Annotated in this window: 52 protein-coding genes (2 of these 52 running past the window's edge); 15 read left to right on the forward strand and 37 right to left on the reverse strand. The window is 62.8% G+C overall.

Going from position 1 to position 57,218, the window contains the following annotated elements; translation table 11 throughout:
* The 8 genes from ACR9YP_RS30690 to ACR9YP_RS30725 all read right to left on the reverse strand — a co-directional run.
* Positions 1–1,805, reverse strand: the 5' portion of a protein-coding gene (locus ACR9YP_RS30690) for a formate dehydrogenase subunit alpha (RefSeq protein ID WP_438109493.1). Its footprint begins 1,138 nt before the window's first position; only the first 1,805 of its 2,943 coding nucleotides appear in the window; its start codon is at positions 1,803–1,805; its stop codon lies beyond the left edge, outside the window.
* A 2-nt stretch (positions 1,806–1,807) separates the two neighbouring features.
* On the reverse strand, positions 1,808–2,026 hold the full coding sequence (locus ACR9YP_RS30695) for a twin-arginine translocation signal domain-containing protein (protein ID WP_091887502.1): 219 nt from the start codon (positions 2,024–2,026) through the stop codon (positions 1,808–1,810).
* Between the two features lie 29 nt (positions 2,027–2,055).
* Positions 2,056–2,835: a molecular chaperone TorD family protein gene (locus ACR9YP_RS30700; protein WP_438109494.1), complete on the reverse strand. Its 780-nt coding sequence runs from the start codon at positions 2,833–2,835 to the stop codon at positions 2,056–2,058.
* A 121-nt stretch (positions 2,836–2,956) separates the two neighbouring features.
* The gene (locus tag ACR9YP_RS30705; protein ID WP_438109495.1) at positions 2,957–3,580 is read right to left on the reverse strand and encodes a DUF3306 domain-containing protein; all 624 of its coding nucleotides are present in this window, start codon (positions 3,578–3,580) and stop codon (positions 2,957–2,959) included.
* Positions 3,577–4,092, reverse strand: coding sequence for a DUF3305 domain-containing protein (locus ACR9YP_RS30710; protein WP_438109496.1), 516 nt, complete (start codon positions 4,090–4,092; stop codon positions 3,577–3,579). Before ACR9YP_RS30710 ends, ACR9YP_RS30705 begins: the two co-directional genes overlap by 4 nt.
* Positions 4,089–5,096, reverse strand: a complete 1,008-nt coding sequence (locus ACR9YP_RS30715) for a DUF6352 family protein (protein WP_438109497.1) — start codon at positions 5,094–5,096, stop codon at positions 4,089–4,091. Before ACR9YP_RS30715 ends, ACR9YP_RS30710 begins: the two co-directional genes overlap by 4 nt.
* Positions 5,093–5,632 (reverse strand): DUF6505 family protein, encoded by a 540-nt coding sequence (locus ACR9YP_RS30720; RefSeq protein WP_091887511.1) that lies wholly within the window; start codon positions 5,630–5,632, stop codon positions 5,093–5,095. Before ACR9YP_RS30720 ends, ACR9YP_RS30715 begins: the two co-directional genes overlap by 4 nt.
* Positions 5,629–6,351: a biotin/lipoate--protein ligase family protein gene (locus ACR9YP_RS30725; RefSeq protein ID WP_438109498.1), complete on the reverse strand. Its 723-nt coding sequence runs from the start codon at positions 6,349–6,351 to the stop codon at positions 5,629–5,631. Before ACR9YP_RS30725 ends, ACR9YP_RS30720 begins: the two co-directional genes overlap by 4 nt.
* A gap of 183 nt (positions 6,352–6,534) precedes the next feature.
* Between ACR9YP_RS30725 and ACR9YP_RS30730 the strand changes: the two genes are divergently transcribed.
* Positions 6,535–8,505 (forward strand): 4Fe-4S binding protein, encoded by a 1,971-nt coding sequence (locus ACR9YP_RS30730; protein ID WP_474217781.1) that lies wholly within the window; start codon positions 6,535–6,537, stop codon positions 8,503–8,505.
* 36 nt (positions 8,506–8,541) lie between these two features.
* Here the strand turns inward: ACR9YP_RS30730 and ACR9YP_RS30735 are convergent, their stop codons facing one another.
* Positions 8,542–9,831, reverse strand: coding sequence for a c-type cytochrome (locus ACR9YP_RS30735; protein ID WP_438109500.1), 1,290 nt, complete (start codon positions 9,829–9,831; stop codon positions 8,542–8,544).
* Positions 9,832–10,367: 536 nt separating this feature from the next.
* Between ACR9YP_RS30735 and ACR9YP_RS30740 the strand changes: the two genes are divergently transcribed.
* Positions 10,368–10,553, forward strand: coding sequence for a hypothetical protein (locus ACR9YP_RS30740; RefSeq protein ID WP_474217782.1), 186 nt, complete (start codon positions 10,368–10,370; stop codon positions 10,551–10,553).
* Positions 10,554–10,643: 90 nt separating this feature from the next.
* Positions 10,644–10,766 carry a hypothetical protein gene (locus ACR9YP_RS30745; protein WP_438109502.1) on the forward strand — a complete coding sequence of 41 codons (123 nt, stop codon included), beginning with the start codon at positions 10,644–10,646 and terminating at the stop codon, positions 10,764–10,766.
* A gap of 81 nt (positions 10,767–10,847) precedes the next feature.
* On the opposite strand, the gene ACR9YP_RS30750 is transcribed toward ACR9YP_RS30745, so the two are convergent.
* From ACR9YP_RS30750 to ACR9YP_RS30780, 7 genes are read right to left on the reverse strand one after another with little or no spacing between them, the layout of a single operon-like run.
* On the reverse strand, positions 10,848–11,849 hold the full coding sequence (locus ACR9YP_RS30750) for an FAD:protein FMN transferase (RefSeq protein ID WP_438109503.1): 1,002 nt from the start codon (positions 11,847–11,849) through the stop codon (positions 10,848–10,850).
* An 8-nt stretch (positions 11,850–11,857) separates the two neighbouring features.
* The gene (locus ACR9YP_RS30755) at positions 11,858–12,409 is read right to left on the reverse strand and encodes a nitrous oxide reductase accessory protein NosL (RefSeq protein WP_370988542.1); all 552 of its coding nucleotides are present in this window, start codon (positions 12,407–12,409) and stop codon (positions 11,858–11,860) included.
* Complete coding sequence (locus ACR9YP_RS30760; RefSeq protein ID WP_438109504.1) at positions 12,406–13,233, reverse strand: ABC transporter permease subunit; 828 nt, start codon at positions 13,231–13,233, stop codon at positions 12,406–12,408. Before ACR9YP_RS30760 ends, ACR9YP_RS30755 begins: the two co-directional genes overlap by 4 nt.
* Positions 13,230–14,141: an ABC transporter ATP-binding protein gene (locus tag ACR9YP_RS30765; protein ID WP_438109505.1), complete on the reverse strand. Its 912-nt coding sequence runs from the start codon at positions 14,139–14,141 to the stop codon at positions 13,230–13,232. The genes ACR9YP_RS30760 and ACR9YP_RS30765 overlap by 4 nt, the downstream gene beginning before the upstream one ends.
* The gene (locus ACR9YP_RS30770; RefSeq protein WP_370988546.1) at positions 14,138–15,496 is read right to left on the reverse strand and encodes a nitrous oxide reductase family maturation protein NosD; all 1,359 of its coding nucleotides are present in this window, start codon (positions 15,494–15,496) and stop codon (positions 14,138–14,140) included. The genes ACR9YP_RS30765 and ACR9YP_RS30770 overlap by 4 nt, the downstream gene beginning before the upstream one ends.
* 13 nt (positions 15,497–15,509) lie before the next feature.
* Entirely contained in the window at positions 15,510–17,459 is a 1,950-nt protein-coding gene (gene nosZ, locus ACR9YP_RS30775) for a TAT-dependent nitrous-oxide reductase (RefSeq protein ID WP_438109506.1), read from the reverse strand.
* Positions 17,460–17,475: 16 nt separating this feature from the next.
* The gene (locus tag ACR9YP_RS30780; protein ID WP_438110834.1) at positions 17,476–19,731 is read right to left on the reverse strand and encodes a 4Fe-4S binding protein; all 2,256 of its coding nucleotides are present in this window, start codon (positions 19,729–19,731) and stop codon (positions 17,476–17,478) included.
* A 172-nt stretch (positions 19,732–19,903) separates the two neighbouring features.
* Between ACR9YP_RS30780 and ACR9YP_RS30785 the strand changes: the two genes are divergently transcribed.
* Positions 19,904–20,785: a ferritin family protein gene (locus ACR9YP_RS30785; protein WP_474217783.1), complete on the forward strand. Its 882-nt coding sequence runs from the start codon at positions 19,904–19,906 to the stop codon at positions 20,783–20,785.
* Positions 20,786–20,856: 71 nt separating this feature from the next.
* Positions 20,857–21,117, forward strand: a complete 261-nt coding sequence (locus ACR9YP_RS30790) for a DUF2249 domain-containing protein (protein WP_474217784.1) — start codon at positions 20,857–20,859, stop codon at positions 21,115–21,117.
* Positions 21,118–21,143: 26 nt separating this feature from the next.
* On the opposite strand, the gene ACR9YP_RS30795 is transcribed toward ACR9YP_RS30790, so the two are convergent.
* On the reverse strand, positions 21,144–21,971 hold the full coding sequence (locus ACR9YP_RS30795) for a dienelactone hydrolase family protein (protein ID WP_438109509.1): 828 nt from the start codon (positions 21,969–21,971) through the stop codon (positions 21,144–21,146).
* Here ACR9YP_RS30795 and ACR9YP_RS30800 point away from each other — a divergent pair.
* Positions 21,970–23,109, forward strand: a complete 1,140-nt coding sequence (locus ACR9YP_RS30800; RefSeq protein ID WP_438109510.1) for a GlxA family transcriptional regulator — start codon at positions 21,970–21,972, stop codon at positions 23,107–23,109. The two genes, ACR9YP_RS30795 and ACR9YP_RS30800, sit on opposite strands and share 2 nt — an antisense overlap.
* 37 nt (positions 23,110–23,146) lie before the next feature.
* Here ACR9YP_RS30800 and ACR9YP_RS30805 read toward each other — a convergent pair whose 3' ends face one another.
* Complete coding sequence (locus ACR9YP_RS30805) at positions 23,147–24,325, reverse strand: acyl-CoA dehydrogenase family protein (protein ID WP_438109511.1); 1,179 nt, start codon at positions 24,323–24,325, stop codon at positions 23,147–23,149.
* A 336-nt stretch (positions 24,326–24,661) separates the two neighbouring features.
* Here ACR9YP_RS30805 and ACR9YP_RS30810 point away from each other — a divergent pair, with 336 nt between their 5' ends.
* A complete protein-coding gene (locus tag ACR9YP_RS30810; RefSeq protein WP_474217785.1) occupies positions 24,662–25,177 on the forward strand; it encodes a MarR family winged helix-turn-helix transcriptional regulator in 516 nt (171 codons plus the stop codon).
* Positions 25,178–25,180: 3 nt separating this feature from the next.
* Here ACR9YP_RS30810 and ACR9YP_RS30815 read toward each other — a convergent pair whose 3' ends face one another.
* Genes ACR9YP_RS30815 through ACR9YP_RS30845 form a run of 7 tightly spaced genes read right to left on the reverse strand, consistent with a single transcriptional unit; the run spans position 25,181 to position 32,562 of the window.
* Positions 25,181–26,806 carry an ATP-dependent acyl-CoA ligase gene (locus ACR9YP_RS30815; RefSeq protein ID WP_474217786.1) on the reverse strand — a complete coding sequence of 542 codons (1,626 nt, stop codon included), beginning with the start codon at positions 26,804–26,806 and terminating at the stop codon, positions 25,181–25,183.
* Between the two features lie 43 nt (positions 26,807–26,849).
* Positions 26,850–28,007, reverse strand: coding sequence for an ABC transporter substrate-binding protein (locus tag ACR9YP_RS30820; RefSeq protein WP_474217787.1), 1,158 nt, complete (start codon positions 28,005–28,007; stop codon positions 26,850–26,852).
* Positions 28,008–28,063: 56 nt separating this feature from the next.
* The gene (locus ACR9YP_RS30825; RefSeq protein WP_438109513.1) at positions 28,064–28,846 is read right to left on the reverse strand and encodes a cyclase family protein; all 783 of its coding nucleotides are present in this window, start codon (positions 28,844–28,846) and stop codon (positions 28,064–28,066) included.
* A gap of 33 nt (positions 28,847–28,879) precedes the next feature.
* Positions 28,880–30,121 carry an SDR family NAD(P)-dependent oxidoreductase gene (locus ACR9YP_RS30830; RefSeq protein ID WP_438109514.1) on the reverse strand — a complete coding sequence of 414 codons (1,242 nt, stop codon included), beginning with the start codon at positions 30,119–30,121 and terminating at the stop codon, positions 28,880–28,882.
* Complete coding sequence (locus tag ACR9YP_RS30835; RefSeq protein ID WP_474217788.1) at positions 30,118–31,296, reverse strand: thiolase family protein; 1,179 nt, start codon at positions 31,294–31,296, stop codon at positions 30,118–30,120. Before ACR9YP_RS30835 ends, ACR9YP_RS30830 begins: the two co-directional genes overlap by 4 nt.
* A 25-nt stretch (positions 31,297–31,321) precedes the next feature.
* Complete coding sequence (locus tag ACR9YP_RS30840; RefSeq protein ID WP_438109516.1) at positions 31,322–31,750, reverse strand: organic hydroperoxide resistance protein; 429 nt, start codon at positions 31,748–31,750, stop codon at positions 31,322–31,324.
* Positions 31,751–31,779: 29 nt separating this feature from the next.
* Entirely contained in the window at positions 31,780–32,562 is a 783-nt protein-coding gene (locus tag ACR9YP_RS30845) for an aspartate/glutamate racemase family protein (RefSeq protein ID WP_438109517.1), read from the reverse strand.
* Between the two features lie 553 nt (positions 32,563–33,115).
* Between ACR9YP_RS30845 and ACR9YP_RS30850 the strand changes: the two genes are divergently transcribed.
* Genes ACR9YP_RS30850 through ACR9YP_RS30865 form a run of 4 tightly spaced genes read left to right on the forward strand, consistent with a single transcriptional unit; the run spans position 33,116 to position 37,827 of the window.
* A complete protein-coding gene (locus tag ACR9YP_RS30850; protein ID WP_438109518.1) occupies positions 33,116–34,264 on the forward strand; it encodes an ABC transporter substrate-binding protein in 1,149 nt (382 codons plus the stop codon).
* Positions 34,265–34,307: 43 nt separating this feature from the next.
* Positions 34,308–35,351: a branched-chain amino acid ABC transporter permease gene (locus tag ACR9YP_RS30855; protein ID WP_438109519.1), complete on the forward strand. Its 1,044-nt coding sequence runs from the start codon at positions 34,308–34,310 to the stop codon at positions 35,349–35,351.
* Positions 35,348–37,117, forward strand: coding sequence for a branched-chain amino acid ABC transporter ATP-binding protein/permease (locus ACR9YP_RS30860; protein WP_438109520.1), 1,770 nt, complete (start codon positions 35,348–35,350; stop codon positions 37,115–37,117). Before ACR9YP_RS30855 ends, ACR9YP_RS30860 begins: the two co-directional genes overlap by 4 nt.
* 5 nt (positions 37,118–37,122) lie before the next feature.
* Positions 37,123–37,827, forward strand: a complete 705-nt coding sequence (locus tag ACR9YP_RS30865; protein ID WP_438110835.1) for an ABC transporter ATP-binding protein — start codon at positions 37,123–37,125, stop codon at positions 37,825–37,827.
* Positions 37,828–38,793: 966 nt separating this feature from the next.
* On the opposite strand, the gene ACR9YP_RS30870 is transcribed toward ACR9YP_RS30865, so the two are convergent.
* The 3 genes from ACR9YP_RS30870 to ACR9YP_RS30880 all read right to left on the reverse strand — a co-directional run bounded on the left by ACR9YP_RS30870 (position 38,794) and on the right by ACR9YP_RS30880 (position 42,879).
* The gene (locus tag ACR9YP_RS30870) at positions 38,794–40,524 is read right to left on the reverse strand and encodes a SulP family inorganic anion transporter (protein ID WP_438109521.1); all 1,731 of its coding nucleotides are present in this window, start codon (positions 40,522–40,524) and stop codon (positions 38,794–38,796) included.
* 170 nt (positions 40,525–40,694) lie between these two features.
* Positions 40,695–42,194, reverse strand: a complete 1,500-nt coding sequence (locus ACR9YP_RS30875) for a CYTH and CHAD domain-containing protein (protein WP_474217789.1) — start codon at positions 42,192–42,194, stop codon at positions 40,695–40,697.
* Positions 42,195–42,612: 418 nt separating this feature from the next.
* Complete coding sequence (locus ACR9YP_RS30880; RefSeq protein WP_438109524.1) at positions 42,613–42,879, reverse strand: lanthionine synthetase LanC family protein; 267 nt, start codon at positions 42,877–42,879, stop codon at positions 42,613–42,615.
* A 134-nt stretch (positions 42,880–43,013) separates the two neighbouring features.
* Here ACR9YP_RS30880 and ACR9YP_RS30885 point away from each other — a divergent pair, with 134 nt between their 5' ends.
* Positions 43,014–43,556 carry a 2'-5' RNA ligase family protein gene (locus ACR9YP_RS30885; RefSeq protein WP_438109525.1) on the forward strand — a complete coding sequence of 181 codons (543 nt, stop codon included), beginning with the start codon at positions 43,014–43,016 and terminating at the stop codon, positions 43,554–43,556.
* 35 nt (positions 43,557–43,591) lie between these two features.
* Here the strand turns inward: ACR9YP_RS30885 and ACR9YP_RS30890 are convergent, their stop codons facing one another.
* From ACR9YP_RS30890 to ACR9YP_RS30930, 9 genes are all read right to left on the reverse strand, one after another.
* Positions 43,592–44,716 (reverse strand): amidinotransferase, encoded by a 1,125-nt coding sequence (locus ACR9YP_RS30890; protein WP_474217790.1) that lies wholly within the window; start codon positions 44,714–44,716, stop codon positions 43,592–43,594.
* 285 nt (positions 44,717–45,001) lie between these two features.
* Positions 45,002–45,220: a hypothetical protein gene (locus ACR9YP_RS30895; RefSeq protein ID WP_474217791.1), complete on the reverse strand. Its 219-nt coding sequence runs from the start codon at positions 45,218–45,220 to the stop codon at positions 45,002–45,004.
* A gap of 719 nt (positions 45,221–45,939) precedes the next feature.
* Positions 45,940–47,364, reverse strand: coding sequence for a TRAP transporter large permease (locus ACR9YP_RS30900; RefSeq protein ID WP_438109528.1), 1,425 nt, complete (start codon positions 47,362–47,364; stop codon positions 45,940–45,942).
* Entirely contained in the window at positions 47,361–47,924 is a 564-nt protein-coding gene (locus ACR9YP_RS30905) for a TRAP transporter small permease subunit (RefSeq protein ID WP_370988573.1), read from the reverse strand. Before ACR9YP_RS30905 ends, ACR9YP_RS30900 begins: the two co-directional genes overlap by 4 nt.
* 112 nt (positions 47,925–48,036) lie before the next feature.
* Positions 48,037–49,143: a TRAP transporter substrate-binding protein gene (locus tag ACR9YP_RS30910; protein WP_438109529.1), complete on the reverse strand. Its 1,107-nt coding sequence runs from the start codon at positions 49,141–49,143 to the stop codon at positions 48,037–48,039.
* Between the two features lie 330 nt (positions 49,144–49,473).
* Positions 49,474–50,181 (reverse strand): hypothetical protein, encoded by a 708-nt coding sequence (locus tag ACR9YP_RS30915; RefSeq protein ID WP_474217792.1) that lies wholly within the window; start codon positions 50,179–50,181, stop codon positions 49,474–49,476.
* Positions 50,178–50,615: an acyl-CoA thioesterase gene (locus tag ACR9YP_RS30920; protein ID WP_438109531.1), complete on the reverse strand. Its 438-nt coding sequence runs from the start codon at positions 50,613–50,615 to the stop codon at positions 50,178–50,180. The genes ACR9YP_RS30915 and ACR9YP_RS30920 overlap by 4 nt, the downstream gene beginning before the upstream one ends.
* Positions 50,615–51,523 (reverse strand): fumarylacetoacetate hydrolase family protein, encoded by a 909-nt coding sequence (locus ACR9YP_RS30925; protein WP_438109532.1) that lies wholly within the window; start codon positions 51,521–51,523, stop codon positions 50,615–50,617. The genes ACR9YP_RS30920 and ACR9YP_RS30925 overlap by 1 nt, the downstream gene beginning before the upstream one ends.
* A 51-nt stretch (positions 51,524–51,574) precedes the next feature.
* Complete coding sequence (locus ACR9YP_RS30930; protein WP_474217793.1) at positions 51,575–52,678, reverse strand: cupin domain-containing protein; 1,104 nt, start codon at positions 52,676–52,678, stop codon at positions 51,575–51,577.
* A 352-nt stretch (positions 52,679–53,030) separates the two neighbouring features.
* Here ACR9YP_RS30930 and ACR9YP_RS30935 point away from each other — a divergent pair, with 352 nt between their 5' ends.
* From ACR9YP_RS30935 to ACR9YP_RS30945, 3 genes are all read left to right on the forward strand, one after another.
* Positions 53,031–55,190, forward strand: coding sequence for a thiamine pyrophosphate-dependent enzyme (locus tag ACR9YP_RS30935; protein ID WP_438109533.1), 2,160 nt, complete (start codon positions 53,031–53,033; stop codon positions 55,188–55,190).
* A complete protein-coding gene (locus ACR9YP_RS30940; protein ID WP_438109534.1) occupies positions 55,187–56,755 on the forward strand; it encodes an indolepyruvate oxidoreductase subunit beta family protein in 1,569 nt (522 codons plus the stop codon). The genes ACR9YP_RS30935 and ACR9YP_RS30940 overlap by 4 nt, the downstream gene beginning before the upstream one ends.
* Before the next feature lie 140 nt (positions 56,756–56,895).
* Positions 56,896–57,218, forward strand: the 5' portion of a protein-coding gene (locus tag ACR9YP_RS30945; protein ID WP_438109535.1) for a MarR family winged helix-turn-helix transcriptional regulator. 169 nt of this gene lie beyond the right edge of the window; 323 of the gene's 492 nt are visible here — the first part of the coding sequence; it begins with the start codon at positions 56,896–56,898; its stop codon lies off the right edge, out of view.

The following is a 57,218-nucleotide window of genomic DNA, read 5'->3' on the forward strand; positions in this document are numbered from 1 at the left end:
ATCTCGCGCAGCACATCCTCAGCTTCAGGAAGATTGTTTTCGACCTTGATTTTCTTGAACATCTGGTCGGCGAAGCCGAGCTTCTTCGCCATCAGATAGATGACCTCGAGATCATCCTTCGATTCAAAGATCGGCTTCACGATCTGCTCGCCCCATTGCAGCGAGCGGTTGGAGGCGACGCGCGACCCCTTGCATTCGAATTGCGTGGCGACCGGCAGAATGTAGACGCCATCCTTGCGGCCCGCCTCCACGGAGAGCGAAGCCCAGGTCGTCGGATGCGGGTCGGCAATGACGAGCAGCTCGAGGGCCTTCAGACCCTTGAGGGACTCAGGAATGCGGGTGATGCTGTTGGAGGCGTGTCCCTGCACGAACACCGCCTTCACGTTGTCTTTCTGCGCGACCTGATCCTTGGGCAATGTCACTGCCTCGAACCAGCGGGTCAGCGGAATGCCGGGGGTTTCCATGATCTGCTTGGAGTCGAAGCGGGACTTCAGGAAGTCATAGTCGACCTCCCAAACCCGCGACCAATGCTTCCAGGCGCCTTCGGCGAGGCCGTAGTAGAACGGCAGCGTGACGATATCGAGCCCGACATCGGTCGCGCCCTGCACGTTGTCATGGCCACGGAAGATGTTGGCGCCTGCGCCGGCCTTCCCGACATTGCCAGTCATCAGGAGCGCAATGCAACTTGCGCGCACGTTGGCGGTGCCGACGGTTTTCTGGGTCTGGCCCATGGCCCAGATGAGGGTTGCCGGCTTCTCGGTGGCGAACATCTTGGCGACGCGCTTGAGCTGCTCGCCGGGAATGCCGGTGACTCGCTCGACTTCTTCCGGAGGCCACTTCTCAACCTCCTTCTTGATGTCGTCGAAACCGTAAACGCGCTGCCGGATGAACTCCTTGTCCTCCCAGCCATTCTGGAGAATGTGCCACATCATGCCGTAGAGCACCGGGATGTCGGTGCCAGGGCGCATCCGCACATATTCGGTCGCGTGGGCCGCCGTACGCGTCAGGCGCGGATCGATGACGATAAAGTTGGCCTTTTGCAGCTCCTTGCCCTCGAGCAGATGTTGCAGCGAGACCGGGTGCGCTTCGGCCGGATTGCCGCCCAAGATGACCTGTGTCTTCGCATTGCGGATATCATTGTAGCTGTTGGTCATCGCGCCGTAGCCCCAGGTATTGGCGACGCCGGTCACGGTGGTCGAATGGCAGATGCGAGCCTGATGATCGGTGTTATTGGTCCCCCAGAGCGCACCGAGCTTGCGGAACAGGTAGGCGCCTTCGTTGGTCATCTTGGCCGAGCCGAGCCAATAGACGGAATCGGGGCCCGACTTCTCACGTACAGCTTGAAGCTTGTCTCCGATCTCGTTGATCGCGGAATCCCAGGAGACGCGGGTCCACTGCCCATTTACCAGCTTCATCGGATAGCGCAGCCGCCGCTCACTGTGTACGAGTTCGCGCACCGAGGCGCCCTTGGCACAATGCGAGCCGCGATTGATCGGCGAATCCCAGCTCGGCTCCTGGCCGATCCAAACGCCGTTCAAGACTTCGGCCGTCACCGTGCAGCCAACGGCGCAATGCGTGCAGATGTTCTTGCGGATGGTCGCGCCTGCGGTGAGCGGACCAGCCATTGCCGCTTCCGCTTTGCGCACGCTGCCGACCGGCAGGGTGCCGAGCGCGGCAAGCGCACCGCCGGCAAGACCGGATTTGCGCAAGAAGCTGCGGCGGTCGAGACCGCCGGCCTGCCCCGCAAGGGACTCGACAACGGAGCCGTGGCGCGGGGAATGCTGGTGTGTTCGCTTGATCAGCACGGTCAGCCTCCCTTGGCCGGATAACGATTGACGCGATAAAACGCCTTGACGTGGTCGGATTCCTTGTAGCGCGCCTTGCGCTTCTCATCGTTGGTCTCACTGTCGGCCTGCGCCGACCCGACCAACGGTGTCGCGAGTGTCGCACCGACACCGACCGTGCCGATGCTGACCTTGCGCAGGAAGTCGCGGCGTCCCACTGTGGCCTTCTTGTCTTCACTCATCGCATCTCTCCTGGACCTGCGCGTGCCGGTCAGTTGGCGAATGTGAATGCTTCCATCTCGATCTCGATAAAGGTGCGACCGAGCGCGCCGACCGCCCGATAGAAATGGGCGTTCCCGGCGCTCTCGATGTCCGCGAACAGCCGCCCCATCCAGGGCGATACGTGTTTCTCGAAGAAGGCACGCTGTGCCTCTGGCGAGGCACCGAAGTGCCCGCCGGCAAGGCCCGACATGATCTCGCAAATGATCGCGGCGTGATCCTCGGGTTCGGAATTGTTGGCAAGCCGCTCGATGCCGAGCGTCGTCAAGTCTCCTCGCAGGCGCGACAGCGGCCGTTCGTTGAGAAAGCCGGTGAGATAGTACGAGGCATAAGGCAGCAATTCGCCGCGACCGAGCCCCACGAACAGATCAAAATATTCGCGCTCGACCTTCGCCGCGACTGCGCTTGAGGCGACGTCGGCGAGCGCTGCATGCGCGCGGCCGAGTGGCGTTGCGTCGCAACTCAATGCCGCAAGCTGCTCGAGCAATCGTTTCGACGGCGGCGCGGACAGTAACGTTGCTAGCAACGCATATTCCTGCGCGCGCGCAGCATCGACGGAATCGACAAGCTCTGCTGATACGGCTTGTTCGCTGTAGAGATCGGGCCGCAAATCGTTGCGTGCAACGCCGGTCGCTGCTTCGACTGCAACCACCCGTTGTGCTGGCACGCGGGTCCAATTCGACACGGAGGGTTGGCTGATACCTATTTTGCGCGCAAGCTGAGCAATGCCGCCTGCAGCATCGATTGCGCGATCAAGCCCGTCATCCCGCACGTGGACCTCCCATCCGAGTCCCGTCTGCTTGATTATTGCTTTTGTTACAAAGCGCTAACGAAATCGTAGTCCCGGTTCCACGGATGGTCAATCATCCGTCCATAGCCTGAGCCTATATCCTTTAGTCGTGCTGCTCGCGCGGCAGTGCACCACCGTGAGTACGGCGCCTAACAGGCTCAGCGAAATCCGCAGATCTGTCCGCGACTGTCGGTTGCACCGCAACAGGGATTGCCGGCTGTTCAGTCGCGTCCGATGTCTCGACAACACCCGATGCGGCCGTCGCTTCGGCTTGATGCAGTTCCGCCGAAGAGTCCGCTGTTTCAATCGACGCCTCGGGGACGGATTGGACCACCTCACGCACCCCACCGACGATACGATCGACCAGTGCGGCCAGCTGTTCCGACGAACAATCCAGCGGCCCAAAACCCGGCATTGCGGTCGGGTCGTTGAAGTCCCATGCATTCTCCGCAAGCCCGACGAAGTCGCGAATGGCGGGGTCGGTCGCCCAGGCGCGGCGAAGAGCCGCACGGCTCAACTCCTGTGGAATACCCTTGCTCAGGAAGGCGGTGATGTCGGTCGCAGCATTGATCTCGTCGATCGACGGCAGGCTCGAGAGATCGAACGCGCTATCATCGTCCTTGGCCTCGCGCGGCAGCGTGGGCTGAGCCGGGGCAGGCGTCGCCGGCTCCGCTCGCGCTTCGCGTTTGCGGCGGGACCAACGTGCAAGGAATTCTTCCTCACTCATTCCTGTCCGCCTTCATGGTCGCGGCGCGCCAGTGCCTCCGGATCAGCGCGGCGCCGCTTGCGCTTGACGAACTCCCGTTCGACATGGTGCTCGGCGACGAACCTTTCAATTGCTTTGCGCAGTACCTCCGGCATCGGCACGGCCTCGACGAGATTGTCGGCGGCTTCGGTAAAGCCCTCGCCCTCAGCGGGGTCGGCGGTAACCGCAGCAAGGGTATAAGGCCAGGCGCCTTCCGAGGGCGACAGCACAGTCCAGATGCTCGGACTGCCGGAGGCGAGATTGTCGCGATAGCGCGCCGTCTCGGACGGATAGAGATCCACGGTCGCGCTTCCCGCATAGAACAGGGTCGTGCCGTCCTGCTCGCGGAGTACGGTCCAGGGTTGTGCCGCCGGCTCGTCCGGCAGGACGGCAATTCCGCGCCAGATGAAGTCAACCCAGGGCGAGTCGGCCTTGCGCCGCTCGACGACGACGCCGACGGAGATGGACGCTAATGGCGATACCGCCGGGCTCATGTCATCATCTCCAGGCGCTTCACCGGCAGGCCGGTCAGCAGATTTTGTGGCTTCATCCGGAGCTTCTGATCCGCCGTCATCGACAGGATCAGGTAGACAGGTTCGTCCCCGACATCGTCATGCGCGCGGCTTGAATCCGCAAAAGTCAGCCGGAACAGTGCGAGCATCCGGTCGGCACTGCGCTGGTCGAGTTCCTCGCCGTGCCACAGACGGTCGCCGAGCCCAGTGGCGTCGGCATCGAGCCCGACATACCAGGTGAGCTTTGCCTCCCGCAACGCACGCAGCGGCTCTATCGTGACGTCGAGGCCAAGCAGGTGGGAGATCCATCGCGTCATCGCCTGCGCCAGCGCAGCTGGTCCACGTCCGCCGGCCGTGAGGTCAAGGGCCATGTCGAATTGGTCGCTGCGCTGCCAATAGGCCCCGGCATTCTCGTCGCTCAACACATCGAGCACCGCATCGGTGGTGGCGCCCAGCATCGACATCAGGGAGAGCACCGGGGTCGGACTCCGGCCGCCGACTATCTCCTCGTCGCCAAGCAGCAGGGCCTGCTCATGCGGCAGAATCCGCTGGACCCGGAAGAACAGCTCGGCCGCGCGCAGCACGAACGGATCGTCGCAGCCGTCGAGCGCGTTGCGCAGGATGACATGCACCAGCTGGTTGACGAACAGCGGCGGCAGGTCGTTCGCGCCTGATCGCACCGCTGCAAGATAGGCGGCTTCGAGCGTCGGATGCCGCAACAGGAGATCGCGGAATGCCAGCACGAATTGCCAGTTCTCCCGGGCGTCAGCATCGGAAATTGCGGCAATTTCGTCGGCGCCGACCGCCTGACGCGGATCGGCGAGCAGTTCGCGGTGCAACCGGCGTTCGATCGGACATGCATCGGCCGGCGGCATCAGCTCGGGACGCGCAAAATAGGCCTTGAGGAATTCGTCGGTGACGCACAGCCCACCGCCCTCGTCGCGATCGAGCAAATGATGGCCGCAGGCGATCCAGAAATCGTTCATCTGACGGTCGGCTCCCGGCCCAGATCCGCAAGCCTGAGCTCGCCGTCAGGCTGGACGTCGTCGTCCACTTCCATGAACGAGAACGCCTTGCCATGCCCCTGCCCTTCGCGGAGCTTTAGTCGGCGGAAGGACTCGCGGACCTCGCCGCCGCTTGAAGCCCGGTGCACTGCAATAAGCGAGCTGACGGGATGGGTGCACAGCGACTGCGAGAACGCCACCTCCTCTTCCGCGGCCGTCATCGCTGTCGCCATGTCCGGCGCACCGAAACGATCGACGAGCTGCCTGGCAAGGAGATCGATCAGCCTGCGGTAATCGTCCTCGGTCGCCGGAACGATCTGCACCAGCGTCGACCAGCCCCAGGATTGCACGCCGAGGAACCCGCCGCGAAACGCCGCGCGCGCCTTGCCCTCGAGCTTCGCACTATCGCAATCCCAGAAGCGGAAAGCACCGGAGACGGCCCATTCACCCGGCTCCGCTGCCACATCGAACACGAAGGTGTCGGAGGGATCGAGCGCGATAGTACGCAAGAGCTTCACAGCCGCGGCCCTCCAAGTGCCGGATCGAGCCAGGATGGCGTCGCGAGCGCCTGCACGAGGTCGCCACGTTCGATCTCGCCCGCCCCAATCCGGCGCGTGAGGAGATCGCCGCGATCGTCGATGCGTTGGACGGTCTGCCGTTCGCGGGGCATACGGGAAAGATATTCGCGCGCGACGCCATCAAAACCGCCCGCCTGCCAGTCATCGAATGCCAGCATCAGGTGTCGGGCAAAGCTCTCCGTGATCTGCGCCGCACCAGCCTCGCCAAAGCCTTCCTGGTCGAGCGCCGAGGCGAGCGGGTGAACACCCCGTTCGTCCTCGTTCATGGCAACCGTCCGGATCATCGCGCCGAACACCAGCCATGGCGGCGGCTCCTCCTCAATGGCCGCGAGAGGCCAACCCATACGCCCGCCGCCGACCAGCCCTCCGTCGATCCTGACGGCATCCGGCCAGCCGATCGTGATGGGCTTGCTCGGCGGTGCGTAGGCACGCAAGGCATCGGTGAGCGCGACCATGCCGGCGTAGAACGCGCGCCGCGCCGTACGGAAGGGCTCTGCTGGCTCGAGCACCACGGCGAACTCCGCCAGATCAAAGCGCCCGACATAGACAAGCGTTCCGGCGCCGCTCTCCGGTGCAATGCGGCATGCGTGGGCAAAAGCGTCGCCACTCTCGCGCAGCCGCACCAATGTGAACGGCGGCGGCAGGTGGATCGGTTCCACCAGGGAAACGTGGCTGACTGGGATCGACGGCAGGCCGTCCTCCGCTTTCCTTTTCTTCCCGATAGATAATGTTCTATAGGAAGCGAAGGGCCGGCGCGAGTCCGTCGTCGGTACCGGATTGGCGGAGGGGTTAACCTGGAGCAGCCATCCAAGACCGTCCTGATCTGCTCGTGCGAAGACACGATGCGTCTCGACTCGGCCGCGATTCAGCGTGGATGTCCCAGCTGCGAGATCAAGAGCTTTCGCCATCTCTGCGGCGCCGAGCTCGATCACTTCCGCAGCGCAGCGGCCGCTGGAGGCACACTGACGGTCGCCTGCACGCAGCAGGCCGCGCAATTCACTGACGAGGCCGGCGAACGGCCTGATGCGATCAGCTTCGTCAACATCCGCGAAACGGCCGGCTGGTCACGCGACGGCGCGCGCGCCGGCGCGAAAATGGCTGCCCTGCTCGCATCCGCCTCCATCCCGGCCCCGGACTATCCGCTCGTCACCTTGTCGAGCGAGGGCGTGGTCCTGATCTACGGGCGCGATGAGGCCGCGATCGAAGCCGGCCGCCTGCTTGCCGATCACCTCGACGTCACGGTTATGCTGAAACAGCTCGACGAGATGATGCCGTCCGCTGCAACGGTCTTCCCGATCGTGCAGGGCACGATCCGCTCCGCAAAGGGACATTTCGGCGCTTTCGAACTTGCGATCGACGATTATGCGCGTCCCCGCCCCTCCTCGCGCGATCGCTTTGTACTGGACGCACCGCGAAGCGGGGTCACCTCGCGCTGCGATATCGTGCTCGACCTTTCCGGCGGGATGCCATTGTTTCCCGCCCACGAGTTGCGCGACGGCTATCTGCGCGCAGATCCGAACGATCCCGCTGCCGTGCTCCGCGCCGTGCTGACCGCGCGCGATCTCGTCGGCAGCTTCGACAAGCCGAAATATGTCGACGTTACGCCCGCTCTTTGCGCCCATTCGCGCTCGAAGCGCACGGGCTGCCATCGCTGCCTCGATCTCTGCCCAACCGGGGCGATCACGCCCGTCGGCGATCATATCGCAATTGATCCGAACATCTGCGCGGGCTGCGGCCAATGCGCCGCTGCCTGCCCGACCGGCGCGGCATCTTATGCACTGCCGCCCGCCGATACGCAGCTTCAAAGAATTCGTGCCATGCTGCTCGCTTACCACGAGGCCGGTGGCACGGATGCGGTGCTGCTCTTTCATGACGGCCCGCACGGTACGCCCCTGATCGATGCCCTGGCGCGGTATGGCGACGGCTTGCCGGCGAACGTGCTTCCCTTTGCCGTCAACGAGATCACCCAGCTCGGGCTGGAGGCAGTCGTCGGCGCTTTCGCTTATGGCGTATCCGCTGTGCGCTTCCTGCTCCGCGCAAAGCCGCGCCACGATGTGACCGGACTTTCGCAGACGATCGCCATGTCTGAAGCGATCCTTGGCGGCCTCGGCTTTGAGGGCCACCGCGTCACCACCATCGAAACGGATGATCCCGACGCGCTCGGCGAGCATTTGGCTGCTATCGGCACGCTCGCGGCCGTCGCTGCGCCCGCGACCTTCAAGACCGTCGGCAAGCGGCGCGACCTTTTGCGGTTCGGGCTCAGCGAGTTGCATCGCCTGGCGCCGAAACCGGTCGACGTGATCGCCCTGCCGCAGGGTGCGCCTGTGGGCGCAATCAGCGTCGATACCAGCGGCTGTACCCTATGCCTCTCTTGCGTCTCGGCCTGCCCGACCGGCGCGCTTCGCGACGATCCCGAGCGGCCAGTGCTGAAGTTCGTCGAGGACGCCTGCGTGCAATGCGGCCTGTGCCAGAGCACCTGTCCGGAAAAAGTCATCAGCCTCAAGCCGCAGATCGATTTCCGCGCGGCCCGCGCTTCCGCCGTGATTATCAAGGAAGAGGAGCCCGCGCTCTGCGTCCGCTGCGGCACGGCCTTCGGCGTCAAGAGCACGATCGACCGCATCGCCGCCAAGCTCGAAGGCCGGCATTGGATGTATCCGGCGGGTGACAAGCGGATCGCGGCACTCAGGATGTGCGCTGACTGCCGCGTCATCGTCATGAGCGAACAGCAATTCGATCCCTTCAAGGGCGTGCCGGAACGAACGCCACCGCGAACGACGGATGACTATCTCCGCCAGCGCGATGGCAAGGACTAGACGAAGCGGATATCTTCGCAGGATCGGAAGCGGCAATTATCGCGACGTTGCGCGGCCCAAGAAGTCGGTCAACGCACGGCGGTCCTCGGCCGAGCCGATGCGCTGCTCGGGCATCTTGGTGCCGGGGGTGTAGGCATTCGGTCCGATCTCGAACAGCTTTGCGACCGTCTCCGGCGTCCAGACGATGTCCATCGTCTTCAGCGCTTCGGAGAAACGATAGCCCGGCAGCGAAGCGATCTTGCGGCCGTATAGTCCCGCAAGTGTCGGGCCCGCACGCTGAACCTCCTTGTCCGACAGCGTGTGACAGGCAACACATGCCCGAAATACATCGGCGCCAGGATCGCCGGCATAGGCGGCGAGCGGATCGGCCGGCGTTCCCGAGAGGTTCGAACCAATGGGATCGCCGGTGCGCGCATTCCAGCGCCTGATCTTGCCGTCCGCACCACCCGTCATCAGTGTCTCTCGATCCGGAAGGAAGGCGACCGACCATACCGGCAAGCCGGACACGACCAGCGTTCGTAGCAGGCTGCGCGACTTGCGATCGATGATCGCCACCGTGCCGCCGATGCCGGCCGCAGCAATCAACGTGCCGTCTCCCGATATCGTCAAGGCCACCACGGGTGTGGGACCGGCCGCGACCTCGCCGCTGACCTTGCCGTCGGCGGTCAGCATCCGCAGCATGCCATCAACCGCGCCCGTGACGATTTCACCATCCGGCGCCACAACTACCGCGTTGAGCGGCGCCGGCAACGTCACGACTTCAGGCTGGCCATCCGGCAAACGCCAGATGCGCAACGTGAGATCATAGCCGACGCTGAGAAGCGACCTGCCGTCCGGTGTGAAGGCGACGCCGTTGACGTTCTGCGAATGACCTTCGAGCACGCGCGACGCGCCGTCCGACAGCGACCAGAGCCGCACCGTCCGATCCCATGAACCGGATGCGAGAAGCGCACCATCGGGAGACACCGCAAGCGCGACGATTGGACCTCCATGTCCCTCGAACACCCGATCCGGCCGCTGCCGGCCCGCCGTCCATACCGCAATCCGTGCATCGGCGCCGGCCGTGACCAGGCGGCCTCCGCTCAGAAAGGCGACAGCATTGACGGCGTCAGCATGATACCGCAGCACTTGCTCTGCCGTATCCGTCTTCAAAGACCAGCGAATGGCGGCAGTATCGAAGCTTCCGGACAGGAGGCCGTTCCCATCGGGGGAAACAGCGAGGGCTCGTACGGGGCCGCCATGCCCCACCATGTCGGCGTGCACGGATGATACCGCGAAAATGGCCCACAGGGCCGCGGCGCCACGCGCGCAGAAAGGTAGCCTCATTGACCCTCACCGGCCCTGGTCACATTCACGCCCTCAAGATTGCCAGAAGAGCCACTGGAGATGAATATCCGAACCTATCTACTTGGCTGGTGCCCTCATGCTCTTGGACGAGCCTTCCGGCGCGGCCTGCATTCCAGGCGGACTCTGACCTTGGGGACTTTCGGCGGGCGCACCACCCGACCCCGTATTGATTGGACCCGTCCAGCCTTGCGGCTGTGCTTGGCCCTTCTCCTCGGGACGGGTTTGCGCCCCAGATGAGTTGGTTTGTGCGGGTTGGGCGGAGGCACTCTCGAAGAGGCAAAGTGCTGCGAAGCACACAATCGCTATCGGCAATTTCACGTCGGATCCTCCGATGCGCGTACTAAACGGGGTGACACTGCATTCCGTTCCGGAATGTGCGTTGCAACAGGCTAACCTTGCGCATCCCGCTTGAATGCCGGTGGTCCGGACACTAATCTTTGGCTGGGCACGTCAAGGATGACGGCATGCAGGGGCGAACGAGGCCATTTCTGCAGATGCTGGCGCGATTGCGCGCTTTGCGCGCGCTCGATGGATCGCAAGATCCCGATTCCCGAGACGCCTCGCCGTTCTTGATCCTCGTTGCGGTCGTGCTTGCGCTTCTTCTTGCAATATTGGAAATCGACCTGAATCGCGCCGCACTCCAGTCTCTTGGCTTGATGGGTGATGCGTTTTCGGTCGATCCCATGTTCAAGAGCCCGTAGGCCGCCTGTGCCTTGATGCGACCAACGAGTTTGCTCGCGGCAAGCCGTGTCGTATAAATGGCTTGACGTTTCGATTGAGGGAGGTTGCGGATGAAGGCTTTTGTTCTTGGCTGCGTCGCGGCCGTGGTGATCGCGATTGCGGGGATGGAGATCTTGAATCGAATTCAGGAGCCCGTCGCGCAAGCGTTTGCTACGACCGGGGTGCGCCTCTGAAACCACGCAAACTGGACAACTCGCACCTGACCGGAACAACAGTGGCGACCGAACTCCGTGCTGCAGCCATCCATCGATGCTTCACGCGCCGCACACGGTCAGCCGACCATCCGTATCGATCAGGCGCGCCTGCACATTAGGTCGTGAGGCGACGATATCCCGTATTTGAGGAATGGCCATCAGGCTGAAGGCCGTCGAGAGGGCATCTGCTTCGGTGGCGGTCGGAGCGACAACGCTCACCGTTCGATGGAGGGACGGGCTCAGTCCCGTCATTGGGTCGAACAGATGCGTGAATCGACCGGCAGCATCGAAACGGAATCCGGCGCCGGACGTCGTCGCGATCGCACGGTCGACGAGATCGATCGTCTCGGTGAGAGCCCCTGGCCTGTCCGGATCCCCAAGACCTATACGCCAAGGCCTGCCATCGGGTCGCGATCCGATTGCGCGTATCTCTCCCATATCGACCAGGGTCGTCGACAAGCCGGCCCTTCGCAGCTTGTCGACGACCTTGTCGGTCGCGAATCCCTGCGCGATGCCGTTCAGGGTTACCGCGGCCCCGCGATGCGTCAGGGCAATGCGATCTGATCTCACAAGCAATCCTCGGCGGCCGACCCTCGTCAGCACTTCGGCGAGCTTCTCCAGCGACGGGCCGTTCGGATCCGGACGCTCCGAAGAAAAATGGTCGGCATAGAGCTGCCACAACGGCTGAACGGTTGGATCGAATGCGCCGCCGGTCAGGTCGGCAAAGGCCAGGGAAGCCTCGAGCAAGGCCACCATGTCCGGATCCGGCGCGACGAGAATGCCGGTGCGGTTGAGCGTGCTGATCGCGGAGTCCTGGCGGTACAAGCTGAATTGCTGCTCCAGCCGGCGCACGTCGAGAAGACAACTGCCGACCAGTCGCGCAGCCTCGGCACGGTCTGGATGATATACCTCGATCGAGACCTGCGCCCCGAGCGCTGAACCGTGCCAGCGGACGGCCTCTTCCGCTCGAACGATGCGGGCGCCGCTCACGAAAGCCGAACCGAGCACCGTCGCCGTGATTGCGATCATCCGTCGCCGCGTGAGACTTGGATTGTGCGTCATCGAGGTCCTCAGTTTAGCCTGGCATCGCTGCGATCATGTTCGGCGGCCCCGCCCGCCGTGTCGCTGCCCAGGACATAAGTGCCGGGAATTTCCGCGAACGTCACCACCCGACCGCCGTTCTCGGCTGCGAAGCCATCAGCCGCGGCCCGGTTGCCGAACGGCACTGCTTCCGCCGCTCCCATGCCGCCCCGCTTCCGGCTTTCGATCACGAAAAACGCGGTCCGCGCATCGATCCAGTTCGTTGGGCCGAGCTCCTCCCAACTCGAAGCGCGCGCCATGTCCGAGACATAGATCGCGCGGATGTCACGCGGCTGATCCGACATCAACGTGAACGCCACGGTATCGCGGACGGAAGTGAACCAGAACGGATCGATGCGGCCCGACGTGATGATCTGCCCCTTGGGTCCGGGATGCTCCATCAGATTCATGCCGCAAAAGACGCCCATCGCATCGCGCGTGAGAGGAAGCGGCGGCGGCACGTTGGTGTTCGCCGCGTTCGGATTGCAGCCAACGAGAAACAGCGCCGCGATGATGATCGCACCGGCGGATCTTCGAGTCATAGTTCCCTCCGTGCGAAGAAGGTCGTCGCAAGCCCGAGCGGCGCCACGATCCAGAGCAGCAGGCCGAGCAATAACGCCGTAATGCCGGTCGTCGCCGTTCCGGACAACCCGGCCATGCCGGAAAATTGGCTCACATTGAATCCCGTGAGATTCGCCAACCGGTAAAGATCGGTGGGATTGAGAAACAGAAGCCATTCGAGCACCGTCGCCGAGATGATCCGCCCCTGGTCGACCACCAGCATGCCAAGCAATGCCATATCGAACACCAGCACCATCAGGAGCCAGATGCCGACAGAAAGGCCTGCCGCCGTGCCGCGGTCGCGAACCAGGCTGCTGATCAGGTAACCTATCGCCACGAATACGGCCCCCAGCATGATCGACGTCCCGAGCATCGAAGCAAACGCGTACCAGCTCGCCGCCAGCACGGAGGCGCCGGTGATCGCGAGCGCAGCAGCCGCCGCGCCGTAACCGAGGATCGTCGCAAAAGCCAGGATCAGGACATGCCCGCAGAACTTACCGAGGATGACCTGGCTGCGGCCCACCGGGTAACTCAACAGCAGGATCATCGTGCCCCGCTCCATTTCACCGACCACAGCATCGTGCGAGATCAGCAGCGCGATCAGCGGCAACAGAAAAATCGTCAGGCTGGACAGGCTGACAACCACCACGTCGAGGGCGCCGGCACCAACATTGCCCGTGGGCGCGCTGCCGAGGAACGTCAGCGACAAGGCAAGGGCCGCCAGCAGGAGCGTGGTCGCCAATACCCAGCGGTTCCGCAAGCCTTCCTGGATTTCCTTGAAGGCGATGATCCCGACTGTCCTCACGCGGCCTTCTCCTGCGTGTTGAGGAAATGTGCGTAGAGATCGTCGAGGGTCGGAGCGGCGATTTCAATGTTCCTGACACGGCGATCGCCCGCTACCGCGCGCAACAGATCCATCTTTCCTGTCTCGTCAGCCACCAACACGGTCTTGCGGCCCGAAGCCGAGACAGTTTCATCCGCGATCGGGGCGGCAATTTCTTCATCCGCGCCGACCGCCAGATCGAGTGAGACCCGGATCGGCAACTGCGAGAGTGAGCGCAATTCGGCCAACGTGCCTTGAGCGACCAGCCGGCCGCGATTCATGATCAGCACGTGCTCCGCGCGATCTTCGAGTTCGTTGAGCGCGTGGGACGAGATCAGGACGGTGGCGCCGCCGTCGCGCAATTCGTTGAGAATCTCGTAGAACGTTTGCCGGAGCGCTGGATCGAGGCCCGTGGTCGGCTCATCCAGCAACAGCACGCGTGGTTGTCCAAGCAACGCCTGGGCCAGACCCAGTCGCTGCCGCATACCCTTGGAATAAGTCCCGACGCGGCGATCGGCTGCATCGCTCAGTCCGACGCGGTCGAGCAGCGCCCAAGCCGAGACTGGCTTGATCCGCTTCAGACGGGCATAGAACGCCAGCGTTTCGCGTCCCGTGAGGGCTGCGTTGAACGCGACGTTTTCGGGGAGGTAGCCAAGCAGCCGGCGTTCGGAGAATTCGCCCGCTGCCGGATCCTGCCCCATCACGCGAATTTCGCCGCGGTCGGACCGGATCAAGCCCAGCATCAATTTGATCAGCGTGGTCTTGCCGGCGCCGTTGTGGCCGACCAGCGCGCTCAGCCGCCCGGGCACGAGAGAGAACGAGACGTCACGCAGCGCGCGCACCTTGCGATAGTTCTTGTCGACACCGGTCACGGACACGGTAACGGTCATCTGGAGCTCCATTCGGGCGAAGGCTTCGGCGGTGGCGCGACCAGAGGATGGCTATCGACGACGCCGCCGGGATAGAGAGCCGGAAACTGCGCCTGCGCCCAGCGCAGCACTTGCACCGCGGGGCTGTTGATCAAGACCTTGGCGGATGGCGCCGTCCACAGCACGCGATCGACCAGATCGTTGGGCCGATAAGCTGTGTCAGCAATGCCATCACCGTTCAGGTCGAATGCCGGGTTATCGCTCCAGTAATTGCCGCTGCCACCCTTCGACCAGTCGAGATCACGTGTGCCGACATATTTGACCTGGTTGCGATTGCCGACGAAGGCATTGCCCGCAATCTCGTTGCCTTCCGAGCCGGCGGTGAAGTGGACGCCGATGCCGCAACGTTCGAACCAGTTGTTGCGGAACCTGTTGTGGTTGGTGTTGTAGATGAACACGCATTTTTCCGGTCCGCTGCGGACGTCCCGGGTTGGCCTTATGTCGGGCACCATCTCCTTCTCGTCATCCGGACCTTGGCTGCCGACTGCGACGTTGTCCAGCGATCCGCCAACGACCCGGTTGCCGTCGATCTCGGCATAATTGGCGTAGTTGAACAGTATCCCGTAGTCACGATCGCGATCCGATACATTATTGCGGACCACAAGTCGGTTCGAATACATGATGGCGTAGCCAACCGTATTGCGCACTGAAACGTTGCCGCGGACCTCGCTGTCGTTGGTGTACATGTAGTGAACCGCGAAGCGCACCTGTTCGAAACGGTTGTTGATGAAGTGGTCCTTGCGACTGCTGATCGTGAAGATGCCGTCTCGGCCGTAGCGGAAGGTGTTTTCCGCGATGGTGACGTCGGGCGCGTTCCAGACCGACACGCCATTCCCGCTCTCGCTGCGGCGCCCCTCGCGCAATCCTTCGATGACGTTGCGCTCGACACGCGAGCCTGCCGCGCCGTGAACGTAGATGCCGAACAGGTTCCCTTCGAGGCGGTTGTTCTCGATGATCGCACGCTCCGCAGTCTTCTCGAGAAAGATCCCTGAATTCATGGCCTGGAGATCGCGACCGGATTCCCTAATGGTGAGGCCGCGGATGGTGACCCCCGGCGCGGTCACGGTAATGACATTGCCGGACCTGCCACCGCTGAGCACCGCGCCGGGCTCCCCGGCCAGGATAAGGCGCCGGTCAATCCTGACCCGCCCCTCGTAAACGCCGGGTCCCAGCTTGACGACGTCGCCTTCCTGTGCACGGTCCAGTACTGCTTGGAGCGGCTGATCCGCAAAGGCCCTCAGCTCCGCCGCGGTGGCGGAGCCAAAGGCCCCGGCGGCGCAGATCGCCGCCGGGATGAGTCGTGGCAAAACACGCACGTGCTGTTCTCGCTCAGACCATCTTCGGTTCGACGAACATGCGGCCCTTCATCTCCATATGCATGGCATGACAGAACCACGAGCAGTAATACCAGTAGACGCCGGGCTTATCCGCCGTGAACGACACCGAGGCGGTCGCCATTGGCGCAACCTCCATCTGGATGCCATAGTTCACGATGCAGAAACCGTGGGTCAGGTCCTCTACGGCGTCGATGTTCGTGACGTAGACGGTCACCTGATCGCCCTGCTTGACCTGGAATTGGTCGAGGCCGAACGCCGGCGCCGTCGACGTCATGTAGACGCGGACCGTGTTGCCGTCGCGGATGACCTTGGAGTCGGCTTCGAGATTGATCCCGTCGGCTTTCGCCTGCTTCACTGCGTCCGCGAACATCGGGTCGGCCCGGTCCCAGATCGAGATCGGGTTGATCTTGGAGCGATGGACGATGGTGGCGTCGTGCGGCTCGGCAAAGCTCGGACCGTCATGGATGAGAACCATCTTGTCGCCTGATATGTCGATCAACTGATCATTCTCCGGCTTCAGCGGACCGACATTGAGGAAGCGGTCCTTGGAGAACTTATTCAGGGAGATCAGCCACTTTCCGTCGGCCTCCTTGGTCTGGCCCATGGAAGAATGGTTGTGACCGGGCTGATAGTGAACGTCGAGCTTCTGGATGATGGGATCGACCTTTTCCCCCTTGAAGGCGCGTTTTGCGAGCTCGATGTTCCACTTGCAGACCTGGCTGTCGAGGAACAGTGTCGTATAGGCGTTGCCTTTGCCGTCGTAGGCGGTATGCAGCGGCCCGAGACCGAGTTCGGGTTCGGCTACGACCACGTCGCGCGGCTTGATCTTGTCGTCGAACAACTGGTCGAACAGCCTGACATCCATGACCGTGACGGTCGGCGACAGCTTCCCGGCCGCGACGATGTGGATTCCGTCGGGTGCGGTGTTCATGCCGTGCGGATTATTCGAGACCGGAACGTAGCGCGTGTAAGGCGAACCCTTCCGGCCGTCGATCACTGGCACGCCGTTCATTTCCTTGAAGTCGCCCTTTTTGACCGCCTCCTCGATCCGCTTAAGGTTGAAGATCACGACCCAATCCTGTTCGTTGGCGGTCATCTCGGCCAAGGTGACACCTTCCTCCGCGTTGTAGCAGGTAGAGAACGCGTATTTGCCCTGATAGTCGGCATCGACGTTGTCGAGATTGCCGTCGACGATCACCTGCCACGCAACCTTCATGGTGTCACTGTCCAGCGCCGTGAAGATCGCACGATAATCTTTCGGCTTGTCGAGCACCTTGCCGTCGTTCGGGAGCGGCACGCCATCCTCGCCGTTACAGAACACGTATCCGGTGCGGGGATATTTTTGCAGCCGCAGGCCATGGACCGTATGCTGGTTCGGCAGCTCGATGATCTTGTCGCACTTCATGACGTCGAGGCGCACGCGTGCGACCCGGGTGTTGGCCTTGTCGTTCATGAACGCGTATCGGCCGTCATAGGTACCGTCGGTGAACGTGATGTGCGGATGATGCAGATCGCCGTTCATGAACGTGCCGCCGCGGCTCTTGAGCAATTCGCGCGTCGCAGGCTGCAGCCCTTCGGTCAGCACCTTAAGGCTCTCGTTGGTCTGTCCCCATCCGGTGGCACTACAGCGGTTGAAGACGGGAACGCGCATCAGTTCGCGCATCGAGGGCAAACCGACGATGCGCATTTCGCCGGACTGGCCGCTGGAGAAGAACACGTAATATTCGTCGAGTTCGCCCGGAGCCACCTCGGCCTTCTGCACCGCCGGACGCGCCGCCGGCGCCTTTGGTGCCGACTTGGTCTGAGCGTCCGCCGCCGTGACGAGGCCGAGGCCGTCGCTCGACAGGCCAACTCCGCCCGCAATACCGACGCCAGCGGCCGCAGCCGTTGTCCCTAGCAAAGTGCGCCGGCTGACGGGTTTTCCATTTTCGTTGTCGCTCATGGTGGCCTCCTGGGCTTCAGTTTGGTGGTGGGGTAATGGCTTCTGCGCGCGGCAGCCCGACCGGCTTGCCGCCCGCAGTGATTATGGTTTGCGGTCCCTTGCCGCCGCTGCGCATCGACGACGACGACAGCGCTTCACGCTTCTCGCGCTTCAGCCGCACCTGAATCATGTGCGGGCAGCGGTGATCGTCGAAGTAGAGCTCCTGGCAATGCATGCAGTAGATGCATTCATTGACGTTGATGTGCCCCTCAGGATGGATCGCCTGCACCGGGCATTCGTTGGCGCAGCGCTGGCAGGGCGAGCCGCATTCCGGCCAGCGGCGCAGCCATTCGAACATGCGGATACGCCCCGGAATCGCCAGCGCAGCGCCAAGCGGGCACATGTAGCGACAGAAAAATCGCTCGACGAACAATCCGGCCGACAGAAGCGTCAGCGCATAGACGGCGAACGGCCATTCGCGCGCGAACTTCAGGACGATCGCCGTCTTGAAGGGCTCGACTTCCGCGAGCTGTTCGGCAAACGCGGTCGAGTACAGCGACATCCCGAACAGGCCCAGGAAGATGATGTATTTGAGTGGCCATAGCCGCTCGTGAAGACCCCATGGCAATCGATATTGCGGAATCTTGACCGCCTGCGCGACGTTGTTGAGCAGCTCCTGCAACGCACCGAACGGACAGAGCCAGCCGCAGAACGGACCGCGCCCCCAGAACAGAAGCCCGGCGGCGATCGAGCACCACAGCAGGAAGATCAGCGGCACGGACAGGAAGTATTCCCAGCTGAACCCGGTCAACAATGAATTGGCGAACGTCAGGACGTTGACGACCGAAAGCTGCGCATTCGCGTACCAGCCGAGCCACACGAGAATGAACGCCAGGTAGACCCGGCGTACCCAGGTATAGACTTTCGGGCGGCGCACCAGCTGATTCTGGAAGAAGAAGATGAGCGTGAGCGCACCAAGCGCGAAGGCCGCCATGGCGACCTTGACGATGTTGCCTCGCCAGATCTTCATCCACAGCGGCTCGTCTTCGGTTGAAGCTGGTCCTGCTGTCTCGCGCCGTTCGGTCGCCGATGCGGGCGTTCGGTCCGGCGAGGCGCCTTGGCCTTGCGCCGCCGGCTCGCGCTTCACGTAAGCATCAGGCAATGCATATCCCAGCTCGAAGGTCACCCATGCCTTGTCGCGTGCGCCCACGACGCGCTGCACGAGCAGTTGCAATATCCATTGTTCGGTCGGATCGAAACTGAACTCAGCCGGCACGACAAAAAGCGCGATCTCGGGAAAATCGGGCGCGCCCTCGGCCTCGAGGCTTCCCAGCCGGGTGTGGTCGCGATCGCGGAAACGGATGCTGTTGGTATCCTGGATCAATTCGATCCGGTCGAAGATCCCGCCGCGAACGTAAGCGGCGCCCTTGAAGGAATAACGGCCCGCCCCCGCGACGACGAGCGCCTGCTGGCCCGGCTTGAGCCTTCCGGTCAGGCGATTGTATCCGTCGTTCCCGAGCAGGCTGCGGCCGATGGTCGGCACCGCAACGTCGGCGACATAAAGATCGATGAACGTGTCGCTGGGGTCGCCTTCCTCCGGATGGGCCGCCGCGGCCGCGTTGCCGGACTTCTCGAAAGCCTGATTGATATCGGCAAGAGAGAGGGTCAGGCGGCGAACGGAGCCGTCACCGACCAGGCTCTGCCAATCGCGGATCTCGCTCTTGCCGGGATCAATCGCCCTGATGACTTGAGGCGCGGGGCCGGCCGGCGCAAGGCCCTGGGCACCGAGACGACCGCTCTTGATGATCTTCGTTGCGGATCGGAGGATGCTGTCCCCCATCACCAGAACGGTGACCGTCGCGCCACTGACGATGTCCACCTGCGGCGCGGTCGCCGCTCCGCGGACGACGGGCTCCATATCGGTACCGATCAATTTCTTGACCGCTTCCAGGATGCGTCTTTCCGGAATACCCACGAGAACGATGGGCTCCTTGTGCTCGACCAGCTTCAGGCCGGTGAGCACGCCCTTCGGGTTGATTCCGACCAGGATCTGGATCGGCTTGCCCGAATAGCCAGTTGCGTTGGCGAAATCCGAATTCAGGTAGACGAACCCAAGGAGCTGGTCGTCCTTGTAGGCTGGAGCAATCGCTGGATCGCCTTGCGGCACTCCGAGCCGGTTCGCACCGGGAATCAGTTCTCCCGGCTCCGCCTTCGGCAGGTAGTCATTCAATCTGCCAGTAGCATCGGCCGGACAGCCGAAGCCGATCCAGCCGAGAACGGCCAGGGCCAGCACCAGGAACAGTCTGATACCAAAGAGTTTTAGCAAGCGCGCCGCTTTCAGTTAGCAGAACGCCGTTGTTCTGAATCGCTCCTCTTGTAACAGCGCGAGCGGGTCCACCTTTGCGCTACCTCAAACAGACGCGGCGCGGACAAGGCCATGCTCCACGGTGTGATTGGAACCCAAGATGCGCAGTGAACCCCTGTTGGCAGCAGAGCCGCCCGCTTCTGTCCGGAACGTCGGCGAGCTCTATGCGATTGCGTTTACTCAGGCCGAAGAGGCTGCGCAGCGTTATGGCAAGCTTGCCGCAACCGGTGACGAGGGCTTCGAACCAGTCCGCTGCGTTTTCGAAGTCCTGAATCAAAGGGAGTTAGAACGCGCCGAAACAATCGAGAAAGCCTGCATCGCAGCCATCGGGCGCGGGCCTGCCAGGGCTGATCTCAGGTGGCCACCGATGGATTTGGTTCCCGCGGAAGAGCTGTCCGAGCTTGAGGGCTCGCTGCTCGCGACCGCTTATGGCGCATGGGCGCTCGCCGTCCGGCACCGCGAACGAGCCTTCATATTCTGGACATATATCGCAGCGCGCGCCGAAAGCGGGCTTGTGCGGGCAGCCGCTGAGAGTCTGGCGCGCGAGGCGCTGCGTGACGGCAATCTGCTTCGCCGCGAGCGCCGGCTGGCGTGGCGGGCCGGCCGAAGGCAGTCTCTTGCGGCACAGGAGACGGCAGTCACTGAGTTCTCATCGGCCGCGTTGCTCGAAAGCCTCCTTCTCAGGGGCATCTTTCGATGGTCCCAGGATGCGCCCGCGCCGCAGCGAAGGCGCCTGCTGTCCCTGATTGGAGACGGCTTACAGATTCCGATCGGGGACACCAACGATACTTTTCCGCATTCTGAAACGCTCGACGACATCAAGCGCCGTGTGCTGCGTCTCGCGGAACAATTGTCCTCGATCTATCTCGATGAAGCCGACAATGCCGTCGACCAGTCGCGATTGGAGCTGGCTCAGCAGCTCGCGGCCCGCTCCATCGCCCGGCTGGCAGATCTTCGCACCATTGCATCCCTTCCTGGATGATGGGTAACGAGCGCCTCCCTGGTTTGCGCAGCGACAAAGACAGATCCGGCATCCGGGGCGATGTTGGGTCCATGAAGCAGCAAATCACCGATCAGTTGACCGCCCCGGAGACGACGATCGACGTTCGAAGCATTCCGCGGACGATGCGCCATCCGTTGATCTTCGACACGTTTGATCAGTTGGCTCCCGGGCAGTTCTTCCATGTCGTGAGTGACCACGACCCGCGTCCGTTGCGCTACCTGTTCGACGTCAGGTATTTCAACATCTTCACTTGGGATTATGTCGAGACGGGTCCGGATATCTGGCGTGTCCGCGTCGGCCGCCCCGGCTGAATGACTCGCGGGGTTGACGGCGAGCATCAGGTCGATCTGGATTTCAGGCGCTTCTGAAAGAATGCAAGAATCTCGTCCCGGGCTGCGAGAGTGAACTGACCCGACTCATCGACAAGATGAACTGTGACGACGCTATGAGGCGTCTTGACGAACTGCTCGAAGAACGGTGGCTTGGGCCCAGTATTCGCGGCCGTGTCAGGCAAAACGCGACCAACGAAGCGATCGCCGAGCGCGGCCTGGTAGGCGGCAAACCGTTCGGCGCGGCAAAATGAATCGCCCGCAAACCGGTAAGCAAGGACGGTCAGATCTTCGCGTTCCAGCCTTGAACGGACTTGCGCCAGTTCGTCAGCGGAGCTCTCGATGCCGGCGGGATTGTCCAACGGGAGCGACGGCTGGGACAAGACAGGAGCCAGCAGTACCGGCTCCAGCATCATGTTCAGCGCGAAGTTGCCGGTAAAGCACATGCCGATAGCGCCGACGCCCGGCCCGCCGCTCTCGCCATGGGCCAGCCTCGCGAGCGCCCGCAACCAGTTGGATACAGGGCTCGATGATCCGCCCCCGAGCGCTCGAAATTCAGCGCTGACGCACGCGCGCCGAAAAACACCGGCTGCAGTTTCCGCGTCGGGAACATCGCCATCCTTTCCGAAAAGCGACGGCATGTAGACGCGAAAGCCGGCGTCGCGCACCCAGCGAGCGAAACGCGCGACGTGCGGGCTAATGCCTGGCATCTCGGTCATGACGATGACAGCGGGTCCCTGGCCCGCAACGTAGACCGGTTTTGCCGTGCCCTCCAACGCGAGGAGCCGCTGCTCGAAATCGGATAGATCGTCAGGCTTCAGCAGCGCATCGCTCATGTTGTCCTCCGGAAAAGGTTGCGCAAACGGTATTTCCCGGGCATTCATTTCGACAAGTGTCAAAAGTGACATTATTCGGGGCTATTTTGCCATGCCGCTCATTGACGTTCTGGTCCTGGAAGGAGCTTCTGCGGCCAGTGTCGCCATCACCACCGAATTGATCGATGTGGCCAACGGCATTCGTGCAAGGGCCGGACGACTGCCCTGCTTTGACGTCAGAATTTCCGGCTCCGGGGCAAGATGGACAACGCAGCTCGCAAGGCTGCCCGCGAAGGGCGGCGCCAATAGACCCGCAGACGTGGTGATCGTGCCTGGGCTGGCCTGGACGGATGAGCAACTCGTTCGCGAAGGATTGCAGCGACGGGATGCCGAAATGGCCAGGAAGGCTCTACATGCGGCCTTTCAATCCGGAGCTGAAATCGCCAGCTCCTGCTCGGCCGTATTTCTGGTTGCGAGCGCCGGGCTGCTGGATGCCCGCCGCGCAACCACGACCTGGTGGCTCGCACCCTTGTTTCGACAGCTGTTTCCAAGGGTGACTCTCGACACGGATGCGATGGTGTTGACCGACGGGCGCCTAACAACGGCCGGTGCGGCGATGGCTCAATTGGACCTGATGCTTTCGATCATTGCCCGCCATGCAGGACCTGACCTCGCGGACAGCTGCGCGCGGTTTCTCTTGCTGGACCGGAGGCAATCGCAATCCCGCTATATGGCGCTATCCTTCCTCACCGCCGCGGACGAACGCGTTTCACGCGCGGAGCGCTGGGCACGGGCGCGACTGCATCGGACCTTTTCAATCTCCGAACTTGCAAAGGCCGCGGGACTGGGTGCGCGCACCTTTGCGCGCCGATGCGAGCGCGCCACCGGGCTTTCGCCGGTGAAATTTGTCCAGAGGTTGCGCGTCGATAAGGCAATGGACCTGCTGGAAACCACTCGGCTCAGCCTCGATGACATCGCCGAGAAGGTTGGGTACGCCGACCCCTCTACGCTTCGCAAGCTTTTGCACCGGGAGAAGACACCCGGCGCGCGTGCCGCGCGCAAGCGGCACAATGGCGCTGCGCCCTCCAGGACGCGTGGAGCCCGACGACCTGACCGACCGGCGGCGCCCAAACGCAAGCGAGCGCTGGATGTATCATGATGACCGCCGCCGTCACGCTCTGCGCTGAGAGCCCCCGTTAGCGCGGCTTGAGGAGTTCGCGCGCGACGATCAGCTTCTGAACCTCGGTCGCCCCTTCGTAGATGCGAAGCGCGCGGACTTCGCGATACAGGCTCTCGACGATCTCGCCCTTGCGCACACCGCGACCGCCGAACATCTGCACCGCGCGGTCGACTACCCGTTGGGCGGTTTCGGTGGCGGCCAGTTTTGCCATTGCCGCTTCACGCGTGGTGGGAAGCTTCTGAACGTCGCGGCGCCACGCGGCGCGATAGGTCAGCAGCGCCGCGGCATCCGTTTCAGTGGCCATGTCGCCGAGTGCGGCCTGGGTCAGCTGCAGTTCCGACAGCGTCGTCCCGAACATGCGCCGTGTCTGCGCGTGCAGTCGTGCCTCCTCCAGCGCGCGTCTGGCAAAACCCAGCGCCGCTGCGGCAACCGAGGACCGGAAGATATCGAGGGTCTGCATCGCAATCTTGAATCCGCCGCCGGACGGCCCGATGCGTCGGCTGATCGGGATGCGGCAATTGTCCAGACGCAGCGTTGCGAGCGGATGCGGCGCGATGATGTCGATGCGCTCGGCCACGCTGAAGCCGGGATCATCGGGAAACACTGCGAAGGCGGAGATGCCGCGCGCGCCAGGCGCCTCCCCGGTTCGCGCGAACAGCGTGTAGACGTCGGCGATCCCGCCATTCGAGATCCAGGTCTTCTCGCCTTCCAGAACGTAGCTGTCGCCGTCCTCGCGCGCCGTGCACGTCATGGCCGCCACATCCGAGCCCGCCGCCTGCTCCGAAAGCGCAAAGGCAGCCAGCCATTCGCCGGAACGGACTTTCGGCAGCACGGCGTTTCGCAGCTCCGCCGAGCCGGCAAGCGCGATGGCGCCGGATCCGAGGCCTTGCATTGCAAAGGCGAAATCGGCGAGACCATCGGCATAGGCCAGCGTCTCGCGCGACAGGCAGATCGAGCGGGAATCGATGCTCGCCACGTCACCGTCCGGCGCCGCAACCGCGCAGTCGAGCAGTCCCGCCGCGCCGAGCGCGCGAACGAGCTTGCGGCAGGCGCCATCGACGTCGCTGTGGTCGGCCGCCTGAAGACCACCCTGCGTGACGAAGCGGTCGAGCGCCTCGCAAATTGCGCGATGACGCGGCTCGAAGAACGGCCAGTCCAGCCAGTCGCGGGAGATCGTCTTTGCCAATGAGCTCATCTGTCGCTCCACAAGGTCGATTGCCTGCCGGACGGCCGGCATGTTCTGAGGCGTGCTTGCGATCAAATCCGCCAATGCAGCCGGCGCCCTCGAATTGTTTTAAGCATAAACTATTTCCTTCCCTGAAGACGTTGTCAAGGCGCCGGTGCACAGACGATGTTCCGGCGCTTTGCCTAGCGGCGTCGACGGGAAACACGGACCAAATCCGCCCCGGATCAGGGGACGCCCTGCTCTTCCGGTCCCTGCCTTGAATTTAGTTTTGGCACGAACTATTCTGTTGCGCATCGAATGGAATTGCATTCGCCTTCAACGCGCCATGAGGCTCAGGAGATCGATTTGGCACTCGCAAAGGAGTCCTCGCCGGCGTCCAGCAGGAATGCGGCCGATGCGGAGGCCGGGTACAGGGCTCAGACGCGGCTCTGGCTCCGGCTGCTGGCCTGCACGACCCTGATCGAGGGGGAGTTGCGGCGCCGATTTCGCGAAGAATACGACTTTACGATGCCACGCTTCGACGTTCTCGCTCAACTCGATCGGGAGCCGAGCGGATTGGTGCTGGGGGAACTGCCCAAGCGCCTGATGGTTTCGGCCGGCAACCTGACGCCGATCGTCGATCGCCTGGTCGAGGATGGATATATCACGCGGACGCCGTCAAATCTGGACCGGCGCGTGCAGATCGTCTGCATGACGGTCGAGGGCCGAAAGACCTTCAGGCGGATGGCGAAGAGTCACGGCGCCTGGCTCGCCGAATTGCTGGCCGAATTCCCGATCGACCGTCTCGACGGGCTCGTCGGCGCGCTCGACGACGTGAAGAGCGCCGTGAGGGACGCTCTGCAGCATCGCGAGCGGACGTGATGCTCAGCGCCGGACTCGAATGCCGGCGGCTTCGCGGTCCCAGGTATCCGTCGTCACACCGGCCTGTTGCAGCGCGCCCTTCTTGATCTTGCCGTTCTCCGTCAGCGGCATCTCGCTCACGATGCGGACATAGCGCGGGATTGCGAAATAGGCGATCTGCCCCTCGCAATGCCTGATGATGTCGGCGGGCTCCAGCGACTGCCCCTGCTCCAGCAAGATCGCGGCCGCAACCTCATCCTCGCCCAGTTCGGACGGCAGCGGGTAGATCGCGCACGCAGCGACCGCCGGATGGGCAAGGATGATCTGCTCGACCTCCCAGGAGGACACGTTCTCGCCGCGCCGGCGGATCGAATCCTTCATGCGATCAACGAAGCGATAATGTCCATCCGCGTCGCGGACGACGCGATCGCCGGAATGAAACCAGAGATTTCGCCACGCTTCGACCGTCTTCTCCGGCATGCCGAAATATCCGGTGGCGAACGCAAACGGCTCCTTGGCGCGCAGGACGAGTTCCCCCGCCTGTCCGTCAGGCAGCTCTGAATCGTTTTCGTCGACGATGCGGGCCTCGAAGCCTCCGGCCAGATATCCCATGGTCCCCGGACGGTCGGAGGGGATGGCGCCAGCGAACACGAAATTCGTCTCCGTCGACCCATAGCCGTCAACCAGCGGCACGCCGAACCGCTCGAGAAACGGCCGATGGATCTGCGGCGGCACGCCCCCACCCAAGGCGACGCGAACGCGATGAGCAGTATCGTCCTCCCTCCGAGGCTGGGCCAGGAGCATGGACGCCATGGCACCGAGCAGGTAACCCACGCTCGCATTGTGGGCTCGCGCGGCGGCCCAGAAGCCTGAAGCGGAAAATTTCTGCTCGAGCACGTAAGTGCATCCGTTCAATACGGCCTGATAGAATGCATTGAGCGCGTTGGTGTGGAACAACGGCAAGGTCGTGAACAACACGTCGCCCTCGCGAATGCCGAGTGCCCGCGCCGAGCAGATGCCCCACCAGAACAGCTGAGCTTGTGGACAGCACACGCCCTTGGCCGGCCCCGTGGTGCCGGAGGTGTAGAGGATGGCAACGGTATCCCCCGGCCGCACGGCACCAGCCGGCGCCATGGATGCGGGCGCGGGCAACGGCACCGCTGCGATCCGTGGCGCCTCCGCGATCTGATCGATCGTCCATACGAGCGGCGGCAGATCGGCCTCGGTGCCAACGGTCTCGAGCGCGGCCAGAAACCCGGCCTCGGCGACGAGGAGCGCAGGATGCGAGTTGCGGAAGATATGGGCGAGCTGGCGCCCCCGCAGCGCCGTGTTGATCGGCACCGTGATAGCGCCGAGCCAGGCGCAGCCGAGATAGACTTGAAGAAACTGCGGTCGGTTCGAGCACATCAACGCGACCCGGTCTCCCGGTTTGATGCCGGCCTCGATCAACGTCTGCGCCGATGCAGCCGCTATCGCCGCGGTCTGCGCATAGGTCCAGCGCGTCTGCCCAGCAACCAGCAGAACGCGATCGCCATAGCGCTCCGCCTGCCGGGCGAGGATGGTCGCGAGCACGCGGTCGCAAGGTGGAAACAGCTCGACCGCACGCGCCCAGGCCGGCGCTTCCTGCTGCCGCCCGGCGTCATCCCGCATGCAATGCTCCGTCAAATCCCGGCTCGACCAGACCCGCCCGACGTCAAGGCAGGAGCTTGTACTTCCCGTCCTCGATCTGAACGAGGACGCGCGAACGTGCATCGACGCCGTGCCGATCCGCCGGCGTGAAATTGTAGATTGCCTGCGTGCCGACGACTTCCTTGGTGGTGAACAAGGCCTGGCGCAGCGCGCTGCGGAATTCCGGCGAGCCCGGCTTGGCACCGGTTGCCAATGCGCGCTTGGCAGCGTCGACGAAGACCATCCAGCCATCGAACGAGTAGGAGGAGAACCCGTCGGTCGGCTGCTCGCCGTTCGCCTTCTCGTAAGCCGCCCGGTAGGCCAAGGCGACCTTCTGAATCGGATTGCTCGACGGAAGCTGTTCGGCCGCGATCACCGGCCCGGTGGGGCAGATGATGCCGTTGGCGGTCTTGCCGGCGAGGCGAAGGAAATCGGCGCTAATCATCCCGTTGTTGCCGTAGAGCGGCCCCTTGTATCCGCGCTCGGACAAGGCGATGGCGGGCAGCGCACCCGGCGTTCCGGTGCCGCCGAGCATGATGGCGTCGGGGCGGGCCGCAAGCGCGCGCAGCACCTGCGCAGTCACCGACGAGTCGGATCTGGCGTAGCGTTCGTTGGCAATGACCTTGATCTCCGCCGCCTTGGCGCTCTGCGACAGCGAGTCATACAGGAGATCGCCGAGCGCATCCGAAAACCCGATGAACGCGACTGTCTTCAAGCCGCGCGCCTTCATGTGATCAACGACGCCCTGGACCAGGAGCGGCATCGGCTGCGGGGTCTGCACGACCCAGGGGCCGCCCTCGCCAGCCGGAACCGATGCGATCGGAGAGACAGCGATCATCGGCACTTTCATCTCGATCGCGGCGGTCGCCATCGCCAACGTCTGCGGCGCCCCCGACGTCCCCATCAGGATGTCGACCTTCTCCTGCTCAACGAGCTTGCGCGCGTTGCGCGCCGAGGCGGTGGCATCGGAGGCGTCATCGAGCTGAATGAGGCGCACCTTCTCGCCGCCGACCTCGCCGACATACGTCTCTCCCGCGGCAATCCCCTTCGCGTTCGGAATGCCGATCGAGGATACCGGCCCGCTGAGACCGGTGACAAAGCCGACGAGGATGTCGGCTTGCACTCCTTGAGGGACAGCCAGAAGCAGCAGCGCGGAGCCGAGCAGTGATTTCATCGAGATCATGGCACCTGTCTTTCGTTTCGTGTGTATCGATGTCGGGCAGGCGCCATGCGCGCGTTTCACGTCGAGGAGACCAGCGCGATCACGCGCAGCGGACTGCCCGAACCGTTTTTGATCTTCAGCGGAGAGGCCACGATGATCGCCCCAGTGGCGGGGAGCTGATCCAGATTACACAGGCACTGCAGGCCGTAGCGGCCCGCGCCGTGGAGAAAGTGATGCGCGGGATAAGGGGGATCGAAATGTCCGGCCTGTCCTGCATCGGTGCCGATCGTCTCGGTGCCGAAACCGATAATGCCGCGCTCCTCCACCAGCCATTTCATCACGGCCGCGTTCGGGCCCGGCGTGTGAGCGCCGTCATCTCGGAGGTTGGAATAGTCGCGCCACCCCTTCTTCGACCAGTCGGTCCGCAGCAGCACCCAGTGCCGGTAAGGAATCCGTCCGTGCTGGGCCTCCCAGGCCTCGACGATCGGCACCGTGAGCACGAAGTCCGGATTCTGCGCCGCCTGCGCGGAGCAGTCGATGACGCAGGCGGGCGCGATCATATCTTTGGCCGGCATGGTATCGACCGCATTGTTGGCGAGATCCTTGCCGGTGAACCAGTGAATCGGCGCGTCGAAATGCGTGCCGGTATGCTCACCGAAGGTCACATTATTCCAGTACCAGGCCGGACCACGCGCGTCATAACGTGAAATCTCCTGGATGCGCACCGGCGCCGCCTGGCCGAATTCGGGCGGCAACACGATCACCGGAAAGTCGGGGCTGAGCGTGAAGCTCAGATCAATGACGCGCACCGCGTCCGAAGCGATCGCATCCGCCAGTTCCAGAAGAGCCCTGCCTTGCATCGTCGCGTCCTCCAGCTTGATCGAATTGGCCGTTCAGCGGTCGAGCTCGCGCTCGAGTGCTTTTGGATTGGCCGCAAGGCGCTGCCGGATCTCCTCGGCGACGTCTCCGACATACATCTCTTCAAGTCCGCCCCTGAGCCCGGCGACGACCGCCTGCGCGACGGCGCGCGGCGCCACCTTCGGTGGAGGCACGGTCTGAAACCACTCGGTGTCGACTGGCCCCGTGAAGACGTTCATCAACTTGATGCCGCCCGGCCGGAGTTCGGCGCGAAGACAATGCGAAAGCGACAGGCACGCGGCCTGCGAGGCGGAGTAAGCGCCGAAGGCGGGCCAGTTCGCCAACGCATGGACGGAGAGGATGTTGACCCAGGCGACGCTGTTGTTGATGCCGTCCGCGCCCCGCATCCGCATGACGGGCCCGAAGGCCTGCGCGAGATTGATGAAGCCGAGATAGGCCTGGTCGATCTCGTCACGTGCAATGCCGGTGCCCTTGCGGTCCAATAGGCCACCGGGCCTCACATACTCCGTCGTATTCACGAGGATGTCGACCTTGCCGCCGATGTCGGCGGCGAGATCGCCGGCTGACTTTTCATCGGCGGCGTCGAGGGTCACGAGCTCGATGCCGTCCTGCCCTCGCAACAGCTCTTCGCCGGCAAACGGCCGCCACGGCTCCGCGATGCCGACGAACACCGTCTTGGTCCCCGCGGCCTTCAACGCCAAGGCAGCTTCCCGGCCGATAGCGCTGCGGCCGTTGGTCACGAGCACGCGTCGAAACTTGGGATCGGCGGTCATTTCACGCCACTGCCTGTCATCAGCCATGTTGGGGGTCTCCCCTTCGGGTCGGGCAAAGGCCACCGCCTGACCACTCTTGTCGAGCTGGAACGACATGCGGACAGCGGCGCCTTCGATACAGTCGGCATGCAGATGCGCCACGATGGTCGGCCCGCAATCCATCTTGACGAGCCCGACGCGCCAGGGCGCCCGCTCGCGGAAATAGACGTCACTCGGCACGCGCGCCGTGGTCTCGGCAAGCAGCAAGCCGCGAGCCGGCGCGTCGACGAAAGCGAGCGCAGCCGACAGGCATGAGGGGCACGCCTCTCGCGCCGGATAGGTGAAGGTGCCGCAGCCCTGGCAGCGCTGCAGCATGAAGCGCCCTTCGGCGGCGGCGCGCGTGAAGCCGTGCGACGTCCTGCTGCGCGCGCGCGGCGGCGCGGTCGGCAGGCGCGTCCGCAGCAGCGGATTCTTGCGCCGTGGCGGTTCAATCGGATCGATCATCGCGAAGGCCCGGCAAAGATCGCGGCGCCGGAGGCAAGTCCGCGATCATAGTTGATCATACCGAAGCCCGAGGCCAGGCCGAGGCTTGCATCCCTGACCTGTGTCGGGCCCGCAACTCCCAGAACCTGCCGCAGCCCTTCGACGAGACCGAGATAGGCGCCGGCTGCTCCGGCCTGTCCGACCGAGAGTTGTCCGCCGGATGTGTTGTGCGGAAAGTCCCCGTCGATGGTGAGATCGTGCTGGCGCACGAACTCGGCTCCCTCGCCCTTCCCGCAGAAGCCGAGATCCTCGAACTGCATCATCGAGATGACGGGATAATCGTCGTAGGTCTGGACGATGTCCAGATCGTCGGGCCTGACGCCGGCCATCGCATAGAGCTCACTGACATCCATCGCCCAACCGCCACGAACCTGCATCGGATCGTCGGCGAAGGCATTGTGCCGCTCGATCGTCGACAGCAGCCTTGCCGCCGGCAGCCGCAGCGAGGCGGCCGTATCCTCCCGCATCACGAGGAAGGCCTCGGCGCCGGCGCAAGGCATCACGCAGTCGAACAGATGGATGGGATCGGAGATGGGGCGCGCCGCCAAATACTGCTCGATCGACAATGGCGTCTTCATCAGCGCGTGCGGATTGCGCAAGGCGTTGGCGCGTTGGGCGACCGCGATCCTGCCGACGTCCTCACGCGTGACTCCGAAACTCCGCATGTAGTTGCGCGCAATGAGACCGAAGCTCGAATTCGCGCCGCCCGCACCGTAAGGATAGACCGCGTCCTGATTGAAGCGTGAGAAATTCTCGAGCGTCAAGCGGAAGGAATCGACGTGGTTGGTATCGCCGGCAATGCACGCCACGATGTCGGCATCGCGCGCCTGAACCGCGCGCGCCGCCTTTCGCAGCGCGGCGATGGCGCTGGCGCCACCGAGCGGAATCGTATCCAACCATCGCACGCAGAGCCCGAAATGCTGGGTCAGGCCGATACCGCTGTCCGTACCCATGGTGAAACTGGAGACGCACAGACCATCGATATCGGCGACCTTGATGCCGGACTCGACGACGAGCGAGCGCAAGGCGCGACCTATCCACCACTGCGCGCTTTCGATGGAGTAGCGCACATAGGGTATCGTGACGGGAGCTACCATCACGATGCCGTCATAGGATACGCGCAGCGAATTCGTCACCGGCCGCCTGTCCTGTCCATCCGCCTCAGACCACCGTCAGCTTCACATCGATATTGCCGCGCGTCGCGTTCGAATAGGGGCAGCGTTCGTGGGCACCGGCAACAATGCCTTCCGCCACTGTCGTCTCGACACCGGGCAGCCTGACCTTCAGTTCGACGGCGAGCGCATAACCGACGGGCACGGGCCCCATCACAACCTTCGCGGTCACCGAAGGCTCCGCGACCGGCACGACCTTCCTGGTGCGCGCCACGAGCTTGACCGCTCCAAGAAAGCACGCGGCATAGCCGGCCGCAAAGAGCTGCTCCGGATTCGTGCCCTCGCCTCCGGGGCCACCCAGCGATTGCGGCAGCGACAGCGACACCGATAGCGATCCGTCGGAGCTCGCTGCCTTGCCGTCGCGGCCCCCCGTGGCCGTGACTTCGGTTTCGTATAGGATCTTCTCAGGCGTCATCATGTCGTCTTCTCCAAACGCTGCAACGGGCCCTAGCGTCGGTTGCGCGCGAGCATCGCGCGGAAATCGTCACGAGCAAGCACGCTGGCGCGCTTGAAGCTCGGCCCGCGGCTCGGCTCGGTACCATTGAGGCGCCTGAGCTGCACCCACATCTCGGCGCTCTTCAGCGCCACCGCGGCGCAGTTGACCACCGGAGCATGCCCAACCTTGAGACCATGCTCCCGGCCGATCAGCAGGCCCGGCAGCACGCCGGCGGGAATCACGACATCGGCACCGCGCTCGACGAGCGGCAGCGCGCAGGCGACGAAATCCTCAATCATGCGCCGGTGCGCGGCTTGATCGCCCGCGAAGGCATCTGCGAAATCCTCGGGCTTGCAGTCCAGGCCCGTCACGTGAACGACGCGATCGCCAAGGCCATAACGCTCGGCCTGCTCGTAGTGCCAGACCTCGAAGACGGTATCGAGCGTAACGAGGCCGAGCCGCCGACCAAGCTGCGAGGCGGCAAGCAGCGTCGCCTCACCGGTCCCGATCACGGGAATATCGAGCGTCGCGCGAAGCTCGTACAGACCGGGATCCTGGAAGTGACCCATGACGAATGCATCGAAGCCTTGCTCCTCCGCCGCGATACCATTGTCGATCGCCTGCACGGCGCAGCGCAGTTCAGCAAGACGTCCGAACTCCCGGTCCGGCGGCGAAATTCCCTCGACATGGACCGTCGTGCCCGGCGCAGCGATGTTGTTGAGATACTCGGACAGCAGCGCCATGTACGGCGCGTTCAGGCTCGCATCAACGAAGCTCTGCCAGAAGATGCGCATCGTCCTTCTCCTCGAACGGGTATGGGAGGATCGGTCGCGGGACTGTCGACGCGAATATTTCAACCATAAACTAATTGGCGCGTCAAATGTGTGCGGCGCATCGAAGATTATGGTCCGAGGCGCCACGGCCGCCGCGCCCATTTCGCGCGAACAGGAAGCGCGAGTTTTGGCTGCCGGTGCCGGAATTGTATGCAACAGCATTTTTTTGAAGACAGCCGCCCCATGCTGTTGACGCCTCCTCGGAATATACTTTAGGCTTTAAGTAATACTTCGCCGGCCGGCTCTGGCGGCGGGACAATGAGTTGCAGGGCACCGTTCTTGAGAGACTCGATTGTGTGGACAGTCTTCGAACTTGAACGACGCGCGACAGAGCGCGGCTGCGCTAACCTGCAGCGGCAAGCCCGGGCATGATTGCGCTGCCCGCAAGGCAAGGTCTTTTCAGTCGCGCCGACATTCGGCGCTGCAGCATCGCTTTCGATCCATTCGTTCGAAGTTCGGGCTCAGGCCCGGCAGCATCCAGTCACTCACATTCCCATCGAAGCAGGAGAAGGCAATGCGCAAGACCGTGAGCTTACTTGCACTTGTGGCTGGAATCGTCGTCGCACCGGCCGCGCAGGCCGACATCACCATCGGCTTTGTCACCTCGCTGAGTGGCAACGGCTCCTCGATCGGGATCCCCTACGGGCGCGGCATCAACGCGGCCTACGAATACAGGAAGTCGGTCAATGGCGAGACCATTCGCCTGATCCAGCTCGACGACGGCTCCGATCCGTCGGCTGCGACGCGCAACGCCCGCAAGCTGGTGGAAGAAGAGAAGGTGGACCTGCTGATCGGCACCGCAACCGCGCCATCGACGATCGCCATGGCGGCAGTGGCGAGCGAATTGAAGGTGCCGATGATCGCGGTCTCGCCGATCGTCAAGCTGCCCGATACGCCGGAGCAGTGGGTGGTCTCGGTACCGCAGCCGGCTTCGCTGCTCGTCAAGATCATCGCCGATCGCATGAAGCGCGATGGCAAGAAGAATATCGGCTATATCGGCTTCTCGGATGCATGGGGCGACCTCGTCTACAACGGCGCCAAGGCGGCCGAGGCGACCGACGACCTCAAGATCCAGACCAACGAGCGCTATGCCCGCACCGACACTTCGGTCACCGCGCAGATCCTCAAGGTGATGGCCGCACGGCCCGACGCCGTGCTGATCGGAGGCTCCGGCACGCAAGGTGCGCTCCCCCTTCTCAGCCTTGCCGAGCGCGGCTTCAAGGGCAACACCTACGGCACGGTGGCGCTGGTCAATCCGGACTTCGTCAACGTGGGCGGCAAGGCGGCGGACGGAATTCAAGTCTCGGCCGGGCCCGTGATCGTCGCCGAACAGCTGCCCGACGAGCACTTCGCCAAGAAGATCGCGCTGGATTTTCGCAGCGTCTACCAGAAGACCCACAACATTCCGACCACGGACGGTTTCTCGGCCTATTCCTTCGACGCCTGGCTGATCTTCGCCAACGCGGCCGAGCGGGCGCTCAAGACCGCGAAACCCGGCACGGCCGAATTCCGCGCTGCCCTGCGCGATGCGATCCTCAGCACCAAGGAGCTTCCGGGCGTGCATGCCGTCTACAACTTCAAGCCGGGCGCTGTGACTGGTGTCGACGAGCGCTCCCTCGTCGTCGTTCGCCTCACCGGCGGCGCCTGGAAGTACGCGCCGTAAAGAAAGACCAAGGGGCGGCAATCAGAAGGGGGATAGCGTCTCAATGACGAGCGATATCGCAGCCATACTTGCGATCGACGGTATCGCCACCGGCGCGGTCTATGCGCTCGTGGCGATCGGGACCGTGCTCATATTCACCGTGACGCGGGTCATCTTCGTCCCCTTTGGCGACATCGCGGCGTTCACGGCGCTGACGCTGGCGGCGCTCGATGCGAAGCGCTTTCCGGGGACGGGCGCGCTGGTCGTGGTGCTGGCCTGCCTCGCAACCTTCATTGAGATCGTTTCGTTGACGCGCTCTGGCGAGCTTCGTCTCGCTCCGCGCGCCCTGCTCTTCTATCTCGTACTCCCCTTGGCTGTGGTCGGTAGCGCCTGGCTTGCCACGCGCCTCGACCCGCCCCTCGCCGTCAGGCTCGTGCTCGCGCTGATGCTGATCACGCCGATCTCGCCGCTGCTCGACCGCATCGTGTTCCGCCCGATCGCGGACGGCACGGTGCTGCTGCTGCTGACGGTGTCGGTGGCCCTGCATTTTGCGCTGGTGGGACTGGGCCTGTTGTTCTTCGGCCCCGAAGGTGTCCGCACCGAGCCGCTGACCTCGCTCTCGATGGAGCTCGCCGGCGTCCTGATCTCGGGCCAGACCATGCTGATCGTCATCGCGGCGCTCGTGTTCAGTGGCCTGCTCTATCTCTTCTTCGACTTCACACTGGTCGGCAAATCCCTCCGCGCCACCGCCGTGAACCGGACCGGCTCGCGACTGATGGGAATACGACCGGCGCGCGCCGGCACGATCGCCTATCTCCTCGGCTCTCTCATGGCCGGCGTATCGGGCATCCTGATCGCGCCCGTCAACACGGTGTTCTACGATTCCGGCTTCCTGATCGGCCTCAAGGCGTTCGTCGGCGCCATCATCGGCAGCATGACGAGCTATCCGGGCGCGGCGATCGGCGCCGTCGGCGTCGGCATCCTCGAAAGCTTCGCATCCTTCGAGAGCAGCGCACTGAAGGACGTCATCGTGTTCTCGCTGCTGATCCCGGTCCTGATCTGGCGATCCCTCGCATCGCTGCATTCCGAGGAGGAGATCGAGGAATGACGCGCCTTCACGTTCAGATCGCCGCTGGCGCCGCCGTCCTGTGCCTCGCTACGGCTCCCTTCGTCCTCGGCCCGTTCAGCATCACCTTAATGAACTACATCGGCATCTATTCGCTGGTCGCCATCGGGCTCGCGCTCCTCACCGGCGTCGGCGGCATTGTGTCGTTCGGACAAGCGGCCTTCGTCGGGGTCGCGGCCTATGCCACCGCCTGGGTCTCGGCATTGACTGGCCATTCGCCCTGGCTCGGCCTGCTGTTCGGCGTGGCCTTGACCTGCGGCGTTGCGACCATTCTCGGCCTCGTCACGCTGCGGCTTCAGGGTCACTTCCTTTCGCTCAGCACCATGGCCTGGGGTCTGGCGATCGGCTTCCTGTTCGGCAATGTCGAGGGGCTCGGCCGGTTCAACGGCATCTCGTCGATCCCGCCGATCAGCTTCGGATCGTTCGCCCTCGTCTCCAGCGCGCAGATCTATTTCCTGATCTGGGGCATCGTGACCGCCATCCTCTTCTTCGGCTACAACCTGCTGGACTCCCGGCTCGGCCGCGCCATGCGCGCCCTGCGCGGCGGCAACACGCTGGTCGAAAGCCTCGGCATCAACGCGTTCCGGATCAAGCTCGTGACTTTCGTGATCGCGGCCTTCCTGGCCTCGCTCTCGGGATGGCTGTACGCCCATATGAGCCGTTTCATCAGCCCGGGTCCGTTCGATGCCGGCATGGGCATCGAATACCTGATGATGTCGATGGTCGGAGGTGCCGGCAGCCTTCTCGGCGGCGTCGTCGGCGCCGCCATCGTGACGCTGCTGAAGAACAGCGTGCAGGACTATCTGCCCTTGATCGCCAAGGGCGCCTCCGGACAGCTCGAGATCGTCGCCTTCTCGGCGCTGTTCATCCTGTTCCTGCAGTGGGCGCGACAGGGCATCGTGCCGTTCATCGCGCGCTACCTGCCGAAACTGCAGCACGAACGGCCGCGGCCGGCATCGCCCCTGCCCCGCCGTTCGCAACCGAAGCCCGGTGAGCTGCTCTTGAAGGTGGACGGCGCCGAGCGCCGGTTCGGCGGCCTGGTCGCCGTCAACAATGTCAGCTTCGAAGTACGCTCGGGTGAAATCCTCGCCGTGATCGGTCCGAACGGAGCCGGCAAGAGCACAATGTTCAATTGCCTGACCGGCGCGCTGCGGGTCAACAAGGGCGAGATCGTCTTTGCCGGACGCCCGATCACACGTGACGAGCAGTCCCGTATCGCCAAGGCCGGAATCGCGCGCACGTTCCAGCACGTCAAGCTGCGGCCGCGCATGAGCCTTTTGGAGAACGTGATGCTTGGCACCTATGGCCGCACCGGCGCGGGGCTGTTCGCCGGAGCCTTCCGGCTCAATCGGCGTGAGGAAGCGAGCGCCCGTCATGAGGCGCTGACGCAGCTCGAACGCGTCGGTCTCGGCGAGAAGCCGTTCGAACTCGCCGGCAACCTGCCGCTCGGAAATCAGCGCATCCTGGAGATCGCGCGCGCGCTTGCCGCAGACCCGACCCTCTTGGTGCTGGACGAGCCCGCCGCGGGCCTGCGCCGCCAGGAGAAGCTCAGGCTGGCCGAGCTGCTGCGCTCGCTCCGGGCCGACCACCTGACCATCCTGATCGTCGAGCACGACATGGAGTTCGTGATGTCGCTGGTCGACCGCATCGTCGTGCTGGATTTCGGCTCGAAGCTCTGCGAGGGCGCGCCGGCTGCAATCCGCAGCGACGCACGAGTGCAAGAGGCATATCTCGGAGGCGTCGCGTGAGCTCGATGTTTTCCCTGTCGAACGTCACGGTCTGCTATGACAATGTCGAAGCGGTCCGCAACGTCTCGCTGTCGGTCGAGGAAGGGCAAATCGTCACCGTCATCGGCCCGAACGGCGCCGGCAAGACCACGCTGCTGATGGCCGCGATCGGACTGCTCTCCTCGAGGGGACGCATGGTCTTTCAGGGCAGCGACATCGGCAGGATGTCGGTCGAGGATCGCGTCGAACGCAGATTGTGCCTGGTACCGGAGAAGCGTGAGCTGTTCTCCGACATGTCGGTGGCCGACAATCTCCTGCTGGGATCCTACAGCCTGCGCGACCGCTCAGGCGTCCAGAAGACGCTCGACGAGGTTTATGACCGCTTTCCCCGGCTGAAGGAGCGGCAGCGCCAGGCCGCCGGCACGCTCTCCGGCGGCGAGCGCCAGATGCTCGCACTCGGACGCGCGCTGATGGCGAGGCCGAAGCTGCTCATGCTCGACGAGCCGAGCCTCGGCCTTGCGCCCCTGATCGTGCGCGAGATCTTCCGCACCATCGCATCGCTGCGCGATCTCGGCGTGTCGATCCTGCTGGTCGAGCAGAACGCCCGCGCCGCGCTTGAGACGGCCGATTACGGCTACGTTCTGGAGACCGGCGAGATCGTGCAGTCAGGACCCGCCAAGGATCTCATCCACGATCCCCGGCTGATCACGGCCTATTTCGGCGGACATTAGCGGCGGCCGCGATCAGGCGCGGCGGAGCTTCGGGGGGCCGCACAACAAAAAGTCGAAAAACAACCCCATGCACAGTAGCCGGTGATCACGATATCAATGGCTTAGCAGACCGACGCAGCAACTTCTGATTTTTCGAATACAAGGTTGACGCGTCGGGCAAAACAGTGGCATGATGTCATCGTTGCCGGGCCTAGCGAATAGTCTTCAATCGGCGCCATGGAACACTCTGGTTTGAGGCAACCGTTAAGCGGATGTGCCACGCCAATAGGCGACATCAAAATGAGATGCCGCCAACTGAGACGGCCTAAAAAGCTCCCCGCCCACCGTGGAATTGGAATGGACGGGGAGTGCGAGCGCGACGGGCGGCCGTCGCTATCTCATGCTAAGACTGGTGTGTGACAGTCATGCAAATGCACTCTCGTCACTCGCGGATCGCCTTAATGGAGGGTTGAATCGTAAGACGGTAGGCGACAAGCGCACTACCATCAAACCTCTCTAAAACCTCGCCGCAAGCAGGGCAACGATATTCCCCTTTTGTGCCAGGCGCGGTCGCTAACTCAAGACGCCGAAAACCCGCCCCGCACTCAGAGCACGTCACATCGCCCTTTTTCATAAACTCCCCCGTAAACCCCGGTGCGGCTTCATAACATGAGTCAAGGCAGAACTGAGGACGACTTACCCGCCAAGCAACAGCACGATCGCCGCCAAAACAATTGCTAATCCGATCGCTGGGACGATAATGGCTTGGCGCCTCATAGGGCCGGAACTTAGCAGCCATCGTGGTGCTTCGATAGCTAAGGATGCGAAGGCGTTCTGGACTCGTTCCGAGCATCAAATTCCTTGATCTGTCGCCCAAAAGGTCGCTTGCGGAAATTATTGGGACTCCGCGGGATTCACATTAGGACACAAGAGCTTGAATACGGGCACGAGCGGCAGTCGATTGGCGTACTATTCAAATCCAGCGTGTTACCGCCCTTCGCTCTGTCGGTCCTCCCAGTCCTCCCACTCGACGTCACTGTTGATCTCCAGATAGCTGGAAACGGCAGCGCCAATTGTCGGAAAGAAGTATTTCTCCCCCAGCTGCGCGTACAATCCAAATCTCTTCAGCTTGTCCTTTACGGGGTCCTTGAGCTCGGCAAAGCAAAGCTCGATGCCCTCGGCGTGCAAGGCCTCGTCGAGCTCGGCGACGGTATCGCCAGCGGTGACGTCCACGCTGGTGACCGGCTCGGCCGCAACGACCAGCCAGCGTACGGGCGTCGGCGATTTCGCCACGGCATCCAAAGCGCGCTCCTTGAAGAATTCAGCATTGGCAAAGAACAGAGGCGCATCCCACCGAAACAGAACCAGCCCGGGAATCCGACGTGCATCCGGATATCTCGTGATGTCGTGGTAACCCTTGACGCCGTGGGCGCGGCCAAGCACGGCGGAGTGCGGGCGCCAACCGTCCCATAAGAACTCGGCGATGGCGATGGCGATTGCGAGACCGATCCCCGGGATCACGCCAAGCACCGCCACACCGCCGAAGCAGACGATCGACAGCCAGAACTCCCACTGCTGAATGCGATAGATCCGTTTGAGGTCGGTGATCTCAATCAGACCGATTGCGGCGGCTATAACGACGGCGGCTAGGGCAGCGTTGGGCAAATGCTGAAGGAGGTTCGGCGCGGCCAACAGAAGGAAGGCGATGGCAAGCGCGCCGACGACGCCGGTGAGTTGGGTGCGGGCACCGGCGGCTTCTGCAACGGGAGTACGCGAACCGCTGCTGCTGATCGGAAAACCTTGGAAAAAGCCGGCTACGAGGTTGGCCGCGCCGAGCCCCACCAACTCCTGGTTGGGATCGACGTGAGTCCCCAATCTTGCGGCATAGGTCCGCGAAAGCACGCTGGTATCGGCAAACGCCACCAACGCGGTTGCGCACCCGCCGATCAGCACTGGGACGAGGTCGCTGTATCCGATCCAGGGAACGGCGAACCCCGGCAGACCTTCTGGAAGAGGTCCCAAGAGCTGCACCGCGTAGCGATCTCCAAGGTCAAGCACACCGACCGCGGCGGTCGCGCCGACGACCGCAATCAGAATGTTGGGAAGCCGCTTGTATTTCTGGAGCAACAGAATGGTCGCCAGCGTGCCGAGCCCAATGGCAAGTGCGACCCAGTTTGTCCGTCCCTCCACCACTGCGCTACCGATCGCCCATAGGCTCCGCAAGGGCCCTTCGCTCTCGATCGAGAAGCCGAAGAGCTTTGGCAGTTGGCTGATCAACACGGTCAACGCAATTCCGTTCATGTAGCCATAGCGTATCGGCTTGGAGAGGAGCTCGGTCACAAAACCCAGGCCCGCGATGCCAGCCAGAATGAATACGGCTCCCGAAACGAGTGCCATCATCCCGGCCAGGGTCACGGCGCGAAGAGGGTCACCGCCAGACAACGGAACGACGACGCCGAGAATGATGGCCGCTAAGGCCGAGTCTGGTCCCAGGACGAGAATGCGGCTCGGACCGAACAATGCATAGGCCAACAGCGGTGTGATCGTTGCGTAGAGACCGTAGACGCCGGGCAAGCCGGATGCCTCCGCGTAGGCAATTCCAGCCGGGGCCAGCATCGTCGCGAGCACAAGCCCAGCGAAGATATCGTGCGGAAGGTGGGCCGCCTTATATTGACGGAAGGTGTCCAGCCCTGGCAGCCAATGAATCCAATGCTTCATGTGGGCGGCCACTTTCGAACCGGATTGAGCGCGCGAGGCCTCATGCGCTGGCTCCCATTGGCCCAGCTCGAATTCAGTCTAGGCTGTTACGCCCCCGACCACCAGAGCAATGAGGCGACCTCATCGCTGGACCAACCTATCCGTCGTCGGCGCCGCAGCACGCCTGCTGTCTACAACGCCCTCAGCCGGCTCACCCTTTTCCGGGCTGCTCGCAAGAGCGGTCTTGCAGCCTGATCCTCCCGACCAACGAGGACGCCCGAGGCAAAAGCGCGAGCGCGTCGGTTGTGAGGCGGTGCATTGAGGGCCGCATCGAGCGCCATCTCTCGGTGCGCAAGATAGTCATTGACTGCTCCCAATGCGTCCTGGAGCCTCTTCGAATGTTTCTCGAGTTGCGCAAGCCGCTTGCGCTGACCCCTGGAATTGAACAAGCTTTCGAAGAACCTCGCCGCATATCTGACCTTCTTGATCCTGATGCGCAGCCTGTGCCGCGCGCGAGCCGATAAATCCTCAAGCTGCTTGCCATCCTTCTGTATCTTTTGAATGCGGCGAACAAGAAGTTTGGCGGCGAATTTGCGGATCGGGGTGTGGCCGCTGGAGCCATGATGCGCCATCTCCACCCATTCCAGTACGTCCAGCAACAACGTTCGAAAGCGCCTTGAGTCGAGGGCACTTGATGCCTGCTCGAAGGCCTCGGCGCGTCGCCTCGTGAACTCCTGCTTGACAGCCGCGATGCCGCGCCGTGGAATGACGTCACGAGCCGCGGGACGAATTGTCTGGTTGAGAAAGACGTCGAGCTCGCGGGCCGCCGCAAGCTCGCCCGTCAGCCACTTCAGCTCGCGCTTGATGTTTGCTGTGCTCGATTTCGGCAAGAGCTTGGAGAAGAGCGAAATCGCTGCGCGCAAGCGCCGCAATCCAACTCTCATTTCGTGGACGCCTTCGGGATTGTGGTCCCGCACGGCATCGGCATTTCCCACGAAGTGCCGGATCGCGGAGCGAGCGACGATCCGGAAAGCGTCGCTTGCGTCCATGCGCTTGTCCAACTTGATCGGCGCGGCGAAACTGACAGGATTGACTTGTCCGTCAGCGAGGTCATAGCCCCGTTCGGCCTTTGATCGCAGATACAGCTCGGCTTCCGTCCTTCGCGCCAGCGCATCCGCTGTCTCAAAGAGATCCTGCGGCTTGCCGCGCCTGAGTTCAATCTCCACTTCGTCGATCGGCTCCGAACGATGCCCCACCATGATCTTGCCGCGGTCGATCGCGAGCTCGATCTGACTGCCTTTTCTCTCGATCGGCAGAGTGACGCGGTGCACGGAGGTCTTGAAGATCGGCTCGAGTTTCTGTCTCAGCTTTTTTGAGGAAAGCGCCTCAAGCGGGGAACCGTTGAGCTTTGTGAGATCGGGTGTACCGCTTTCAAGCAACGTTTCCCATTCTCCGCGGCCGAACTGCCCATCCGTTTCCGATTTTACGGTTTGGATGTACGTCTCCTTGTCCTGGCGGACGCGAAGAGAGAGACCATGCTTCTTTAGCTTGTGTCTTGGCGTATCAAAATATGTCGAAAGCAGGTCGGCTTCTGCCGGACATCCCCGCTTCGTGCCCGGAAGTCGTCCATGCTCCACTTGCTTCAAGCCACGATGTGGAACGTGAAATTTCAACTCGGCCTCGAGTCCCATGTGCCAGATCTCCGGCTTGCTCACGGAACCAGTAACGGATCGCGAAAGTCGACGAACAGATCGGCGACAAAGGCGCCTTTACTAATCCGGTTACGGACGCCTCTGTTCCATCCTTCCCAAGGCGCGGCATCCCTGTAAACAAAAAGGCCGCTCCTGACCGGGCGGCCTCAAGACTACTTCCTGCGCGGCAACGCGATCGGAATATGCGGCGCGGTGCTTATCACGATGAGCGGCTTATCATCGGACGCGTGGCTTCTCAGCGTCTCCAATACTAGAAAAAGAACTTTCCGCAAGCATGGCAGTCAACCTCGCTGACGAATGTATCTCCGCATCGCAACGAGTCGGATTGGCGAAAAGTCAACCACTCGCGCCGGCTCAGAACGCCGATTTTGACCCATAGCGTCCCCCGTCCCACATTTCAGAACACGTCGATAGTCGGGAACCGAGCATCCCCTGTGATGCAATCCCAAAGGTAGATTGCAAGACCGATGTCACCGGTCCAAAGCGAATACCGACCGCGGCCGGCAACCATCTGAGCGCCGCGATACTGGAAGATGGCAGTCATAGCGAACTGGCGCGCGCGATCCAGCCAAATGGGGGCATTCGTGCGTCGGTAGAGCTTGAGGAATGCGTAGCCATTTCCACCGGTACCGTGGCAAAGGTTCGATCCCTTTGGGATGCCCACCCAACCCGATGTCGGTTATTGAGCCTATAGCTGGCCTTTGCCGTCGGCACATCCCAGGCCGGCGAATGACCTGTTGCAGATCTTCGACACGCCGATCAAGATGATGGACTTTTTCAGCTTTAGCAGGGCGCTCGATGGCACTCGCAATCAATCTTCGGGCCGATAACGCTTCCGCTTTCGAAATCGAACGGCTGTGGGACCAAGTTGCTGCCTTTGAGGACAAGCCGTCGATGCGTACCTTGGCGTACCGACCACATCTGACATTCGCGATCTATGACTCACCTGAAATCGAAGAGAAGACGGCGTGGAATGCGATGCTGTCCGCGAGCGCAGGCGGAGTGCAATTGCCTATCGCATTCAGACGAATTAAATGGTTCGTAGGCCCACCACTTGTGTTGTGGGCCGAGCCCGAAGCAAACGAGATCATTGGAAGGTGGCACGCTTCAATCAGCGCCGCCATCGACCCGGCCCATTGTCGGCCACATTATCGGCCAGGCGCCTGGACCCCGCATTGTACACTCGGCACACGTATCGCCGATGCAAAGACCAAGGACGCCATTGCCTTCGCGAAGTCCTTCGACCGACGTATCGAAGTGATTTTCGATGTGGTGGATTGCGTCGTCTTCCCACCCGTACGGGTCATTGCGCAACGGGAGCTGCCGAAGGGTATTCCCTAAGTTCACGACTGCACCGTCAACCTGAGGGTCGGCGCTCAAAAATAATCTTGCAACGTGCCGCACCGCCGGATGTCGAGGGTGGCGCAATGGAAGGCTCCGCCAAATGCGGCATAGTGCAAGAACTCGCAGGGAATGGGCTCGAGTCCCCAATTCTCCAACGCACGCATCGTTGCGGTATGATGCGGATCAGCGATAACTCGCTTCTCGTCCAGCATCAGCACGTTCATGTTCAGCCATTTCCCACATAGCGAGGTAATCCTGAGCATAGGATCGGTTATCGGCTCGGGCTCCGGAGCCACGAGGATGTCCCATTTTTTCAAGATGGCCGGAAGTTGGTCGGCGTCAATGTATTCGGGATTGATCAGAATCTTGCCGGGCCCAAGCGGCAAAATGGTCGTGTCAATGTGCATCGGACTGGGACAGCGGCTCTTGATTTCATGAATGCGATAACCGTCGCCAAGATGCCGACGCAGCCATTCAATGCCGGACGCATTGGTTACGTTGCTGCGGGTCACGAACAGGTCGCGCCCGCAGCGAAAGAAATCGGCGGCGTCAAAGACCGGTTCAAATTCGGTGAGTATGTATGAAATCGGCTCGCCTTTCCCCGGCACGTGAAACTCTGGATCGAACAGCTCGTTCGTCAGCTGCGGCCTGGGCGCGGCGGTCCAGCGCGCGCCACGTCGGAAATATTGCTTCAGGATCGGACGATAGGAGTGCGTTTCGAAGTAGCGACATGGCCAAACCATCGGCGTCTCGATGATCTCCCCGCCAACCACAAGCATGCTGTCGCGCGGGCAGGAATTGCAGAAGCCCTGCGAGGACCATTCCGGCGTGCCGAAGCGCTTCTTGTGGTCGATCGCTTCCGGCCGCTTTACTACGATGCCCAGCGATCGTAGCAGAGCGACAAAATCGTCGAGTTCGCGCTGCGCGGGTTCAATCATGATCTTCGGGTAATGGAAGCCTGCGAACAGCGACTGGGCCCGCGCAGCCATGCCCGGAATGTTGCAGGTGACAACCGGGTGGTCGGAGGGGATTACCGCGCCCTCGAGCCTTCCGACTATCACTTCCTCCAGCGGGTCCCACTCGTTGTGTGAGTTCACCGGAGAAGCGCGGCTCGGTGGGTCGGCTTCCGCACTGTCAGCGCGCGTGACCATGTCCATGCATCAGGCCCTCGTGCGCTACAACAGCCGCTGGCCCCAGAGGTTCCGAAGTCGGGCCACCGTGTGCCGGTCAACGGCAAAATCCCGGGTGTCGGCTATGGCCCGCAGCTGACTTATTCCTTGCCTTTGAGCTAGGACCGCCTTTGGACCCCAAGCCGAACAACGCTGAAGCTATTGTGATGTCGGCTGTCGACGGTAAACGGGACGCGGGGCCGCGGTTACCTCGACAGCCGCTCGTGACACCACCGAGACTTCGGCGCGGAGCTTTTGTCCCGCATCTTGCGTTTAGGACCGCGGCGGCTCTTCGCTCGGCCCGGCTGCCTCGTCATGGATCGTGACACCTGCCGATCGCAAGCCGGTCAGCAGTACAGTTCTTACAAAGGCAGGATCGAATCCAATATCCTTGGCGTTTGGTGGATGCGCCTCGCTGCCCTTCAATCGGAGCGCCAAGTGCAATTGGTCGCAAAGGTGCTGAACGACGAGATTGACCTGATCCTCAGTCATGATCTGCTTTTCCCGCTACCATTTTGCTACCCAACTAGATAGCACACATGGAAGCGGTACGCGATTGGACCGTCCCAAGGATCAACCCCCATAAGACTGCCCATGGCCGGGCTCCAAAACCGTTCGCCGATCGGCGCAGACCGGAAGTGACTAGCGGGCAGCTAGAACGATGCTTTTGACCCAGAGCAGGCCTTTGACAGAGAGCCCACCTTCTGCGGGTTACGGCCCATGGCCCAGCTACGGCTCATGGCTCTCGATCCTGCAGTTATCTTCGGGATCGACGCCGCACTGCCCCCACACGTGGGACTCTTGAACGTTTGCCGTTGGTTCTTTCCAACGCCTTTTGCACCCGAGCGCTAAGGGATCGAAGCTCTGCAAGCTGAGAATTGAGCGACCAGACACGTTGGTGCAGAATGACCATGCGGTCGCAGACCCGATCACGACTACTCATTTACGAGCCCCTAGAACTACAATTGCCAAAAAAATGCTGACGTTGGGCCGGAAATAAACGGGACTTTCAGGCCAACGGTAGCATCGTTTCACGTACAAGATGTGAAACGGTACACACACGGCAGAAAATGTATTCCACGCTCGGATACCGACCGATATGGCCCCTTTCTTCTGCCAAGTGTTCAATTCGCATGGGGGATGAGATGGATCGACATCCCACCGTCATAAATCCGTAATCCTTGAACAGCGCAGCGCACGCAGACGTCCGGCTACTTCTTTTTTGGTGTCAACCAATCCTCGTCTTCCAGGGACGGTGCTTGCTTCTGCTGCTCCAGGATTTTCCTGTACTCCTCGGGGATGACCTGACTGCGCGACGTCTCGTGCAGCGTCTGCGGGAACCAGGTCGCAATGCCGGGGAAAGCGATCATAAGCGCAACGCATAACACCTGCAGAATCATGAACTGGAACATGCCGGCATAAATCGTCGCGAGACTCCAGCCCTTGACCACCTGCTTGAGATAGTACGCCGACATGGCGACCGGCGGCGACAGAAAGGCGGTCTGCAGCACCACCGCAACCAACGCTCCGAACCATATGAGGTCGATGCCCATGCCCTTCACAACGGGATAGAAGATCGGCAGGAACACCAGGATGATGGCTGGCCACTCAAACGGCCAACCCAGCAAAAAAATGAGAAAGAGCACGACAATCAGCATGAAGCTCGGCGGCAACTGCAGGCCGAGCATCGTCTCGGTGATCCAGTTCGCCGAGCCGAGGCGAGCGAACACCGCACCGAAGATGTTCGATGTGACCGCCAGCAGCAGGACCATGCTCGACGTCGCCATCGTCGAGGTCAGCGCGCGCTGCAGTCCGGCGAACGAGAACCTGCCATATGCGATGGCCAGCACCAGAGCGCCGACGCTGCCGATGCCAGCGGCCTCCGTCGGCGTCGCAAGGCCCCCGATGATCGAGCCGAGCGTCGCCGTGATGAGCCCGAGCAGCGGCAGCGTGCCGACGATCACCTCGCGCGCGATGTAGCGAACGGAGTAGATCCGCTCATCCTTTGGCACCGGCGGCCCAAGTTTGGGGTTCAGGAAGGCGCGGCCCATCAGATAGACGATGTAGATGCCGGCCAGCAGGAAGCCCGGCCCGAAGGCTGCAGCATAGAGATCGGCGACCGATACCCCGAGCACCGGGCCCATCACGATCAGCATGACCGACGGGGGAATGAGAATGCCGAGCGTGCCGCCCGCCGTGATGGTGCCCGCTGAAAGCTTGGCGTCATAACCCGCCTTCGTCATGATCGGCGAGGCCATGATGCCAAGAACGGTGACGGCTGCGCCGACGATGCCTGTCGCCATCGCGAACACAGTCGAGGTCAGGATGACGACGAGGAAGAGTGCGCCGCGCACCGGCGCAAGCATCATGCGGAACGCCGTAAAAAGGCGTTCCATGAGTCCCGCCTGCTCGGTGATGAAGCCCATGAAGATGAACAGCGGCACGGCGGCGAGGAGTTCTTCCTTCATCATGCCGATAGTCTGGAAGTAGCCGAGCTCGAAGACCGTCGCTCCCATGCCCCAGTAGCCGAACGAAAAGGCGAGAAACAGCAACGTGAACGAGATCGGCACACCGATGAAGATCGCGCCGAGCAGCACCAGCAGCATGACGACGCCGATGAGCGCTTCTGCGGTCATATCTCGACCTTCTCCTTGTGCTCGAGCTCGACGCCGGTGCGCGCCATGTAGATGCTCTTGATCAGTTCGGACACGCCCTGGATCAGCAGCAGGAGGCAGGCGAACGGCACGATGAACTTGAACGGCCACAGCACGGGCCGCCACGGCGTCTGGTCCGAAGTCTCGTTGATCAGCCAGGCGTAGTGAAATTCGTTCCAGCTGATCAGGAACAGCATGATCAGGCTCGGGAAGAAGAAGACGACATAGGAGATCGTATCGATCCAGCCCCTCCTGCGGATCGAGAACTTCTCCCAGAAGAAGTCGGTGCGGATATGAGCGCCCTTGTGCAGCGCGTAGGCGGCGCCGAGCATGAATAGCGAGCCGTAGAGCATGTAGGTTGCGTCATAGACCCATATAGTCGGCGCGTTGAACAGGTAACGCGCCCCAACCTCGTAAGCGACGGCCAGGACCAGCGGCACCGACAGCCACGAGATGATCGTGCCGGTCCGGTCCGTGAAGCCGTCGATGATCCTGATTATGGCCAGCAGTGCCGGCGGCTGCCTGCCTGTTATCTCAGCCATCCCTCGCCCCTTCCCTTGACTGTCCGGGCGGCGCATTTGCGGCGCGACGCAGAGCGGGCGCATGAGCCGCATCAATGGGGGGCGGCCTGAGCGGCCGCCCTCGGAGGAAGTCCTATTTCTCGAGAGGGAAGTAGTAGTTCGCCATGAAGGAGTACGGCGGGAAATAGGACCGCTTGTACGGCACCACGGCGCTGGCATAGGCCTTCTGCGACTCGTGCACCTTCTTGAAGAACGGGTTCTTGGCGCTCTCGGCCGCCGCGATCTCGTCCCACTTCTTGATGAAGGCCAGCAGGATCTCCGTCGGCGTGCGCAGGATCTGCACGCCGTGCTTCTGCTGCATCTCGATCAGTGCATCGGCGTTCTGGCGCTGCCACTTGGTCCACCAGACCAGGAATGTCTCGTTGGCCGCCGACTTGATGATCTCCTGATGCTGCGGGCTGAGCTCCTTCCACACATCGCCGTTGATGACGATCTCGCCGATCGTCACGTTCTCATGCAAGCCGGGCGAATAATGGTACTTCCAGACGTTGTGGAAGCCGAGCTGCAGGTCCTCGATGCCGCCGACCCATTCTGCGCAATCAATCACGCCGCGTTGCGCAGAGGGAATGATTTCTCCGCCCGGCATGTTGACCACCGTGAAGCCGAGGGCCTGCCACACTTCGCCGGCTATGCCGGTCTGGCGGCATTTCATGCCCTTCATGTCCTCGACCGTCTGGATTGGCTTCTTGAACCAGCCGAACGCCTGCGGCCCCGCAGGCAGGATGGGGAACACGACGAGGTTGAGCTTGAGCTCCTTCTGATAGAACTCGTTGTATAGGTCGAGGCCGCCGCCGTGATAGAGCCAACCCATCACGTCCATGAAGTCCATGCCAAAGGTGCCGCCGGGACCGCCAGTGAACAGGATCGCGGTCTTGTTCTTGCCGGTCCAGTAGCCGGCCCACGCATGCGCTCCGTCGAGCACCCTCTTGTGGGTTGCGTCCAGCACCTCGAACGCCGGCACGACTTGGCCAGCGGGCATTGCCTCGATCTTCAGCGCTCCAGCCGACAGCTTGTTCACCCGGTCGGCGAAATAGGTGAAGTTGTCATAGAGCGTGAGCGACGCCGGCCATGTGGCCTGCATCTTCAACACTTTCGTCTGCGCCATGACTGCAGTGGTGGATACGACAGACGCCGAAGCGATCAGGGCAACGGCGACTAACCCCAGAAACATGCGTTTCATGAGCCATCTCCTCCCTTGGACGACGTGACCGGGGCGATCGCTTTTTCTTCGTTGTTCTTGGTCGCCTGAACTTCAAACCACGTCTGTCACCATTCTGCCACCATGGCCGCAAGTTGTCATCTTGCTTTCTAGCCGCAGCAAGCGTCAGGTTACCGCAGCGTGGCGCGTTCTTGCGTCGGCCGCGCGGACGGACGTACCGCTGCTTGTTGCACCGTGGCCGATATTCATGCCGACGAAGCCTTGGACGATTATCTCGGCCGCCTCTCGGGCGGAGCTGCCTGCTCCATTTGACGTTGTCCGCCGATGTCCCCTTTGCGGGCGCTCGCGGCTCTAAGATTTAGATGCAACCGTTCGCGTCAGCATCGGAAAATGCTTGTTGCCGCCTGCGAACGGCGGAAACTGAACGAAGTCCGCGCGCATGCGCTTGATCGCGTCGGAGCTTAGCGCGCGCGAGAGCGCAGCCGGGCTATCGAACACCAGCTTGTTTCGCTGCATGTGCTCGACCCGCCGCGACGGCAGCCGGTCGACCCAATCGATCCGGGTATAGATCTCGATCTGGCGGACGTCCGGGAAGGTCCGCATGATCGAGGGGTGATGCTCGAGATAGTGCAGATGCCAGGCGTTGATGTCGTCTGCCGGCCCGGGATAGTGCACGAGGTAGCTGCACGGGGTGGTCGTGCCGGGGGGATGCGCGGCGACATCGACCGGAAAGGAGCGTGTCAGCATCACCTGGTGGGTTACGTCCAATCCGGTGAGGCTAGATAATCCGCCGCCGGTTGCGAGGCTGGCGAGCGCTCCGTCGCGCTCCAGCGCAGCTTCACAAGCGAACAGATCCGGAAACCGCAATTGCAGCGCGAAGGCTGGCCCCGGACCGTCGGCCTTGTAGGGATGATCGACCGATTGCTCCAGCGGCGTGAACAGCAGGCCCTCGGTCATCTCCGTGACCGCCCCGACCAGCGCCGCGGCGGAGTCCAGTGCGTCCGATCCGACGCGCCGTCCGCCCGTCGGGTCGACGAATGTCATGAACAAGGAGATCATGATGGCGCTGCTTCAATTTCCTCATCGACATTCAGATGCGCGACAAGCACTGCGCGGACATCGTCGGGCCACGGAATGGCGTGGTGATCCACGAGCGAGGTTGCGGCAAGGATCTGACGGGCACGCCAGCGCAGGCCATCCGCGCCCGAGACGACATGAGCCAAATGCAGCGATGATCCACCCACCCGGCCGATGCGCAGCTTGAACGTCAAGAGGTCGCCGAACATCGACGGCCGGGAGAAATCGCAGGTCAAATGCACGGTGGGCGTGCCGATCTTCCGGAGCGTGATCAATCCGGGCCAGGGAAATCCGATCGCCTCCCAGAAGTCCTCGACGACTCCGTTGAGCATGTTCAGATAGGCCGGAAAGTAGGCGATTCCGGAGGGATCGCAGTCCGCGAACCGTAGCTTGCGGTCGAACGAGAACGCCGTCATCAGATCGCGACGACCGGGTGCCGGATGACACCGACGCCGTCGACCCCGGCTTCCACGACGTCGCCCGGCCACAGCCATTCCTGCGGAGTCATGCCCGCGCCCACCCCTTCCGGCGTTCCCGTCGCGATGATGTCGCCTGGCTCCAGCGTCATTCCGGACGAAATGTCGGCAATCAAGGCCGGAACGTCGAAGATCATGTACTTGGTGTTGGAATCCTGCTTCGTGACCCCGTTCTTCGTCAGCCACAGCCGCAGGTCATGTGGATCGGCAATCTCGTCCGCCGTCACGATGCAGGGACCGAACGGCGCATAAGTATCCATGCCCTTGGAAAAGATCCACTGGCCGGCGCGGCGGTTGTCGCGCGCGGAAATGTCGATCATCACCGAATAGCCGAACACGTGGTCCATCGCCTTCTCGGCCGTGATGCGGGTCGCGGTCCTGCCGATGATGACGGCAAGCTCGACCTCCCAGTCGAGCTGCTGCGTCATCTTCGCATTGTGCTGGATCGCCGCGCCCGGACCGATCACCGAGGTCGGCGGCTTGGAGAAGACGACCGGCTGTTTCGGCAGATCCTTGTCGGTGTCCAGGCTCTTGGCGGACTCCGCGACATGCGCGCGATAATTGAGCCCGATGCCGAAGATGTTCTTGCGCGGCCGCGGGATCGGCGCCTGGAGCCTCACGTCCTCGAGGGGAACGGCAGCGCCGGCCGGCAGGCGCCCATTGGCGCTTTCGAGGCCGTCCTTGAGCGCCGGCAACAGCGTCGCGTTGTTGTCGATGAACGACAGCATGTCGTTCGGCCATGCCAGACCGGACGATGCGCCGAGGCGCTCGACATCGACGACCAGCCCGTTGACGAGCACTCCAAGGCGGACACCGCCGGAGCCGAAGGTATAGGTCACGAGACGCATGGAAGCTTGATCCGACTCTTTCCGTTGAAATTCGCAGGGAGCAACGTGATGTCAGGCCGCCGGCTGATGGCCGGCATTGTCGCTATAGGCCTCTTCCCGATAGAGGCCGAGACCTTCGATCACAGGCAGGTCGTTGAAGCAGAACAGGCAGGCGTCCTCGCTCGTGGAGGCATTGCCGTGTTCGTGCCAGGCCCAGGACGGAACGCAGAAGATGTCGCGCTCCTGCCATTCGAAGCGCTTGCCTGCGATGACGGAATAGCCGCTGCCCTTGGCGACCTGGTAGATGAAGCTTCCGGTATGCCGGTGCGATGTCGTCTTCTCGCCCGGCCGCAGCATTTGCATGCTCGCGCCGATCGTCTGCATCACGTGCCCGCCGGTGATCGGATTGACATAGTTCATGAGGATGCCGTCGTAAGGCGAGCCGTCGGTCGCAGCCGCATATTTCTGCAAGGCTTCGTAGGTCGGCTCCCACTCATATTTGAACATCGGCGAATAGCCCTTCGACCACGGCGCGTTCACCGGGCGAAGCCCGGGGTTGCCCCAGGTCTTGGTCATGTCGTCGACGGGATAGCCGGACTCTTCCTGCTGGATGTTGGGATGCACCACGAAGAAATTGGCTTCGAGCGCGTTGACGAGCGGGATGTCGAGCCCGTCCTGCCAGATGCACACCGAGCCGCCGGCGTCGACCCCATGCTCGTGCCAGGTGCCGTTTGGTGTGAGCACGAAATCGCGGGCCCCTAACGTCATCTTGTGGCCGTCGACGACGGTGTAGGCACCGGAGCCTTCCATGATGAAGCGCAGGGCCGAAGCCGAGTGCGCGTGGGCCGAGGCGACCTCGCCGGGATGCATGACCTGCAAGCCCGAATAGAGCCAGCCGACCGCTGCCGATACGTCGCGACGACCGGGATTGTTGAGATAGATCACCCGACGCCCGGCTTTTTCCGGAGAGACCAGCTCGACCGAGCGCAGCACATGTTCGCGCAGATCGCCGTAGCGCCAGAGCACGGGAACGGACGCCGATTGCGGCTGCCAAGGCTCGATCTTGTTGGCGACCGTCCACAAAGCACCGGCTTCGTATTTCTCGAGATCCTTGTAATAGGCCTTGAGCTCCGGAGTGTCCTCGACATTGGCCCGGCCGATCACGTTGTCGCGCATCTCATCCTCCAAGTCCTGTGCTCCAAGTCCTGCGTGGCGTCTTATGGCGTCGTTGGATCGAAGCGTGCCATCCATTGATGGCCAGGGATCGACCATCCAGTTCCAAACGGAGATGGCCGGGAACATCGTCGCGGCAGGCCAGCGAGACCTGCGCCGGCTTGTCGGCCATTGCGCTCGCGCTAAGATGCCGAGATGAAGCCTGCACGGCGGCAGCCTTGACGCGAGGCAGCTTGAGCATCGGCCCTACCCTGTCGCTTGGTCACGAACGCTCCCGAACTGGGTTGGCAGCATGTCCGGACGTTGACTTACTTCATATGTAAAATTATGGTAATGCATACTTCTGGAGGACGCAATGGCTGAACGGTCTTTCGCTCGCGAGGTCGAAGATCTCCGGCTCGGCGCGGGCGACACCTTCCGCGGCGAAGGCATCCTCGCCATCACCAAGGCGCTGCTGCAATCCGGTGTGGCCTATGTCGGCGGCTACCAGGGTTCGCCGATCTCGCATCTGATGGACGTGCTGGCCGACGCCAAGGACGTGCTCGACGATCTCGGCGTCGTGTTCCAGAGCTCGGCCAACGAAGCGGCCGCCGCGGCGATGCTCTCGGCATCGGTGATGTATCCGCTGCGGGGCGCGGTGGCCTGGAAGTCCACGGTCGGCACCAATGTCGCCTCCGACGCGCTCGCCAATCTCGCCTCCGGCGGCGTCACCGGCGGCACCATGATCATCGTCGGCGAAGATTACGGCGAAGGCTCCTCCATCATGCAGGAGCGCACCCACGCCTTCGCCATGAAATCGCAGATGTGGCTGCTCGATCCACGGCCCGACCACGACTGCATCGTCAACCTGATCGAGAAGGGTTTCGAGCTATCGGAATGCTCGAACACGCCCGTGATGCTGGAAGTTCGCGTTCGCGCCTGCCACATGCATGGGAGTTTCGCCTGCAAGGACAATGTCAGGCCGGCGCACACGATCAAGGACGCGCTCAATAATCCCAAGCGCGACGTCGGCCGCATCGTACTGCCGCCGGCGGCCTATGAGCATGAGCAGGAGAAGATCAAGACGCGCATGCCAGCGGCGATCGGCTTCATCCGCGACAACAAATTGAACGAATGGATGGGACCGAAGCGCGGCAAGGTCGGCATCATCATGCAGGGCGGCATGTACAACAATGTCATCCGCGCGCTGCAATATCTCGGGCTCTCGGATGCCTACGGCAATACGCAGATCCCGCTTTACGTCATGAACGTCACCTACCCCGTGATCGACACGGAAGTTGCGGAGTTCTGCCTCGACAAGGACGCCGTCCTGATCGTCGAGGAAGGCCAGCCGGAATATCTGGAGCAGGCGATCAATACCGTGCTGCGGCGCAAGGACATCCAGGCGCGCGTCCACGGCAAGGACGTGCTGCCGATGGGCGGCGACTACACCGCGCAGGTCCTGCTCGGCGGTGTCAGGGAATTCCTCGAGAAGACGGAGCCGAGATTGCTCGGCAACAGGCCGCCGGCACCGGATGCTGTTCCCGTGCTCAATCATCCGGCGGTCGAGAAGCTCAAGCAGGTCGTGCCGGCCCGGCCGCCGGGCCTGTGCACCGGCTGCCCGGAACGGCCGATCTTCGCCGCGATGAAGCTGGTGGAAGAAGAACTCGGCGAGCACCACGTCTCGGCCGACATCGGCTGCCATCTGTTCTCGATCCTGCCGCCCTTCAACATCGGTGCGACGACGATGGGCTTCGGCCTCGGTCCGGCCTCGACCTCCGCATTCAACGTCAAGGCCGACAAGCGCTCGATCGCGGTCATGGGCGACGGCGGTTTCTGGCACAACGGGCTGACCAGCGGCATCGGCAACGCCGTCTTCAACAAGCATGACGGCGTATTCGTCATCGTCGACAATTTTTACACCTCGGCAACCGGCGGCCAGGACATCCTGTCGTCCCGCGCGGTCAACAAGCGGCGCAAGACCAACAATTCGATCGTGCAGGCCGTGAAAGGCATCGGTGCCCAGTGGGTGCGGCAGATCGACCGCACCTATGACGTCGGCAGGATGCGCGATACGCTGAAGGAGGCGCTGACGACGAAGGATGAGGGTCCCAAGGTCATCGTCGCCTCGTCCGAATGCATGCTGAACAAACAGCGCCGCGTGAAGCCGCAGACGAGCAAGGCGATCAAGGACGGGCTGCGCATTGTCAAAGAGCGCTTCGGTGTCGATGAAGACGTCTGCACCGGCGACCACGCCTGCATCCGCCTGTCGGGCTGCCCGTCCCTCTCGGTGAAACAGCTCGACGATCCCCTGCGCGACGATCCGGTCGCAGCGATCGACAATTCCTGTGTCGGCTGCGGTAATTGCGGCGAAGTCGCCGAGGCCGCCGTGCTGTGCCCCTCGTTCTACCGCGCCGACGTCATTCACAATCCGACCCGCTGGGACAGGTTCAAGTCGAACGTCGCGATGACGGTGATCGGCTGGCTGCAACAGCGGCGCGAGCGCCGCCGACCGGCGCTCGAGGCCCTGACATGAGAGACGAGACGGTTCGACTTGCGCTTCCCGCGGCCGGCGAAGCGACCGAGCGCCCGATCTCGATCGCGATCCTCGCCATGGGCGGCCAGGGTGGCGGCGTGCTGACCGACTGGATCGTCCAGCTCGCGGAGAATCACGGCTGGGTCGCGCAGTCGACCTCGGTACCCGGCGTCGCGCAGCGGACCGGCGCCACGATCTATTACATCGAGGCGATGCCGCCGCTCGATGGACGCAAGCCGATCCTGTCACTGATGCCGACCCCCGGCGATGTCGACGTCGTGATGGCGGCCGAATTCATGGAAGCTGGACGCTCGATCCTGCGCGGGCTGGTGACGCCGGACCGCACCACCCTGATCGCCTCCAATCACCGGTCCTTTGCCATCGGCGAGAAGATCGCGCCGGGCGACGGCATCGCCGACGACGGCGCCGTGCGAGGGGCGATCGGTGTTGCCGCCAAGAGCGAAATCATCTTCGACATGAACGCCCTGGCCATCGCACATGGCAGCGTCATTTCCGCTGCGATGTTCGGCGCGCTCGCGGCCACCGGCGTGCTGCCGTTCGACCGCGACAGCTATCTCGCGGTAATTCGCGCCGGCGAGAAAGGGGCCAAGGCGAGCGTTGACACCTTCCAAGCCGCTTTTGAACGTGTCCACATCGGGGCGCCCGATGTCGCCGCAGCCCCCCGGCCGGAGAAAAACAAGCGAAGCCCCTCGCCTGCGCCCTTCGATCCCCGGCTGGCCAAACTGCTCGAACGGCTCAAACACGAGCTGCCGCAACCCGCACGCGACCTGGCCCATGCCGGCCTGAAAAAGGTGGTCGACTTCCAGGACATCGCTTACGGCGCCGAATATCTCGACATTCTCGGCGTGGTGCACGCCGCCGATCGCAGCGCCGGTGGCGCGGACAGAGGCTTTGCCTTCACACGGATGGCTGCAAAGTACCTCGCCAATGCCATGACCTATGACGATGTCATTCGCGTTGCCGACCTGAAGACACGCGCGGCGCGCCGCGCGCGGATCGAGGGCGAGCTGGAGCTGGCGCAAGGTCAGGTGCTGCAGACCACCGAATTCATGCATCCCCGCATGGAGGAGGTCATGGGGGTGCTGCCCGCGGGCTTTGGTCGCTGGCTCGAGACCAAGCCGCGCCTCATGGGCTGGCTCGATCGCCGCATCAACAGGGGACGTCGGGTGCGGACCTATTCGCTGCCCTGGTTTCTCACGCTCTATGTCGTGGGCGGGCTCCGGGGCCTGCGCCGCCGCTCACGGCGTCACGCCATCGAGACGGCGCATCGCGACGAATGGCTCAAGGCCGCCACCGCGGCGGTCCGCACCAATTACCAGCTCGGCGTCGAGATCCTGCAATGCCGCCGGCTGGTCAAGGGCTATTCCGATACCCACAGCCGCGGCCTGTCGAAGTTCGACAGGACGCTGGCTGCGATCACGCTGGTTGCGCAGCGCGAGGATGCCGCCGACTGGGCGCGCCGCCTGCGGGAGGCGGCGCTGAAGGACGGCCCGGGCAAGCAGCTCGACGGCGTGATCCAGACCATCAAGAGCTTCGCCTCATGAGATTGACCTTAGCGCCGGATTGCCGTTCAAGCTGACGCGGGTCAGAATCGGGCTGCTTGACTGCGATTCCCGGTGCGCTAATCGGGGCCGACGACCTTCGGAATACCTCCGCCAGACGAACCCGGACCCCTGGTCACGCAATGCCGGCAGCACTGAAAGAGAACACCGTTCCCCTCGGGCAGATCGAGACCCGGCTCTGGCTGCAGCTGCTGTCGCTGCACGGTGACATCTTCGCGTCGCTGAACGCGCTCCTGAACTCGGAGTTCGGCTTGTCGCTGGCGAAGTTCGACGTGCTGGCTCAACTCGACCGCGACAGGAACGGCCTCGCGCTCGGGCAGTTGTCGCAGAACCTGAAGGTTTCCGGCGGCAACGTCTCGGGTTTGGTGCAGCGTCTCCTGGCCGACGATCTCATCAGCAAGGAGATGTCCAGCGAGGATCGCCGGTCCTTCATCGTCCGCCTCAC

This window comes from Bradyrhizobium sp. BR14999 (assembly GCF_056106085.1).

Bases quoted from the DNA above. Each gene is read 5' to 3' on its own strand.
- ACR9YP_RS30695 (WP_091887502.1), bottom strand. From the start codon at position 2,026: ATGAGTGAAGACAAGAAGGCCACAGTGGGACGCCGCGACTTCCTGCGC.
- ACR9YP_RS30705 (WP_438109495.1), bottom strand. From the start codon at position 3,580: ATGAGTGAGGAAGAATTCCTTGCACGTTGGTCCCGCCGCAAACGCGAA.
- ACR9YP_RS30710 (WP_438109496.1), bottom strand. From the start codon at position 4,092: ATGAGCCCGGCGGTATCGCCATTAGCGTCCATCTCCGTCGGCGTCGTC.
- ACR9YP_RS30715 (WP_438109497.1), bottom strand. From the start codon at position 5,096: ATGAACGATTTCTGGATCGCCTGCGGCCATCATTTGCTCGATCGCGAC.
- ACR9YP_RS30730 (WP_474217781.1), top strand. From the start codon at position 6,535: ATGCGTCTCGACTCGGCCGCGATTCAGCGTGGATGTCCCAGCTGCGAG.
- ACR9YP_RS30735 (WP_438109500.1), bottom strand. From the start codon at position 9,831: ATGAGGCTACCTTTCTGCGCGCGTGGCGCCGCGGCCCTGTGGGCCATT.
- ACR9YP_RS30745 (WP_438109502.1), top strand. From the start codon at position 10,644: ATGAAGGCTTTTGTTCTTGGCTGCGTCGCGGCCGTGGTGATCGCGATT.
- ACR9YP_RS30750 (WP_438109503.1), bottom strand. From the start codon at position 11,849: ATGACGCACAATCCAAGTCTCACGCGGCGACGGATGATCGCAATCACG.
- ACR9YP_RS30755 (WP_370988542.1), bottom strand. From the start codon at position 12,409: ATGACTCGAAGATCCGCCGGTGCGATCATCATCGCGGCGCTGTTTCTC.
- ACR9YP_RS30765 (WP_438109505.1), bottom strand. From the start codon at position 14,141: ATGACCGTTACCGTGTCCGTGACCGGTGTCGACAAGAACTATCGCAAG.
- nosZ (WP_438109506.1), bottom strand. From the start codon at position 17,459: ATGAGCGACAACGAAAATGGAAAACCCGTCAGCCGGCGCACTTTGCTA.
- ACR9YP_RS30785 (WP_474217783.1), top strand. From the start codon at position 19,904: ATGCGCAGTGAACCCCTGTTGGCAGCAGAGCCGCCCGCTTCTGTCCGG.
- ACR9YP_RS30790 (WP_474217784.1), top strand. From the start codon at position 20,857: ATGAAGCAGCAAATCACCGATCAGTTGACCGCCCCGGAGACGACGATC.
- ACR9YP_RS30800 (WP_438109510.1), top strand. From the start codon at position 21,970: ATGTTGTCCTCCGGAAAAGGTTGCGCAAACGGTATTTCCCGGGCATTC.
- ACR9YP_RS30795 (WP_438109509.1), bottom strand. From the start codon at position 21,971: ATGAGCGATGCGCTGCTGAAGCCTGACGATCTATCCGATTTCGAGCAG.
- ACR9YP_RS30805 (WP_438109511.1), bottom strand. From the start codon at position 24,325: ATGAGCTCATTGGCAAAGACGATCTCCCGCGACTGGCTGGACTGGCCG.
- ACR9YP_RS30815 (WP_474217786.1), bottom strand. From the start codon at position 26,806: ATGCGGGATGACGCCGGGCGGCAGCAGGAAGCGCCGGCCTGGGCGCGT.
- ACR9YP_RS30820 (WP_474217787.1), bottom strand. From the start codon at position 28,007: ATGATCTCGATGAAATCACTGCTCGGCTCCGCGCTGCTGCTTCTGGCT.
- ACR9YP_RS30825 (WP_438109513.1), bottom strand. From the start codon at position 28,846: ATGCAAGGCAGGGCTCTTCTGGAACTGGCGGATGCGATCGCTTCGGAC.
- ACR9YP_RS30830 (WP_438109514.1), bottom strand. From the start codon at position 30,121: ATGATCGATCCGATTGAACCGCCACGGCGCAAGAATCCGCTGCTGCGG.
- ACR9YP_RS30840 (WP_438109516.1), bottom strand. From the start codon at position 31,750: ATGATGACGCCTGAGAAGATCCTATACGAAACCGAAGTCACGGCCACG.
- ACR9YP_RS30845 (WP_438109517.1), bottom strand. From the start codon at position 32,562: ATGCGCATCTTCTGGCAGAGCTTCGTTGATGCGAGCCTGAACGCGCCG.
- ACR9YP_RS30850 (WP_438109518.1), top strand. From the start codon at position 33,116: ATGCGCAAGACCGTGAGCTTACTTGCACTTGTGGCTGGAATCGTCGTC.
- ACR9YP_RS30855 (WP_438109519.1), top strand. From the start codon at position 34,308: ATGACGAGCGATATCGCAGCCATACTTGCGATCGACGGTATCGCCACC.
- ACR9YP_RS30860 (WP_438109520.1), top strand. From the start codon at position 35,348: ATGACGCGCCTTCACGTTCAGATCGCCGCTGGCGCCGCCGTCCTGTGC.
- ACR9YP_RS30865 (WP_438110835.1), top strand. From the start codon at position 37,123: ATGTTTTCCCTGTCGAACGTCACGGTCTGCTATGACAATGTCGAAGCG.
- ACR9YP_RS30870 (WP_438109521.1), bottom strand. From the start codon at position 40,524: ATGAAGCATTGGATTCATTGGCTGCCAGGGCTGGACACCTTCCGTCAA.
- ACR9YP_RS30875 (WP_474217789.1), bottom strand. From the start codon at position 42,194: ATGGGACTCGAGGCCGAGTTGAAATTTCACGTTCCACATCGTGGCTTG.
- ACR9YP_RS30885 (WP_438109525.1), top strand. From the start codon at position 43,014: ATGGCACTCGCAATCAATCTTCGGGCCGATAACGCTTCCGCTTTCGAA.
- ACR9YP_RS30890 (WP_474217790.1), bottom strand. From the start codon at position 44,716: ATGGACATGGTCACGCGCGCTGACAGTGCGGAAGCCGACCCACCGAGC.
- ACR9YP_RS30895 (WP_474217791.1), bottom strand. From the start codon at position 45,220: ATGACTGAGGATCAGGTCAATCTCGTCGTTCAGCACCTTTGCGACCAA.
- ACR9YP_RS30900 (WP_438109528.1), bottom strand. From the start codon at position 47,364: ATGACCGCAGAAGCGCTCATCGGCGTCGTCATGCTGCTGGTGCTGCTC.
- ACR9YP_RS30905 (WP_370988573.1), bottom strand. From the start codon at position 47,924: ATGGCTGAGATAACAGGCAGGCAGCCGCCGGCACTGCTGGCCATAATC.
- ACR9YP_RS30910 (WP_438109529.1), bottom strand. From the start codon at position 49,143: ATGAAACGCATGTTTCTGGGGTTAGTCGCCGTTGCCCTGATCGCTTCG.
- ACR9YP_RS30915 (WP_474217792.1), bottom strand. From the start codon at position 50,181: ATGATCTCCTTGTTCATGACATTCGTCGACCCGACGGGCGGACGGCGC.
- ACR9YP_RS30920 (WP_438109531.1), bottom strand. From the start codon at position 50,615: ATGACGGCGTTCTCGTTCGACCGCAAGCTACGGTTCGCGGACTGCGAT.
- ACR9YP_RS30925 (WP_438109532.1), bottom strand. From the start codon at position 51,523: ATGCGTCTCGTGACCTATACCTTCGGCTCCGGCGGTGTCCGCCTTGGA.
- ACR9YP_RS30930 (WP_474217793.1), bottom strand. From the start codon at position 52,678: ATGCGCGACAACGTGATCGGCCGGGCCAATGTCGAGGACACTCCGGAG.
- ACR9YP_RS30935 (WP_438109533.1), top strand. From the start codon at position 53,031: ATGGCTGAACGGTCTTTCGCTCGCGAGGTCGAAGATCTCCGGCTCGGC.
- ACR9YP_RS30940 (WP_438109534.1), top strand. From the start codon at position 55,187: ATGAGAGACGAGACGGTTCGACTTGCGCTTCCCGCGGCCGGCGAAGCG.